General features: G+C 68.7%; 62 protein-coding genes and 1 tRNA gene (1 of these 63 cut by a window edge). 36 read left to right on the forward strand and 27 right to left on the reverse strand.

What is annotated here, in order from left to right; genetic code table 11:
• The 3 genes from AC1DYN_RS07810 to purE all read right to left on the reverse strand — a co-directional run.
• Positions 1–415, reverse strand: a 415-nt coding sequence (locus AC1DYN_RS07810) for an L-threonylcarbamoyladenylate synthase (protein ID WP_477958556.1), incomplete at its 3' end; no start/stop codon positions are given.
• Between the two features lie 24 nt (positions 416–439).
• On the reverse strand, positions 440–1606 hold the full coding sequence (locus tag AC1DYN_RS07815) for a 5-(carboxyamino)imidazole ribonucleotide synthase (protein ID WP_477958557.1): 1167 nt from the start codon (positions 1604–1606) through the stop codon (positions 440–442).
• Complete coding sequence (gene purE, locus AC1DYN_RS07820) at positions 1603–2067, reverse strand: 5-(carboxyamino)imidazole ribonucleotide mutase (protein ID WP_477958647.1); 465 nt, start codon at positions 2065–2067, stop codon at positions 1603–1605. Before purE ends, AC1DYN_RS07815 begins: the two co-directional genes overlap by 4 nt.
• A 116-nt stretch (positions 2068–2183) precedes the next feature.
• Between purE and AC1DYN_RS07825 the strand changes: the two genes are divergently transcribed.
• Positions 2184–3125 carry a tetratricopeptide repeat protein gene (locus AC1DYN_RS07825; RefSeq protein WP_477958558.1) on the forward strand — a complete coding sequence of 314 codons (942 nt, stop codon included), beginning with the start codon at positions 2184–2186 and terminating at the stop codon, positions 3123–3125.
• Here the strand turns inward: AC1DYN_RS07825 and AC1DYN_RS07830 are convergent.
• From AC1DYN_RS07830 to fba, 3 genes are all read right to left on the reverse strand, one after another.
• Positions 3122–4231: a tetratricopeptide repeat protein gene (locus AC1DYN_RS07830; protein WP_477958559.1), complete on the reverse strand. Its 1110-nt coding sequence runs from the start codon at positions 4229–4231 to the stop codon at positions 3122–3124. The genes AC1DYN_RS07825 and AC1DYN_RS07830 overlap by 4 nt on opposite strands.
• Positions 4232–4236: 5 nt before the next feature.
• On the reverse strand, positions 4237–5142 hold the full coding sequence (locus AC1DYN_RS07835) for a phosphoribosylaminoimidazolesuccinocarboxamide synthase (RefSeq protein WP_477958560.1): 906 nt from the start codon (positions 5140–5142) through the stop codon (positions 4237–4239).
• Between the two features lie 100 nt (positions 5143–5242).
• Positions 5243–6307, reverse strand: coding sequence for a class II fructose-bisphosphate aldolase (gene fba, locus AC1DYN_RS07840; protein ID WP_477958561.1), 1065 nt, complete (start codon positions 6305–6307; stop codon positions 5243–5245).
• A 245-nt stretch (positions 6308–6552) separates the two neighbouring features.
• Between fba and AC1DYN_RS07845 the strand changes: the two genes are divergently transcribed.
• Positions 6553–7590: an STAS-like domain-containing protein gene (locus AC1DYN_RS07845; RefSeq protein WP_477958562.1), complete on the forward strand. Its 1038-nt coding sequence runs from the start codon at positions 6553–6555 to the stop codon at positions 7588–7590.
• Here the strand turns inward: AC1DYN_RS07845 and AC1DYN_RS07850 are convergent.
• From AC1DYN_RS07850 to def, 9 genes are all read right to left on the reverse strand, one after another.
• Positions 7566–8771 carry a threonine ammonia-lyase gene (locus tag AC1DYN_RS07850; protein WP_477958563.1) on the reverse strand — a complete coding sequence of 402 codons (1206 nt, stop codon included), beginning with the start codon at positions 8769–8771 and terminating at the stop codon, positions 7566–7568. The genes AC1DYN_RS07845 and AC1DYN_RS07850 overlap by 25 nt on opposite strands.
• 19 nt (positions 8772–8790) lie before the next feature.
• Entirely contained in the window at positions 8791–10221 is a 1431-nt protein-coding gene (pyk, locus tag AC1DYN_RS07855) for a pyruvate kinase (protein WP_477958564.1), read from the reverse strand.
• Positions 10222–10336: 115 nt separating this feature from the next.
• Positions 10337–11527, reverse strand: coding sequence for a phosphoglycerate kinase (locus AC1DYN_RS07860; RefSeq protein ID WP_477958565.1), 1191 nt, complete (start codon positions 11525–11527; stop codon positions 10337–10339).
• A gap of 105 nt (positions 11528–11632) precedes the next feature.
• Positions 11633–11962, reverse strand: coding sequence for an AzlD domain-containing protein (locus AC1DYN_RS07865; protein WP_477958566.1), 330 nt, complete (start codon positions 11960–11962; stop codon positions 11633–11635).
• Positions 11959–13251 (reverse strand): AzlC family ABC transporter permease, encoded by a 1293-nt coding sequence (locus AC1DYN_RS07870; RefSeq protein ID WP_477958567.1) that lies wholly within the window; start codon positions 13249–13251, stop codon positions 11959–11961. The genes AC1DYN_RS07865 and AC1DYN_RS07870 overlap by 4 nt, the downstream gene beginning before the upstream one ends.
• A gap of 171 nt (positions 13252–13422) precedes the next feature.
• Positions 13423–13863 (reverse strand): hypothetical protein, encoded by a 441-nt coding sequence (locus AC1DYN_RS07875; RefSeq protein ID WP_477958568.1) that lies wholly within the window; start codon positions 13861–13863, stop codon positions 13423–13425.
• A gap of 116 nt (positions 13864–13979) precedes the next feature.
• Positions 13980–14825 carry a zinc metalloprotease HtpX gene (gene htpX, locus AC1DYN_RS07880; RefSeq protein ID WP_477958569.1) on the reverse strand — a complete coding sequence of 282 codons (846 nt, stop codon included), beginning with the start codon at positions 14823–14825 and terminating at the stop codon, positions 13980–13982.
• A gap of 54 nt (positions 14826–14879) precedes the next feature.
• Positions 14880–15836: a methionyl-tRNA formyltransferase gene (gene fmt, locus AC1DYN_RS07885; RefSeq protein WP_477958570.1), complete on the reverse strand. Its 957-nt coding sequence runs from the start codon at positions 15834–15836 to the stop codon at positions 14880–14882.
• 6 nt (positions 15837–15842) lie between these two features.
• Positions 15843–16352 carry a peptide deformylase gene (gene def / locus AC1DYN_RS07890; RefSeq protein WP_477958571.1) on the reverse strand — a complete coding sequence of 170 codons (510 nt, stop codon included), beginning with the start codon at positions 16350–16352 and terminating at the stop codon, positions 15843–15845.
• Positions 16353–16560: 208 nt separating this feature from the next.
• On the opposite strand from def, the gene AC1DYN_RS07895 reads away from it, so the two are divergent.
• From AC1DYN_RS07895 to AC1DYN_RS07905, 3 genes are all read left to right on the forward strand, one after another.
• Positions 16561–17730 (forward strand): LysM peptidoglycan-binding domain-containing protein, encoded by a 1170-nt coding sequence (locus AC1DYN_RS07895; RefSeq protein ID WP_477958572.1) that lies wholly within the window; start codon positions 16561–16563, stop codon positions 17728–17730.
• A complete protein-coding gene (gene dprA, locus AC1DYN_RS07900; protein ID WP_477958573.1) occupies positions 17708–18841 on the forward strand; it encodes a DNA-processing protein DprA in 1134 nt (377 codons plus the stop codon). Before AC1DYN_RS07895 ends, dprA begins: the two co-directional genes overlap by 23 nt.
• Before the next feature lie 63 nt (positions 18842–18904).
• Entirely contained in the window at positions 18905–19357 is a 453-nt protein-coding gene (locus AC1DYN_RS07905; protein ID WP_477958574.1) for a Smg family protein, read from the forward strand.
• 65 nt (positions 19358–19422) lie between these two features.
• Here AC1DYN_RS07905 and AC1DYN_RS07910 read toward each other — a convergent pair whose 3' ends face one another.
• The 4 genes from AC1DYN_RS07910 to yajC are packed head-to-tail and all read right to left on the reverse strand — an operon-like array spanning position 19423 to position 25056.
• Positions 19423–21711 (reverse strand): DUF1631 family protein, encoded by a 2289-nt coding sequence (locus AC1DYN_RS07910; protein ID WP_477958575.1) that lies wholly within the window; start codon positions 21709–21711, stop codon positions 19423–19425.
• A gap of 41 nt (positions 21712–21752) precedes the next feature.
• The gene (gene secF, locus AC1DYN_RS07915) at positions 21753–22790 is read right to left on the reverse strand and encodes a protein translocase subunit SecF (protein WP_477958576.1); all 1038 of its coding nucleotides are present in this window, start codon (positions 22788–22790) and stop codon (positions 21753–21755) included.
• Between the two features lie 33 nt (positions 22791–22823).
• On the reverse strand, positions 22824–24710 hold the full coding sequence (gene secD, locus AC1DYN_RS07920; protein WP_477958577.1) for a protein translocase subunit SecD: 1887 nt from the start codon (positions 24708–24710) through the stop codon (positions 22824–22826).
• A gap of 13 nt (positions 24711–24723) precedes the next feature.
• A complete protein-coding gene (yajC, locus tag AC1DYN_RS07925; RefSeq protein ID WP_477958578.1) occupies positions 24724–25056 on the reverse strand; it encodes a preprotein translocase subunit YajC in 333 nt (110 codons plus the stop codon).
• 256 nt (positions 25057–25312) lie between these two features.
• Here yajC and rplN point away from each other — a divergent pair, with 256 nt between their 5' ends.
• The 28 genes from rplN to AC1DYN_RS08065 all read left to right on the forward strand — a co-directional run bounded on the left by rplN (position 25313) and on the right by AC1DYN_RS08065 (position 42091).
• Positions 25313–25681, forward strand: coding sequence for a 50S ribosomal protein L14 (gene rplN, locus AC1DYN_RS07930; protein ID WP_011831006.1), 369 nt, complete (start codon positions 25313–25315; stop codon positions 25679–25681).
• Between the two features lie 25 nt (positions 25682–25706).
• On the forward strand, positions 25707–26024 hold the full coding sequence (rplX, locus tag AC1DYN_RS07935; RefSeq protein WP_477958579.1) for a 50S ribosomal protein L24: 318 nt from the start codon (positions 25707–25709) through the stop codon (positions 26022–26024).
• A 10-nt stretch (positions 26025–26034) separates the two neighbouring features.
• Complete coding sequence (gene rplE / locus AC1DYN_RS07940; protein ID WP_477958580.1) at positions 26035–26574, forward strand: 50S ribosomal protein L5; 540 nt, start codon at positions 26035–26037, stop codon at positions 26572–26574.
• Positions 26575–26582: 8 nt separating this feature from the next.
• A complete protein-coding gene (gene rpsN / locus AC1DYN_RS07945) occupies positions 26583–26888 on the forward strand; it encodes a 30S ribosomal protein S14 (RefSeq protein WP_477958581.1) in 306 nt (101 codons plus the stop codon).
• 27 nt (positions 26889–26915) lie between these two features.
• Positions 26916–27311, forward strand: a complete 396-nt coding sequence (gene rpsH, locus AC1DYN_RS07950) for a 30S ribosomal protein S8 (protein WP_477958582.1) — start codon at positions 26916–26918, stop codon at positions 27309–27311.
• 15 nt (positions 27312–27326) lie between these two features.
• On the forward strand, positions 27327–27860 hold the full coding sequence (gene rplF / locus AC1DYN_RS07955; protein WP_477958583.1) for a 50S ribosomal protein L6: 534 nt from the start codon (positions 27327–27329) through the stop codon (positions 27858–27860).
• Between the two features lie 12 nt (positions 27861–27872).
• Positions 27873–28238 carry a 50S ribosomal protein L18 gene (rplR, locus tag AC1DYN_RS07960; RefSeq protein WP_477958584.1) on the forward strand — a complete coding sequence of 122 codons (366 nt, stop codon included), beginning with the start codon at positions 27873–27875 and terminating at the stop codon, positions 28236–28238.
• A gap of 14 nt (positions 28239–28252) precedes the next feature.
• The gene (rpsE, locus tag AC1DYN_RS07965; protein WP_477958585.1) at positions 28253–28771 is read left to right on the forward strand and encodes a 30S ribosomal protein S5; all 519 of its coding nucleotides are present in this window, start codon (positions 28253–28255) and stop codon (positions 28769–28771) included.
• Between the two features lie 20 nt (positions 28772–28791).
• Positions 28792–28974: a 50S ribosomal protein L30 gene (gene rpmD, locus AC1DYN_RS07970; protein WP_047507678.1), complete on the forward strand. Its 183-nt coding sequence runs from the start codon at positions 28792–28794 to the stop codon at positions 28972–28974.
• A gap of 14 nt (positions 28975–28988) precedes the next feature.
• Positions 28989–29420 (forward strand): 50S ribosomal protein L15, encoded by a 432-nt coding sequence (gene rplO / locus AC1DYN_RS07975; RefSeq protein WP_477958586.1) that lies wholly within the window; start codon positions 28989–28991, stop codon positions 29418–29420.
• Between the two features lie 46 nt (positions 29421–29466).
• Complete coding sequence (secY, locus tag AC1DYN_RS07980) at positions 29467–30777, forward strand: preprotein translocase subunit SecY (protein WP_477958587.1); 1311 nt, start codon at positions 29467–29469, stop codon at positions 30775–30777.
• A 42-nt stretch (positions 30778–30819) separates the two neighbouring features.
• Positions 30820–31038, forward strand: coding sequence for a translation initiation factor IF-1 (gene infA / locus AC1DYN_RS07985; protein WP_047489367.1), 219 nt, complete (start codon positions 30820–30822; stop codon positions 31036–31038).
• 60 nt (positions 31039–31098) lie between these two features.
• A complete protein-coding gene (gene rpmJ / locus AC1DYN_RS07990; protein ID WP_477958588.1) occupies positions 31099–31212 on the forward strand; it encodes a 50S ribosomal protein L36 in 114 nt (37 codons plus the stop codon).
• A 36-nt stretch (positions 31213–31248) separates the two neighbouring features.
• Complete coding sequence (rpsM, locus tag AC1DYN_RS07995; protein ID WP_477958589.1) at positions 31249–31614, forward strand: 30S ribosomal protein S13; 366 nt, start codon at positions 31249–31251, stop codon at positions 31612–31614.
• Positions 31615–31631: 17 nt separating this feature from the next.
• The gene (rpsK, locus tag AC1DYN_RS08000) at positions 31632–32033 is read left to right on the forward strand and encodes a 30S ribosomal protein S11 (protein ID WP_056668469.1); all 402 of its coding nucleotides are present in this window, start codon (positions 31632–31634) and stop codon (positions 32031–32033) included.
• 158 nt (positions 32034–32191) lie between these two features.
• Complete coding sequence (gene rpsD, locus AC1DYN_RS08005) at positions 32192–32815, forward strand: 30S ribosomal protein S4 (RefSeq protein ID WP_477958590.1); 624 nt, start codon at positions 32192–32194, stop codon at positions 32813–32815.
• Positions 32816–32962: 147 nt separating this feature from the next.
• Positions 32963–33949, forward strand: a complete 987-nt coding sequence (locus AC1DYN_RS08010) for a DNA-directed RNA polymerase subunit alpha (protein ID WP_047507668.1) — start codon at positions 32963–32965, stop codon at positions 33947–33949.
• A 74-nt stretch (positions 33950–34023) separates the two neighbouring features.
• The gene (gene rplQ, locus AC1DYN_RS08015) at positions 34024–34416 is read left to right on the forward strand and encodes a 50S ribosomal protein L17 (protein WP_477958591.1); all 393 of its coding nucleotides are present in this window, start codon (positions 34024–34026) and stop codon (positions 34414–34416) included.
• 78 nt (positions 34417–34494) lie between these two features.
• Positions 34495–35412 (forward strand): ATP-binding cassette domain-containing protein, encoded by a 918-nt coding sequence (locus tag AC1DYN_RS08020; RefSeq protein ID WP_477958592.1) that lies wholly within the window; start codon positions 34495–34497, stop codon positions 35410–35412.
• A 66-nt stretch (positions 35413–35478) separates the two neighbouring features.
• Positions 35479–36264, forward strand: coding sequence for an ABC transporter permease (locus tag AC1DYN_RS08025; RefSeq protein WP_477958593.1), 786 nt, complete (start codon positions 35479–35481; stop codon positions 36262–36264).
• Positions 36265–36325: 61 nt separating this feature from the next.
• Complete coding sequence (dsbD, locus tag AC1DYN_RS08030; protein ID WP_477958594.1) at positions 36326–38188, forward strand: protein-disulfide reductase DsbD; 1863 nt, start codon at positions 36326–36328, stop codon at positions 38186–38188.
• Positions 38189–38233: 45 nt separating this feature from the next.
• A tRNA-Met gene (locus AC1DYN_RS08035) sits at positions 38234–38310 on the forward strand.
• Between the two features lie 121 nt (positions 38311–38431).
• Positions 38432–38896, forward strand: coding sequence for a cupin domain-containing protein (locus AC1DYN_RS08040; RefSeq protein WP_477958595.1), 465 nt, complete (start codon positions 38432–38434; stop codon positions 38894–38896).
• Between the two features lie 128 nt (positions 38897–39024).
• Positions 39025–40131 (forward strand): 6-carboxytetrahydropterin synthase, encoded by a 1107-nt coding sequence (locus AC1DYN_RS08045; protein WP_477958596.1) that lies wholly within the window; start codon positions 39025–39027, stop codon positions 40129–40131.
• Positions 40132–40146: 15 nt separating this feature from the next.
• Positions 40147–40782, forward strand: coding sequence for a 7-carboxy-7-deazaguanine synthase (queE, locus tag AC1DYN_RS08050; protein WP_477958597.1), 636 nt, complete (start codon positions 40147–40149; stop codon positions 40780–40782).
• 6 nt (positions 40783–40788) lie between these two features.
• Positions 40789–41334 carry a methylated-DNA--[protein]-cysteine S-methyltransferase gene (locus AC1DYN_RS08055; protein ID WP_477958598.1) on the forward strand — a complete coding sequence of 182 codons (546 nt, stop codon included), beginning with the start codon at positions 40789–40791 and terminating at the stop codon, positions 41332–41334.
• Positions 41335–41790 (forward strand): hypothetical protein, encoded by a 456-nt coding sequence (locus AC1DYN_RS08060; protein WP_477958599.1) that lies wholly within the window; start codon positions 41335–41337, stop codon positions 41788–41790.
• Positions 41780–42091 carry a hypothetical protein gene (locus AC1DYN_RS08065; protein ID WP_477958600.1) on the forward strand — a complete coding sequence of 104 codons (312 nt, stop codon included), beginning with the start codon at positions 41780–41782 and terminating at the stop codon, positions 42089–42091. Before AC1DYN_RS08060 ends, AC1DYN_RS08065 begins: the two co-directional genes overlap by 11 nt.
• A 12-nt stretch (positions 42092–42103) precedes the next feature.
• On the opposite strand, the gene AC1DYN_RS08070 is transcribed toward AC1DYN_RS08065, so the two are convergent.
• The 8 genes from AC1DYN_RS08070 to AC1DYN_RS08105 form a co-directional block, all read right to left on the reverse strand.
• Entirely contained in the window at positions 42104–43201 is a 1098-nt protein-coding gene (locus AC1DYN_RS08070; protein ID WP_477958601.1) for a hypothetical protein, read from the reverse strand.
• Between the two features lie 315 nt (positions 43202–43516).
• On the reverse strand, positions 43517–44236 hold the full coding sequence (locus tag AC1DYN_RS08075) for an ABC transporter ATP-binding protein (RefSeq protein ID WP_477958602.1): 720 nt from the start codon (positions 44234–44236) through the stop codon (positions 43517–43519).
• On the reverse strand, positions 44233–44973 hold the full coding sequence (locus AC1DYN_RS08080) for an ABC transporter ATP-binding protein (RefSeq protein ID WP_477958603.1): 741 nt from the start codon (positions 44971–44973) through the stop codon (positions 44233–44235). The genes AC1DYN_RS08075 and AC1DYN_RS08080 overlap by 4 nt, the downstream gene beginning before the upstream one ends.
• The gene (locus tag AC1DYN_RS08085) at positions 44970–45935 is read right to left on the reverse strand and encodes a branched-chain amino acid ABC transporter permease (protein ID WP_477958604.1); all 966 of its coding nucleotides are present in this window, start codon (positions 45933–45935) and stop codon (positions 44970–44972) included. The genes AC1DYN_RS08080 and AC1DYN_RS08085 overlap by 4 nt, the downstream gene beginning before the upstream one ends.
• The gene (locus AC1DYN_RS08090) at positions 45935–46807 is read right to left on the reverse strand and encodes a branched-chain amino acid ABC transporter permease (RefSeq protein ID WP_477958605.1); all 873 of its coding nucleotides are present in this window, start codon (positions 46805–46807) and stop codon (positions 45935–45937) included. The genes AC1DYN_RS08085 and AC1DYN_RS08090 overlap by 1 nt, the downstream gene beginning before the upstream one ends.
• Positions 46808–46909: 102 nt before the next feature.
• Complete coding sequence (locus tag AC1DYN_RS08095; protein WP_477958606.1) at positions 46910–48073, reverse strand: ABC transporter substrate-binding protein; 1164 nt, start codon at positions 48071–48073, stop codon at positions 46910–46912.
• 23 nt (positions 48074–48096) lie between these two features.
• On the reverse strand, positions 48097–48900 hold the full coding sequence (locus AC1DYN_RS08100; protein WP_477958607.1) for an alpha/beta fold hydrolase: 804 nt from the start codon (positions 48898–48900) through the stop codon (positions 48097–48099).
• An 11-nt stretch (positions 48901–48911) separates the two neighbouring features.
• A complete protein-coding gene (locus AC1DYN_RS08105) occupies positions 48912–50480 on the reverse strand; it encodes a benzoate-CoA ligase family protein (RefSeq protein ID WP_477958608.1) in 1569 nt (522 codons plus the stop codon).
• 256 nt (positions 50481–50736) lie between these two features.
• Here AC1DYN_RS08105 and AC1DYN_RS08110 point away from each other — a divergent pair, with 256 nt between their 5' ends.
• The 3 genes from AC1DYN_RS08110 to boxB all read left to right on the forward strand — a co-directional run.
• Positions 50737–51639 carry a helix-turn-helix transcriptional regulator gene (locus tag AC1DYN_RS08110; protein ID WP_477958648.1) on the forward strand — a complete coding sequence of 301 codons (903 nt, stop codon included), beginning with the start codon at positions 50737–50739 and terminating at the stop codon, positions 51637–51639.
• An 84-nt stretch (positions 51640–51723) separates the two neighbouring features.
• A complete protein-coding gene (gene boxC, locus AC1DYN_RS08115; protein ID WP_477958609.1) occupies positions 51724–53388 on the forward strand; it encodes a 2,3-epoxybenzoyl-CoA dihydrolase in 1665 nt (554 codons plus the stop codon).
• Positions 53389–53405: 17 nt separating this feature from the next.
• Positions 53406–54493: the 5' portion of a benzoyl-CoA 2,3-epoxidase subunit BoxB gene (gene boxB / locus AC1DYN_RS08120; RefSeq protein WP_477958610.1), read on the forward strand. It continues 340 nt past the right edge of the window; the window shows 1088 of its 1428 coding nt (coding positions 1–1088); it begins with the start codon at positions 53406–53408; the stop codon falls past the right edge of the window.

Here is a 54493-nt window from a genome sequence, read left to right on the forward strand (position 1 = left end):
GCGCAGCCCGATGCTGTGCTGGCCGCCGGCGGCTGCGGCGCCGACACCGGGCGCGCGCGCGCAGCCCGATGCTGTGCTGGCCGCCGGCGGCTGCGGCGCCGACACCGGGCGCGCGCGGCACGATCAGCGTCAGCGGGCCGGGCCAGAAGCGCGCGGCCAGGCGCTGCGCCAGCGCCGGCCAGTCGGCCGCGAACACCTGGGCCGATCCGACGTCGGCCACGTGCACGATCAGCGGGTGGTCGGCCGGCCGGCCCTTGGCGGCGAAGATCTTCGCGACCGCCGCGTCGTCGTCGGCGCGCGCGCCGAGGCCGTACACCGTCTCGGTCGGCAGCCCGACGAGCTCGCCCGCCGCCAGCGCCGTCGCGGCCTGCGCGACGGCGCTGCCGTCCTTCGGGTCACGGGCGTCGATCAGCACGGGGCAGCCTCGGCGGAACCGGGCTCACCAGGGCGCGAGGCCCAGGTGCTCGGCGGCCTGCAGCGCGACGGCCTGGGCGCGCGCCGCGGTCTCGGCGGTGATCGTCAGGTGGCCCATCTTGCGGCCCGGGCGCGCGCTGGCCTTGCCGTACAGGTGCAGGTGGGTGCCGGGCAGGGCCAGCACCGCGGCCCAGTCGGGCTCGACCGCACCGGCCTGCGGGCCGTCGCGGAACCACAGGTCGCCCAGCAGGTTCAGCATCACCGCCGGCGAGTGCAGCCGCGGCGCGGCCAGCGGCGCGCCGGTCAGCGTGCGCACCTGCAGGTCGAACTGCGACTGGTCGCAGGCGTCCAGCGTGTAGTGGCCGGAGTTGTGCGGGCGCGGTGCCATCTCGTTGGCGACCAGCCGGCCGTCGCGCAGCACGAAGAACTCGACGCACAGCACGCCGACGTAGCCGAGCGTCGCGGCGATCTTGCCGGCCGCGGCGATGGCCTGCTGCTGCACGTCGGCCGTGATGTCGGGCGAGGGCACGCGCGTCACCGCGAGGATGCCGTCGCGGTGCAGGTTCTGCTGCAGCGGGAAGTGCACCGAGGCGCCGTCGGCGCCGCGCGCGACGATCACGCTCACCTCGTAGGCGAGGGGCAGCATCTGCTCGAGCACGCAGGGCACCTGCTTGAGCCCGGCCCAGGCGGCGGCCAGCTCGGCGCGGTGGGCCACGCGCACCTGGCCCTTGCCGTCGTAGCCGAGGCGGGCGGTCTTCAGGATGCCGGGCAGCAGCCGGTCGTCGACGGCGTCGAGTTGCGCGGCGGTCTCGATCAGCGCGAACGGCGCGCAGGGCACGCCGCAGGCGACGAAATGCGCCTTCTCGGCGGCGCGGTCCTGGCACACCGCGACCGCGTCGCCGGACGGTGCCACCGGCCGCATCGCCGCCAGCGTGCGCAGCGCCGCGGCCGGCACGTTCTCGAACTCGGTGGTGATGGCGTCGCAGCAGGCGCCGAGCTGGGCCAGGCCGGTGGCGTCGAGGTAGTCGGCGTGCACGTGCTGGTGCGCCACCAGCCCGGCCGGGCTGGCCGCGTCGGGGTCGAGCACCACGGTGGCGTAGCCCAGCTGCTGTGCGGCGTGCACGAACATGCGGCCGAGCTGGCCGCCGCCCATCACGCCCAGCGTGCGGCCGGGGGGGAGGAACCGGTTCATTTCAGGTCTGCCGACATCGCGCGGGCGACCTCGGTCTGGCGCGCCCGGTAGGCGTCCAGCTGGGTGCGCAGCGTCGGGTTGCCGGTGGCCAGCATCGCGACCGCGAACAGCGCGGCGTTGGCCGCGCCGGCGGCGCCGATCGCGAAGGTCGCTACCGGGATGCCCTTGGGCATCTGCACGATCGAATGCAGCGAGTCGACGCCCTGCAGGTGGCGGCTGGCGACCGGCACGCCGAGCACCGGCACCGTGGTCTTGGCGGCCAGCATGCCGGGCAAGTGGGCGGCACCGCCGGCCCCGGCGATGATGGCGCACAGGCCGCGCGCGGTGGCCGATTCGGCGTAGGCGAACATGTCGTCGGGCATGCGGTGCGCAGAGACCACGCGCGCCTCGTAGGGCACGCCGAACTCGGCGAGAATCTCGGTCGCGAGGCGCAGGGTCTCCCAGTCGCTGCTGGAACCCATCACCACGCCAACCAGGGGGGCGCTGCTCACAGGCTCGCTCCAGGGCTGGAAAAACCTTGAATTGTAGGCGGCGCGGCTCCACCTGCCCCGGAGCAGCCCACCTTTGCCGGAACACGATGGACATCTCGATTCAGAATTTCGAAGCCGACCTGATCAATGCGTCGGTGGAGCAGCCGGTGCTGCTGGACATCTGGGCGCCGTGGTGCGGCCCCTGCAAGGCGCTGACGCCGGTGCTGGAGAAGCTCGAGGTCGCCTATGCCGGGCGCTTCAAGCTGGCCAAGCTGAACGCCGACGAGCAGCCCGAGATCTCGGGCCAGCTGTCGCAGATGTTCGGCGTGCGCAGCATCCCGTTCTGCGTGCTGTTCAAGGGCGGCCAGCCGGTCGACGGCTTCGTCGGCGCGCTGCCCGAGGCCCAGGTGCGCGAGTTCCTCGACCGCCACGTGCCGAGCGCCGAGGCGATGGCGGCCGATGAAGACCTGGCCGAGGCGAACGAGCTGCTGGCCGAAGGCGACGCCGACAGCGCGCTCGAGCGCCTGCAGGAAGCGGTGGCCATCGACCCGGGCAACGATGCGGCCCGCTACGACTACCTGCGTGCGCTGCTGATGGTGGGCCGCGTCGATGACGCGCGCCGGGCCTTCGACCCGGTGGCCAGCAAGGTGATGCTGGATGCGCGGCTGTCGGCCGCCGGCCACTGGCTGGACGCGAGCGAGAAGGCGGCGTCGGCCCGCAGCCCCGAGGCGCTGGCGGCGGCGATCGCCGCGAACAAGCGCGATTTCGACGCGCGCTTCGAGCTGGCGCAGACGCATTTCGCGGCCCAGCGCTTCACGCAGGCGATGGACGAGCTGCTCGAGATCGTGATGCGCGACAAGGCCTGGAACGGCGAGCTGGCGCGCAAGACCTATGTCGCCATCCTGGAGCTGATGGCCAAGCCGGCACCGGCCAAGGCCGAAGCGGCGGCACCGAAGGGGGCGCTCGAGGTGACCGGCAAGGTCAGCACGGCGCCGGCCGATCCGGTCATCGACCAGTACCGGCGCAAGCTCAGCATGGCCTTGTTCTAGGCCGGCCGCAGCGGCGCCAGCGCCGCGCCGAGCAGCGCAACGATCGCCGCCTGCTCGTCGGCGAGCGCCTTCCACGCCGCCTCGGCCTGCTGCGAGTGCTTCTTCGCGGCGTCGATCTGCCCCAGTTCCGCATAGACCTGCGCCAGCCGGCTGTGCGTGGCCGCTCGGTCGTCCAGGTCGCAATCGTCGCGGTTGGCTGCTTCGGCCGCGCGGACTTCGTCCTGCGCCAGGTCGGCCTGCTTCAGCTGCAGCCGGCACCAGGCCAGGTCGGCGCGCAGCCAGTTGGCCATGTGGGCCGCACCCTGCGTCAGCGCCAGGTCGAGGTGCTGCTCGTACAGGCGCAGGGCATCGGCATGCCGGCCCTGCAGCGACAGCAGCTGCGCCCGCATGACCGGCGCCAGCGCATCGAGCGCGGCGGTGCCCACCAGCGCATCGAAGTTCTGCGACGACTCGGCACCCAGCAGGGCCTGGCGCGTCGCCTGGCTTTCGCCTGGCCCGCTCAGCACGTTCTGCCGCGCCTGGCTCGCGTTCAGCCACGCCATGTTGGCCATCAGCGCGGCCAGCATCGCCTCGTCGCCCTCGGCGCTGCCGTGCTGGCGCGCCGACGCATACCAGGGCTGGGCCAGGTCGTAGCGGCCGGCGAAGTGGTAGGCCTGCGCGATCACCAGGCCGATGCGCGATTGCGCCGCGTGGTGCTTCGCATCGGCCAGCCGCAGCGTCTCGGCGACGCGGCGCGTCATGGACGCGAAGTCGTGCCGCACGTAGTCCAGGTGGGCCAGCCAGGCGCAGCACAGCGCGTGCAGCGTCGTCTCGCGCGCCGCACCGCTCAGGGCGTAGGCGCGGTTGATCTTGTCGATGGCCTCGGCCGAGCCCAGCTTGCCGTAGTGCGCCACCAGCCCCTCGCCCAGGCTCACCCAGGCGCTCAGCGCCATGCTCGGCTGCGCGGCGTACTGCTGCTGCAGTCCGGTCAGGGTCTTGCGGGCTTCGTCGAAGCGGCCGAGCCGCGCCATCAGGCAGGCGCGTTCGGCACGCAGGCAGTCGGCCTTGACGGGATGGTTGGCGGCCTCGATGGCGGTGTCGAGGTGCTTCAGCAGGCGGGACTGCATGGCACTCAGCCGGTCAGGCGTTGCAGTGCTTCGCGGTACTTGGCGGCGGTCTTCTCGATCACGTCGGCCGGCAGCGCCGGCGCCGGTGCGCGCTTGCCCCAGGGCTGGCCGTCGACGCGCGCCTGTTCGAGCCAGTCGCGCACGAACTGCTTGTCGTAGCTCGGCGGGTTGCGGCCTTCGCGGAAGGCCGCGTCGTAGCCCTCGACCGGCCAGAAGCGCGACGAATCGGGCGTCAGCACCTCGTCCATCAGCGTCAGCGTGCCGTCGGCGTCGAGGCCGAACTCGAACTTGGTGTCGGCGATGATGATGCCCTTCTTCAGCGCGATCGCGGCGGCGCGCGTGTAGAGCTGGATCGCGGTGTCGCGCACGCGGGTCGCGAGCTCGGCGCCGATGATCTGCTGCATGCGCTCGAACGGGATGTTCTCGTCGTGGTCGCCCATCTCGGCCTTGGTGGCCGGCGTGAAGATCGGCGCGGGCAGCGGGCTGGCGTTCTTCAGCCCGGCGGGCAGCTTGACGCCGCAGACCGACTGGCTCTGCTGGTATTCCGACCAGCCGCTGCCGGCTAGGTAGCCGCGCACGACGGCCTCGACCGGCAGCGGCTTCAGCCGCTTGACCAGCATCGAGCGGCCGCGCACCTGGGGCCGCTCGGCCGGGGTGACGATGCTCTCGGGGTCGTCGCCGGTCAGGTGGTTGGGGACGATGCCTTCGAGGTGCGCGAACCAGAACAGCGCCATCTGCGTCAGCAGCTCGCCCTTGCCGGGGATCGGCTCGCCCATGATCACGTCGAAGGCGCTGAGGCGGTCGCTCGCGAGCATCAGGATGCGATCGGTTCCCACCGCGTAGTTGTCGCGCACCTTGCCGCGTGCGAGCAGGGGCAGGGAGGTGAGGGTGGAGTTCAGCACGGCATTCATGGGCTCTTTCGGCGCAAGGGCAGGACAGCGCCGAATTGTAGTGAGCCGCCAAAGAAGAAGCCCGGCCGGGCCGGGCTTCATCAATGTTGGGGAGACGGTGTCAGACCACCGTCTGCGCCAGCTCGCCGCGTGCGTAGCGCTGCGCCACCTGGTCGAGGCTCTGGGCCTTGATCTTGCCGGACTGGCCCTCGCAGCCGAACTCGAGGTAGCGCTGCCGGCAGATCGCCTTGGCCGCCTCGCGGGCCGGCTTCAGGTACTCGCGCGGGTCGAACTTCTCGGGGTTCTGCACGAAGAACTTGCGGATCGCCGCCGTCATCGCGAGGCGGATGTCGGTGTCGATGTTGATCTTGCGCACGCCGTACTTGATGGCTTCCTGGATCTCGCTGACCGGCACGCCGTAGGTTTCCTTCATGTTGCCGCCGAACTCGCGGATCGCCGCCAGCAGCTCCTGCGGCACGCTGGAGCTGCCGTGCATCACCAGGTGGGTGTTCGGGATGCGGGCGTGGATCTCCTTGATGCGGCCGATCGCCAGGATGTCGCCGGTGGGCTTGCGGGTGAACTTGTAGGCGCCGTGGCTGGTGCCGATGGCGATCGCCAGCGCGTCGAGCTGGGTGCGCTTGACGAAGTCGGCGGCCTGCTCCGGGTCGGTCAGCAGCTGCTCCATCGTCATCGTCGCGTCGGTGCCGTGGCCGTCTTCCTTGTCGCCCTTCATCGTCTCGAGCGAACCCAGGCAGCCCAACTCGCCCTCGACGGTGACGCCCACCTTGTGCGCGATGTCGACCACCTTGCGCGTGACGTCGACGTTGTAGTCGTAGCTGGCGATGGTCTTGCCGTCGGCCTGCAGCGAACCGTCCATCATCACCGAGCTGAAGCCCAGGTTGATGGCGCCCTGGCAGACGTCCGGGTTCTGGCCGTGGTCCTGGTGCATCACCAGCGGAACCTTCGGGTAACTCTCGAGCGCGGCGAGGATCAGGTGCTTGATGAAGGGCTCGCCGGCGTACTTGCGGGCGCCGGCGCTGGCCTGCAGGATGACCGGGGCGCCGACCTCGTCGGCCGCGCTCATCACGGCCTGCACCTGTTCGAGGTTGTTGACGTTGAAGGCCGGGATTCCGTAGCCGTTTTCGGCGGCATGGTCCAGCAGCTGGCGCATCGAAACGAGTGGCATGGCAGGTGTCCGTGGAAGTGAAGAAACCCTTCAGGCGGCATGAAACCGCGCTGTAACTCGTGGCATTGTACTGACGGCTCCCGCGGGAAAACCCCGCTGCCGTCACCCTCTCCCCGCGACCGCGGGGTCTCCAGCATGCGCCGGAATTGACGGGTGTTCCAGCCGTTTTTCCGGCTCAAGCCGCGGCGCCCGCGGCGGAAACTGGGGGCTATCCGACCGATCGCCCCGCTGGAGGGAACCCCGTCATGGCCCGACTCGACCTGAATGCACTCACCCTGTGGATCACCGCGGCCGCGCAGCAGCAGCCGCAGGACCTGGCCACGCAGGTGGAGCAGCGCGCCGGCGTGTCGCGCGCGACCGCCAACAAGGCCTTGCGCCGCCTGGCCGGGATGGGCTGGCTGGTGCGCGAAGGCAGCGCCGCGCGCCCGCTGTACCGCCCCGGCTCGCTGCGCCAGGTGGTGCAGCGCTACCCGCTGGCCGGCCTGGGCGAAGACCTGCCGTGGTCGCGCGACTTCGCCCCCTTCTTCGCGCTGCCCGAGACGGTGCGGCGCATGCTGCACCATGCCTTCACCGAGCTGCTGAACAACGCGATCGACCACAGCGCCGGCCAGAGCGTGACGGTCTCGATGCGCCAGACGCCCAGCCATGCGCAGCTGCTGGTGTCGGATGACGGCCGTGGGGTGTTCGACAAGATCAACGAGGCCTTCGCGCTGGACGAGCCGCACCTCGCGATGCTGGAGCTGAGCAAGGGCAAGCTGACGAGCGCGCCGGACCGGCACTGCGGCCGGGGCCTGTTCTTCACGTCCAAGCTGGCCGACGTGTTCGACCTGCATGCCAACGAATCGGCCTTCCAGCACCGCGGCTGGGAAGCCGGCCGCTGGCGCGAGGGCAAGCCGCTGAAGCGGCAGGGCACCTCGGTCTATGCGGCGTTCGCGCTCGACAGCACGCGCACGGTGGAATCGGTGCTGCAGGCGCACAGCGCCGATGGCGCCGGCTTCGACTTCGAGCGCACCGTGGTGCCGCTGCGCCTGCTGACGACGACGCAATCGGGGCTGGAGTCGCGGGCCCAGGCGCGGCGCGTCGGCGCGCGGCTGAACCAGTTCCGGCGCGCCGAGGTGGATTTCAGCGGCGTCTCGAGCATCGGGCACAGCTTTGCGGACGAGTTGTTCCGCGTGCTGGCTTCGGAGCACCGGACTCTGGATCTCGTACCGGTGAACATGTCGCCCGCGGTGGCGGCCATGGTCGCCAGCATCCAGCGTTACCCGATCCGCTCGGCTCGGTAACCCTGGCCGCGCATCGCGGCCAATATTTCCTCGATGTGGGCCACGCCGCGCGTGTGCACCACCACCTCGATCTCGGCGCGTTCCACCGACAGCGAGCTGAAGGCCCGCTGGTGCTGCACCTCGTCGATGTTGGCGCCCAGCTTGCCGAGCAGCGTCGCGACGTCGGCCAGCGCGCCGGGCACGTCGCGCACGTCCATGCGCAGCCGCGCCAGCCGGCCCGACTTGACCATGCCGCGCTGGATGATCTCGGCCAGCACCAGCGGCTCGATGTTGCCGCCCGACAGCACCAGCCCGACCTTGCGGCCGGCGAAGCGCGCGCGGTGCTTCATCAGCGCCGCGAGGCCGACCGCGCCGGCACCCTCGACCACCGTCTTCTCGATCTCCAGCAGCATCAGGATCGCCTGCTCGATGTCGTCCTCGCCGACCAGCAGCACGTCGTCCACGTGCTGCTTGATCAGCGGCACGGTCAGCACGCCCGGCACCTTGACGCCGATGCCGTCGGCGATGGTCGCCTGCGCGCTGTCGCGCTGCTGGTCGTGGACCGCGTTCCAGACGGCCGGGAAGCGCTCGGTCTGCACGCCGATCACCTGCATGCCGGGCTTCAGCGACTTGGCCGCGGTGGCGATGCCGCCGATCATGCCGCCGCCGCCGATCGCGACCACCAGCGTGTCCAGCGACGGCTGCTGCGCGAGCATCTCCAGCGCCAGCGTGCCCTGGCCGGCCGCGACGTCCAGGTCGTCATAGGGGTGTACCAGCGTCAGCCCGCGCTCCTGCGCCAGGCGCAGGCCATGGGCGCGCGCGTCGTCGAAGGTGTCGCCTTCGAGCACGACGGTGGCGCCGAAGCCGCGCGTGCGCTCCACCTTCACGGCCGGCGCGAAGCGCGGCATCACGATGGTGGCCGGGATGCCCAGGCGCTGCGCGTGGTAGGCGACGCCCTGCGCATGGTTGCCGGCCGAGACGGCCAGCACGCCGCGCGCACGCTCGGTGTCGCTCAGCTGGGCGATCTTGTTGAGGGCGCCGCGCTCCTTGAAGGAGGCGGTGAACTGCAGGTTCTCGAACTTCAGGAACACCTCGCAGCCGGCGATGGCCGAGAGGGTCCGCGAAGGCACGCAGGGGGTGTCGAGCACCTGGCCGTGCAGGCGCTCGGCGGCGGCACGGATGTCGGCAAGGGCGAGGGTCATCCCGCCATTGTGGCGTGGGTCAGCCGACGCGGCACACCTTGAGCATGTTGGTGCCGCCCGGGTAGCCCATCGGCTCGCCGCAGGTGATCGCGTAGGTGTCGCCCGGCTTCAGCACGCCCTTCTCGACCAGCAGCAGCTCGGCACGCTTGAGCGCCTCGTCGCGGTCGCTGAAGTTGGGCATCAGCAGCGGGCGCACGTTGCGGTACAGCATCATCTTGCGCTGGCTCATCACCTGCGAGGTCAGGCCGTAGATCGGCACGTGGATCTTCTGCCGGCTCATCCACAGCGCGGTCGAACCCGATTCGGTGAGCGCGAGGATCGCCTTGCAGCCCAGGTGGTAGGCGGTGAACAGCGCGCCCATCGCGATCGACTGGTCGATGCGGCCGAACTTCTTGTTCGTGAAGCCGGCGTCCAGCGAGATCTCCTCGGCGCGCTCGGCCTCGATGCAGATGGTGGACATCATCTCCACGGTCTCGACCGGGTACTTGCCGGCGGCCGTCTCGGCGCTCAGCATCACCGCGTCGGTGCCGTCGAGTACCGCGTTCGCGACGTCGCTCACCTCGGCGCGCGTGGGCACCGGGTTGACGATCATCGACTCCATCATCTGCGTCGCGGTGATGACCACGCGGTCCATCTCGCGCGCCATCTTGATCATGCGCTTCTGCAGCGCCGGCACCGCGGCGTTGCCGACCTCGACCGCCAGGTCGCCGCGCGCGACCATGATGCCGTCGCTCGCGCGCAGGATGCTCTCGAGCGCGGGGATGGCCTCGGTGCGCTCGATCTTCGCGATCAGCGCCGGCTTGTGGCGCCACGGCTCGCCGGCCACGTTGGCCAGCTGGCGCGCCATCTCCATGTCGGTCGCGTTCTTCGGGAAGCTCACCGCCAGGTACTCGCACTGGAAGCTCATCGCGGTCTTGATGTCCTCCATGTCCTTGGCGGTCAGCGCCGGCGCGGTCAGGCCGCCGCCGGCCTTGTTGATGCCCTTGTTGTTGGACAGCACGCCGCCGATCACCACGGTGGTGAGCACCTGCTCGCCGCGCACCGCGTCGACCGTCAGCTTCAGCAGGCCGTCGTTCAGCAGCAGCGTGTCGCCCGGCTTCACGTCGCGCGGCAGCTCCTTGTAGTCCAGGCTCACGCGCTCGTTGTTGCCGAGCTCGGTGCTGCTCGCGTCGAGCACGAACTTCTGGCCCGGCTCGAGCAGCGTCTTGCCGCCCTCGAACTTGCCGACGCGGATCTTCGGGCCCTGCAGGTCGGCCATGATGGCCACTTCCTTGCCGGTGGCGCGCGCCGTCTCGCGCACGCGGGCCGCCAGGTCGATGTGGTCCTGGGCCTTGCCGTGCGAGAAGTTCAGGCGCACCACGTCGACGCCGGCGCGGATGATCTGCGACAGCACCTCCGGCGAGCTGGACGCGGGGCCGAGGGTGGCGACGATCTTGGTGGCGCGGGGCATGGGGGTGGTCTCCGGTCTTCTCATTGTGGTTCAGCGCGCAGCAGCAGCCGCCGCCGGGCCGCCCCAGGGCGGCTGAGCCCCCTCGGGGGGCAGGAACGCAGTGACGTGGGGGCGATCATCCTGCACGGCGCTGCAGGATCTCGAAGGCCGGCAGGGTCTTGCCTTCGAGCACTTCCAGGAAGGCACCGCCGCCGGTCGAGATGTAGCCGACGTCCTTCTCGATGCCGTACTTCGCGATCGCGGCCAGCGTGTCGCCGCCGCCGGCGATGCTGAAGGCGTCCGACGCGGCGATGGCGCGCGCCAGGGTTTCGGTGCCGTGCGCGAACGCGTCGAACTCGAACACGCCCACCGGGCCGTTCCAGACGATGGTGCCGGCAGCCTTCAGTTGCGCGGCCAGCCTGGCGGAGGTTTTGGGGCCGATGTCGAGGATCAGGTCGTCGGCTTCGACGGCCGAGGCGGCCTTGACCGTGGCCGGCGCATCGGCGGCGAAGGCCTTGGCGGTGACCACGTCGGTCGGGATCGGCACCGCGGCGCCGCGCGCCTTCATCGCCTCGATCACCGCCTTGGCCTCGCCGACCAGGTCGGCCTCGGCCAGCGACTTGCCGATCGGCAACCCGGCGGCCAGCAGGAAGGTGTTGGCGATGCCGCCGCCGACGATCAGCTGGTCGACGTTCTTCGCGAGCGACTGCAGGATGGTCAGCTTGGTGCTGACCTTGCTGCCGGCGACGATGGCCACCAGCGGGCGCTTCGGGTTGGCCAGCGCCTTGGTGATGGCATCGATCTCGGCCGCCAGCAGCGGGCCGGCGCAGGCGATCTTCGCGAACTGCGCGATGCCGTAGGTGGAGGCCTCGGCGCGGTGCGCGGTGCCGAAGGCGTCGTGCACGAAGATGTCGCACAGCGCGGCCATCTTGCGCGACAGCGCCTCGCTGTTCTTCTTCTCGCCCTTGTTGACGCGGCAGTTTTCCAGCAGCACCAGCTGGCCGGGCGCGACCTGCACGCCATCGACCCAGTCGGCGATCACCGGCACCTCGCGGCCCAGCAGCTCGCCCAGGCGTCTTGCCACCGGCGCGAGCGAATCCTCGGGCTTGAACTCGCCCTCGGTCGGACGGCCCAGGTGCGAGGTGACCATCACGGCCGCCCCGGCCTTCAGCGCCATCTCGATGCAGGGCACCGAGGCGCGGATGCGGGTGTCTTCGGTGATGTGGCCGGCGTCGTCGAGCGGGACATTCAGGTCGGCGCGGATGAACACGCGCTGGCCCGCAGCTTTGCCTTGGGCTGCAAGGTCTTCAAAACGGAGAACGTTCATGGGCGGCCAAAGTTAGAGGGGGAATTCTAGGGATGCCGCGGTCGCAAAAGTTACGAAGCGGTTCCGAGTTCCATTGGACACCAGCTGGCGGTCCGTGGCCAGTTCCTACCAGCCCAGGGCTAGCTTCAGCGGCACCAGCACCGCCATGCCGACCACGATGGTGCCCAGGATGCCGCGGCGCCAGAAGAAGTAGAGCGTGGCCGCGAGCACCGCATACAGCCGGGCGTCCTGCCAGGTGTCGAGCAGGTGGCCCTGGGTCACCACGACCTCCGGCACGACGACCGCCGCCAGCGCCGCCAGCGGCGCGTAGCGCAGGCCGCGCTGCACCCAGTCGGGCAGGCGCAGCTCGCGCTCGGGGATCAGGAAGAAGCAGCGGGTCACGACGGTGATCACCGTCAGCCCGATGATCGTGACCAGGGATTCCATGTCGCTCATCCGGCCACCCCGTTGCGCGGCTTGCTGCGCATCAGCGAGGCCAGCACGCGCCGCCCGGTGTCACCGCCGCCGTCGATCATCAGCCCCACGCACACCGCGGCGGCGATCGCCACCACCATGTTCAGCCGGTACGGCAGCGCGAACGCCGCCACGGCGGCGGCGCCGGCGATGACCGCGGCAAAGCTGGTCGCCTTGTCGGACAGCAGCGAGTAGGCCAGGCCGAGCAGCGCCAGCACGCCGGCGAAGGCCAGGCCCCAGTGCGTCGGGACCACGTCGGCCAGCACGATGCCCAGCACCGACGGCACCTGCCAGGCCAGCCAGGTGGCCGAACTGCCGCCGAGGAAGTATTCGATCTGGCCCTCGTCGTCGCGCGCCTGCTTGAACTTCTTCATGAAGAGCACGTAGTTCAGGTCGGCGGTGAGGTAACCGAGCAGCATCCGCTGGCCGAGCGGGAAGCGCATGAAGAAGGGCCGCCAGTGGGCGCTGAAGATCACGAAGCGCAGGTTGACGCACAGCGCGGTGGCCCAGATCACCCACACCGGCGAGCCGGCACCCATCAGCGGGATGGCGGCCAGCTGCGCGCTGCCGGCGAACACCGTGAAGGTCATCAGCAGCGACAGCGGCACCGACRGGCCCGCCTTCACCATCGCGACGCCGGTGACCAGGCCCCAGGCCGCGATGCCCAGGCTGACGGCGGACATCTCCCGCGCGCCGGCGGCGAACTGCGGGTGGCGGACGAGGGCGCGCAGCGAGGTGCTCATCGGGCCATTGTCGCCGCATGCGGGTTTCCCCGCCCCGGCGGGGTTCAGCGGTGGACCACGTTGCCGCTGCCGACGACCTTGCGCTTGAGCTTCGCGTCGCAGGTGTAGGTGACGTCGCCGCTGCCGGCGATCGTCACGGGCGGGGTCGCTGGACCCCGACAGGTTCAGCTCGAACGTGCCGGCCTTCAGGCTGTCGGCGCGGACGTCGCCCGAGCCGGCCATCGACAGCGCGTTCAGCAGGATCAGGTCGACGGTGACGACCACCGGGTGGCGGGTCTGGTAGTTCGCGCCGCGGGCCGGGCGGATCTCCAGCGTGCGCGTGCCGCTGCGCTCGACGACCGTGGTCTCGATCAGCGGCAGCAGGTTGTCGTCGGCACGGACCTCGACGCCTTCCTTCGCGCCCTGGCGCAGCACCACGTCGATCGAGCCGCTGGCCGAGACGGCCTGGAAGCCGGTGATGCTGCGGACCTCGGTCTTCTCGGTGCCCGAGCCGGTGACGCGGTCACCGGCGAAGGCGAGCGAGCTCATGGCGAGTGAGCTTATGGCGAGCAGGCCGATGGCGACCAGGGGGAGGGGGCGGGTGTTCTTCATGACAGTCTCCGGACCAGTGATGGAGAGACTGTGCCGCGCGGCAGGGCGCGTGTCGCGCGCGATGCGACCGGTTGCCGCTGCGGCCGACGAAGCCGCGCGGAGGCGGGATCAGGTGTCGCTGTGCTTGGCCTTGGCCTTGGCGGGGCGCTTCTCGACCGGCGCGGCGGGCGCTTCGGTGGCCGCCTCGGCGTCGGCCGCGGGCTTGCCCTCGGCGCGCATCTCGGTCTTCGGTTCGGGCTTGGCTTCGCTGCGTGTGTCGGATGACTTGCCGCCGGCGGCCAGCTGCGGCGTCACCGGCTCGATCTTGTTCTCGCGCATGTAGTCGTTCATGTCGCGCCAGCCGGCGAACACCGAAGCCTTGTCGGCCTTCTTGTTCAGCGCGTAGCAATCCTCGATCGCGCGGTTGGCATGGCGGCAGGCGCTGCCGATCGCGCGGCCGTCGGCCTCGCGGGCGGCGGCCAGCTTCTCGGCCGACTCGACCCCGAGCATGTCGCAGCCGGTGAGCGCGGCGGCACTGAGCAGGACGGCGGTGAGCAGGTGGCGTTGCATGGCGATGGGCAGGGGCGGACGTGTCTGTCGCCAGAGTGTCCGCCGGTTCGCGCCCTGGCCAGGCGAGAAAAAGCCCCTCGAAGAGGGGCCAGTTCGGGGGATGGCCGCCGGCATGGTCAGGCCGGCCGCATGGCCATCAGGCGGGCGACGCGTTCCTCGGTCGACGGGTGCGTCGAGAACAGCCCGCGCAGCCCGCCGCCCGACAGCGGGTTCATGATCATCATCTGCGCCGTCTCCGGGTGGCGTTCGGCGGCTTCCATCGGCGTGCCCTGCGCGTAGCGGTGGATTTTCTGCAGCGCGCTGGCCAGCGCCTGCGGGTCGCCGGAGATCTCGGCGCCGCCGCGGTCGGCCTCGAACTCGCGGGCGCGGCTGATCGCCATCTGGATCAGGCTGGCCGCCAGCGGCGCAAGCAGCATCACCAGCAGGCCGACGATCGGGTTCTGCGGCCGGCCTTCGCTGTCGCGTCCGCCGAAGAACATCGCGAAGTTGGCCAGCATCGAGATCGCACCGGCCATCGTCGCGCTGACGGTGCTGATCAGGATGTCGCGGTGGCGCACGTGGGCCAGCTCGTGCGCCATCACGCCGCGCAGTTCGCGCTCGCTGAGCACGCGCAGGATGCCGGTGGTCGCGGCGACCGCGGCATGCTCGGGGTTGCGGCCGGTCGCGAACGCGTTCGGTGCGTCTTCATTGATCAGGTAGACGCGCGGCATCGGCAGCTGGGCCCGCTGCGCCAGCTCGCGCACCATGCGGTAGAACTGCGGCGCCGAGGCTTCGTCGACCTCCTGCGCGTTGTACATCTTCAGCACCATCTTGTCGGAGAACCAGTAGCTGAAGAAATTCATGCCGACGGCGACCAGCAGCGCCACCATCATCCCGGCGCGGCCGCCGATCATGGCGCCGATGGCCATGAACAAGGCGGTGATGGCGGCCATCAGGACGGCGGTCTTCAACAGGTTGAACATCGTGGTTTCCTTTCAGCGACGACAAGGCCTCAGATGGGGCCCGGGGCCGCGAGTTCAATCGGCATGCCCGAACACGCTGCCGGGCGGCACGGGCCGGGCCTGCAGCAGCTGGCCGGCCGGCAGGCGCTTGCCGCCCGGGCGCTGCAGCTCGGTCAGCAGCAGCGCGCCGTCGCCGCAGGCCACCAGCAGGCCCTCGGGGCCGGCCGCGAGCACGCTGCCCGGGCGGCCCTGCCCAGGCCGGACCTGGCCGCGCCACAGCTTCAACGTCTCGCCGGCCAACTGGCCGCTGGCGCCGGGGAACGGGTCGAAGGCCCGCAGGCGGCGCTCGATCTGCGCGGCGGGCAAGCGCCAGTCGACCGCCGCCTCGGCCCTGTCGATCTTGTGGGCGTAGGTCACGCCGTCGGCCGGCTGCGGGGTGCGGGCGAGGCCGCCGCAGGCGGCGAGCTCGAGCGCCTCGACGACCAGGCGGCCGCCCAGCGGCGCCAGCCGGTCGTGCAGGCTCGCGGTGGTGTCGGCGGGCGAGATCGCCAGCGGCTCGACCAGCAGCATGTCGCCGGTGTCCAGGCCGGCGTCCATCTGCATGATGGTGATGCCGGTCTGCGCGTCGCCGCTCTCGATCGCCCGGTGGATCGGGGCGGCGCCGCGCCAGCGCGGCAGCAGCGAGGCATGGATGTTCAGGCAGCCGCGCGGCGGCAGGTCGAGCACCCATTGCGGCAGGATCAGCCCGTAGGCGGCGACCACCATCACGTCCGGCCGCGCCGCCTCGAGCGCGGCCCGGGCCGCGGCGGCGTCTTGCGGGTACTTGCCGTCCAGCCGCAGGCTGCGTGGCTGCGCGACCGGGATGGCCTGCGCTTCGGCAAAGGCCTTCACCGGCGATGGCTGCAGCTTCAGCCCGCGGCCAGCCGGCCGGTCGGGCTGGGTCAGCACCAGCGGGATCGTGAAACCCGCCGCATGCAGCGAGGCCAGCGCGACCTGGGCGAATTCCGGCGTGCCGGCGAAGACGACTCGCATGCCCGCTCAGCGCTGCTCGTCGCGCGTCTTCTTCAGCATCTTGGTCTTGATGCGGTCGCGCTTCAGCGGGCTCAGGTACTCGACGAACACCTTGCCGACCAGGTGGTCCATCTCGTGCTGCACGCACACCGCGAGCAGTCCGTCGGCGTCGAATTCATGGATTTCGCCGTCGCGGTTCAGCGCCCGCACCGTCACGCGGGCGTGGCGCGGCACCTTGTCGTAGACCTGCGGCACCGACAGGCAGCCCTCGTCGCCGTTCACCATCTCGTCGCTGGTGGCGATCAGCTCCGGGTTGATCAGCACGTGAGGATCGTCGCGCCGATCCGACGTGTCGATCACGATCACGCGCTCGTGGACGTCGACCTGGGTGGCCGCGAGGCCGACGCCTTCGGCCTGGTACATGGTCTCCAGCATGTCATCGACCAGCTGTCGGATGCGTGCGTCCACTTGCGTGACGGGCTTGGCAACGGTGTGAAGGCGAGGGTCGGGATAGCGGAGGATCGAAAGCTTGGCCATGTGGGAAACGCGCAACGCCGGCTGGCGTGACAGGACTCACGCGAGGTGTGTCCGGAAGTCAATTTCGTTGCGATATCAAGGGTTTAGGGGCAGAATCTGTGAAACTGAATGAAGATTTTCGCCGAGTCGCAGGCGTCGTGCCGCGGCCCGGTTCAGTTAACCGCACAACGCAGCATTGTGCTGCCTGAGCGCCCGGAGACTTAACCGCATGACCCGAAGCCACCGTATCGCCCTGTCGTTCCCCCGGGCTGCCGCCATCACCGTCGCGCTGGGCGTCTGCTTCGGTTCCGCCACGGCGAACGCRCAAGCCGGCAACTACCCGATCACCCCCAAGCAGCGCAGCACCGCCCAGCAGGTGGCCGAGGCCGGCGTGCCGCTGTCCGAGCTGTCGCCGAACGCGCCCGATTCCTACACCGTCAAGACGGGCGACACGCTGTGGGCCATCTCCGGCCTGTTCCTGACCAGCCCGTGGCGCTGGCCCGAGCTGTGGGGCATGAACCTCGACCAGATCCGCAACCCGCACCTGATCTACCCGGGGCAGATCCTGTACCTGGACAAGGTCAACGGCCGCGCCCGCCTGCGCGTCGGCTCGGGCGAGAACGGCGTCGTCAAGCTGTCGCCGCGCGTGCGCGAAGGCGACCTGTCGCGCGACGGCATCCCGGCCATTGCGCTGAACCTGATCGAGCCTTTCCTCAACGAGGCGGTGATCTTCGACAGCAACGAACTGGCCAAGGCGCCGCGCGTCGTCGCGACGCCGGAAGGCCGCACCGTGCTGGCCCGCGGCGACAAGGCCTATGTGCGCGGCGACCTGGGTGGGGCGCGCAATTTCCGCCTGTTCCGCGAGCCGCAGCAGGCCTTGCGCGACCCGACCACCAACGAGGTGCTGGGCTACGAAGCCTTCTACCTCGGCACCGCCGAACTGGTCCGCAAGGGCGACGCAAGCGGCGCCGCGAAGGCGGACGACATCGTCCCCGACACCTTCATGCTGACCAACATCCGCCAGGAAGTTCGCGTCGGCGATCGCCTGTCGCCGGTGCCGCCGCGCGAATTCCAGAACTACGTGCCGCGTGCGCCGCAGTCGCCGATCTCCGGCCAGATCGTCTCGGTGTACGGCGAGGCGGTCGCCGCCGGCCAGAACCAGATCGTGTCGCTGAACAAGGGTGCCCGCGACGGCCTCGAGAAGGGCCACGTGCTGGCGCTGTGGAAAGACGGCCCGCGCATGCCCGACAAGACCGAAACCGGCTCGCCCGTCATCAAGCTGCCGGACGAGCGCCATGGCTACCTGTTCGTGTTCCGCGTCTTCGACCGCATGTCCTACGCGCTGATCCTGTCGGTGCAGGAGCCGGTGCGTCGCGGTGACCGTTTCACCCAGCCCTGAGCTGAACGCGCCCGAGGACTGGGCCGCGTGGCTGCGGCTGCTGGAAACGCCAGGCCTCGGCCGCGAGTCGGCGCGCAAGCTGCTGGCGGCTTTCGGTTCGCCCGACGCCGTGATCGCGGCGTCCACGGCCGCGCGCAAGGAGGTGGTCGGGCCCTCGACCGCTGCCGCGCTCGAGCTTGAATCGCCTGCGCTGGAGCGCCTGACCGAAGCCACCCGCTGCTGGCTGCACGAGGCGCCACCCGGCAGTCCGCGTCGCCTCGTGACTCTGGGCGATCCGCTCTACCCACCCGCATTGCTGGAGATGGCCGACCCGCCGCTGCTGCTGTATGCGCAGGGTCGCGCCGAACTGCTGCAGGCCACGGGCGTGGCCATCGTCGGCAGCCGCCAGGCCACGCCGCAAGGCCTGGAGAACGCGCGCTCGTTCGCCGCCGCGCTGAGCGAAGCCGGCCTCACGGTGGTCTCGGGCCTGGCGCAGGGCATCGACGGCGCCGCGCACGAAGGCGCGCTGCAGGGGCCGGGCAGCACGATCGCGGTGGTGGGCACGGGCCTCGACCAGGTCTATCCGAAGCGCCACGCGGCGCTCGCGCAGCGCCTGTCGCTGCAGGGGCTGATCCTCAGCGAGTACGCGCTCGGCACCCCGCCGCTGGCCGAGAACTTTCCGCAGCGCAACCGCATCATCGCCGGGCTGTCGCGAGGCACGCTGGTGGTCGAGGCGGCGCTCCAGTCGGGTTCGCTGATCAGCGCGCGCCTGGCCAGCGAAGCCGGCCGGGACGTGTTCGCCATCCCCGGCTCGATCCACTCGCCGCAATCGCGCGGCTGCCACTGGCTGATCAAGCAGGGGGCCAAGCTGGTCGAAAGTGCGCAGGACGTGCTGGACGAAATCCAGGTGCGCCCGCCGCCGGTCGCGGCCGAGGTGAGGGACAACCCCGGCGAAGCGTCCGGCGATGCCCTCCTCGAGGCGCTGGGCTTCGAGCCGGCCACGCTGGACGCGCTGGTTGCCCGCACCGGCTGGTCGCCACAGCAGCTGAACATCCGGCTGCTCGAACTGGAGCTGGGAGGGCGCGTGGCGCGTCTGCCGGGCCAGCTGTTTCAGAGGGTTTCAGCCGCCTGACGCGCCGGCATCCCCGGGGCTTTTTGCCGCATCCCGGCCCGGACCGTGGGGTATAGTGGGTCCATGTTCGACGTGCTTGTCTACCTGTACGAAAACTACTGGCGGCCGGACGCGTGTCCCGACCATGCCCAGTTGACGCGCAAGCTGTCGGCGATGGGCTTCGAGTCGGACGAGATCGAAGAAGCCCTGTCGTGGCTCGACGGTCTGGCGACGGCGGCGCAGTCCTATGCCGGCGAGCAAAGCCCGGACAGCCTGCGCGTGTATTCGCCGGCCGAGCAGGAGCATCTCGGCGAGGCGTCGATCAGCTTCGTCAGCTTCCTCGAATCCGCCGGCGTGCTGCCACCCCCGATGCGCGAGATGGTCATCGACCGCGCCACTGCGATCTCCGGCGGTCCGGTCGACCTCGAAGACCTGAAGATCATCGTGCTGATGGTGTTCTGGAGCCTGGGCGAGGAACCCGACGCGCTGATCCTCGACGAGCTGTTCGTCGACGAGGCCGACCGGCTGATCCACTGATCCGGGCCTATCCGACAAAAAGCCACCGCATGCGGTGGCTTTTTTGATGCCGGTTCAAGAAGCGCTCAGTTCAACAGGCGGCTCGGGTCGACGTCCAGCTTGGCCAGCGCGCTGCGCGTGGCCCGCACGGTGAGGGATTCGTCCTGCGCCGGCACCAGCAGGCCAGCCTGCAGGAAAGCGGCCAGCCGATGTTGCTGGAACAGGATGCCGCGGCCGTGCGGCGACACGAACAGCGCCAACTGCCGGCGCAGGCCCTGCCAGGCGAGCTGCACCGCCTCGTTGCGGTTGCGGTAATCCAGCATGTACCAGCCGCCGACCTGCAGCTCGCGCGCCCAGGTCAGCATTGCCGGCGTGGGCATCGAGCCGCCTTCGCCGACGACCTCGAGTTCGGCGCTCTCGTGCCCGGACAGGTCCAGCACCATCGCCTCGTCGATGTCGACGTCCTGCGATTCGGGCAGCAACTCTTCCAGCGTCTCGAGGCGCACCATCAGCTCTTCGAGCCGCTCGTGCGGGATCGCGGCGGTCTTCGCGGTGAAGGCGGCGGCCAGCGAGTTGTTCAGGCGCTGGATGTGCTCGTCCTGGCGTTCCGGCGACACGCCGGCGTGGTCCATGCCTTCGCGCAGCGTCTTCAGCAGCGGAGGCAGGCGGCGGATCACCTCGGCGCGTTCTTCGCGCGACACCTTGGCGCTGGCCGACCAGATCAGGTCGGCGGCGGCGCGCTTCATGGTCTTGGTCTCCGGCCCCTGGGCGCCGCTCTTGACGGCGGTCATCGCCATCACGTCGGCCCAGACCTGGAACAGGAAGTCGCGCACACCCTCCTGCACCGGCACCTCGTTGAGCATCTTGCGCAGCTCGATCGTGTACTGGATCGCCAGCGTCTCGCGCTGCTCGACCTGCTGCGCGAGCGACACGCCCTTGCGCGTCGCCTCGTTCTCGTTCTGGAAATAGTTCTCGAGGAACTTCTCGAACTCGGTCAGCACCGTCTGGAACACGCGGCGGCCGGTGTCGGGATAGGCCTCGACGACCTGCACGACGCGCTTGATCTCGCGCTCCAGCGCATCGCCGACCGCGCGGCTGGTGGAATCGAAGCCCATCACGCAGGCGCCCATGCGGTCGATCAGGCGGCGCGCAGGGTGGTCGACCGTCGCGAAGAAATCCGGCTCGCTGACCGCCACCCGCAGCACCGGCATCTGCAGCCGGGCGAACCAGACCCGCACGACGGCCGGGATGCGCTCTTCGGTGAGGATGCTCTGGAACAGCAGCGCGACGATCTCGATCGTCGCGCGCTCGACCGGGGTCGATGCGGCCTTCTTCAGCGCCTGCTTGCGCTGGTGCAGCTCTTCGAGCAGCGCCGGCGTGCTGACCTGGCCCCCCGGCGAGGTGCGCGCCGAATCCTGGCTGCTCGCGAGACGGCGCTGGATGCCCTGCTGGGCGTCGGAGATGGCGGCCTTCAACTCGGGCGAGGCCGAGGTCATCGGCGCGGTGCGGCTGAACTCGGGCAGCTGCCGCCCGATCAGGCGGTTCAGGCGGCCGAGCACCGCCTCGGCGTGGTCGGCGCCGCGGGCAAAGCCGCCGGCGCGCGTCATCATGCGGGTCTCTTCGCCCACGCCGGTGCGCCCGAAGCCGGTGCTCGCATTCGCGGCCGGCGCGGCGGCGGCAGCGGCGCCAGCGCCGCCCGCCGACCCCTGGGCATTGCGCGAGCGGCGGATGAACGGCCGCAGGTCGACGTCGGGCAGCACGCCCTTCTGCACCAGCCAACGGTTGGTCTCGTGGTAGGCCTCTTCGGCGAAGTGGGCGAACTCTTCGTGGATCACCGCCTGCAGCGTGCGCCACAGGTCGTGGCTGAGCGAAGCGCCGCGCCAGGCAGCGGTGACGATGCGCGCCAGCACGTGTGGGCGCAGCACGTCGTTGGTGTCGAGTTCGTCGCGCTGCTCGAGCACCGACATGCGCGAGCGCAGGTCGGTGAACTCCCAGGACGAGCGGTCCATCATCGCCAGCGCCAGCCGCGAGCTCAGGATCTCGACCTCGATCGTGTCGTCATCGACGAGCGACATGCTGGCCGCCCGCCCGGGCGGCGGCAGGTCGCCCGGCCGCGACGCGGAGACCATGCCGCTGCCCAGCGAGCTGCGCAGCGAGGAGGTCATGCCGGCGACCCACAGCGGCGCGGCGCGGCGCAGGTCGACGGCGGCATCGCGGCGCTTGTACTGCACGCTGTGCTCTGCCGTCTGTGCCGCCAGGTTGCGGGCACCTTCCTCGACGGCCTGGACGATGCCGGGCACGCCATAGAGCAATCGCTCCACGTAGGAGCGGCGCGCCTGGGCGGCCAGGGCCAACGAATCGGCGGCGGTCGCCATGAAGGTGTCGGATAGCGCTCGAGTGGGGGGAAGTCCTTACTCTACACCACCGCCCCGGCGTTGGGGTCGTCCGGATCGGTCTCTTTCGAGCCCGGGCCGGCCTTCATCAGGTCTTCGCGCTTGACGCCCAGCCACATCGCGATGGCTGCGGCGACGAACACCGACGAATAGATGCCGAACAGGATGCCGATGGTCAGCGCGATCGCGAAGTAGTGCAGCGTCTGGCCGCCGAACAGCAGCATCGACAGCACCATCATCTGCGTGCAGCCGTGGGTGATGATGGTGCGGCTCATCGTGCTGGTGATCGCGTGGTCGATGACCTCGGGCGTGGTCATCTTGCGGTATTTGCGGAAGGCCTCGCGGATCCGGTCGAAGATGACGACCGATTCGTTGACCGAATAGCCCAGCACCGCCAGCACCGCGGCCAGCACCGACAGGCTGAACTCCCACTGGAAGAACGCGAAGAAGCCCAGGATGATGATGACGTCGTGCAGGTTGGCGACGATGGCCGCCACCGAGAACTTCCACTCGAAGCGGAAGGCCAGGTACAGCATGATCCCGGCGATCACGAAGGCGAGCGCCTTGGCGCCGTCCTCGGCCAGCTCGCGCCCGACCTGCGGGCCGACGAATTCGTTGCGGCGCAGCGTCAGCGGCTCGGCGGTGCCCGCCGTGCAGACCAGCCGGGACACGGCCTCGCCCTTGTCGCTGACGAACTGCTGGGTCGACACCGCACCGTTCTCGGCCTTGCACAGCGCGCCGAAGACGCGGTTCAGCACCTCGTCCTGCTTGATGTCGCCGCGCACCGGCAGGCGGATCAGCACGTCGCGCACCGAGCCGAAGTTCTGCACCTGGGCTTCGCCGAGCTGCAGCCCGTCGACGATGCCGCGCACGCGGTTGATGTCGGCGGCCTGCGAGTACGAGGTCTCGATCAGCGTGCCGCCGGTGAACTCGACCGACAAGTGCAGGCCGCGCGTGACGAGGAAGAACACCGCTGCCAGGAAGGTCAGCAGCGAGACGACGTTGAACACCAGCGCGTGCCGCATGAACGGGATGTCGCGCTTGATCCGGAAGAATTCCATGGGGATGCCTGCTTGTTCGGGTGGGCGAGGGGATCAGCCCTGGGTGGGCAGGTCGGCCGGGGGGGCGCCTTGCGGCCTCCACACCTGGCCGATGGACACGCCCTTCAACTTCTTCTGGCGGCCATACCAGAGGTTCACCAGCCCGCGCGAGAACATCACGGCCGAGAACATCGAGGTCAGGATGCCCAGGCAGTGCACCACCGCGAAGCCCTTGATCGGGCCGGAGCCGAACGCGAACAGCGCGATGCCGGCGATCAGCGTGGTGACGTTCGAGTCCAGGATGGTCGCGAAGGCCCGCTCGTAGCCGGCGTGGATCGCCGCCTGCGGCGGTGCGCCGGCGCGCAGCTCCTCGCGCACGCGTTCGTTGATCAGCACGTTGGCGTCGATCGCCATGCCCAGCGTCAGCGCGATGGCGGCCACGCCCGGCAGCGTGAGCGTCGCCTGCAGCATCGACAGCACCGCCACCAGCAGCAGCAGGTTGAAGGCCAGCGCCAGCGTCGAGAACGCGCCGAACAGCAGGTAGTAGCAGCACATGAACAGCGCGATGGCGGTGAAGCCGTAGATCACGCTGTTGAAGCCCTTGGTGATGTTGTCGGCGCCCAGGCTCGGGCCGATGGTGCTTTCCTCGATGATGTCCATCGGCGCGGCCAGCGAACCGGCGCGCAGCAGCAGCGCGGTGTCGTTGGCTTCCGAGACCGTCATCGAGCCGGAGATCTGGAACCGGTTGCCCAGCTCGCCCTGGATCACCGGCGCCGTCACGACCTCGCCCTTGCCCTTCTCGAACAGCAGGATGGCCATGCGCTTGCCGATGTTCTCGCGCGAGGTGTCGCGCATGATGCGCGCGCCCTTGGCGTCCACCGTCAGGTCGACCTTGGGCTGCTGGGTCTGGCTGTCGAAGCCCGGCTGCGCATCGGTCAGGCTGTCGCCGGTCAGCACCACCTGGCGCTTGACGATGACGGCGCGCCCGCTGCGTTCGATGAAGCGCTCGGTGCCGAACGGCACCGGGCCGCTGCCGGCCTCGGCCGAGCGTGCCTCGGCGCTGTCGTCGACCATGCGCAGCTCGAGCGTGGCGGTGCGACCGAGGATGCTCTTGGCCTGCGCCGTGTCCTGCACGCCCGGCAGCTCGACCACGACGCGGTCGATGCCCTGCTGCTGGATCACCGGCTCGGCCACGCCCAGCTCGTTGACGCGGTTGTGCAGCGTCGTGATGTTCTGCTTGATCGCGGCGTCCTGCACGCGGCGGGCCGCTTCGGGCTTCAGCGCGCCGGACAGGCGGATCTCGGTGCCGTCGGGGAATTCGGTCCAGACCAGGTCGGGCAACTGCTCGCCCAACAGGCTGCGCGCGGCCGTCAGCGTCTCGCGGTCGCGAAAGCGCACGTCGACGGTGTTGCCGTCGCGGCTGATGCCGGCATGGCGCAGGTTCTTGTCGCGCAGCAGCGTGCGGATGTCACCGGTCAGCGATTCGGCCTTCTTGGTCAGCGCCGACTTCATGTCGACCTGCATCAGGAAGTGCACGCCGCCGCGCAGGTCCAGGCCCAGGTACATCGGCAGCGCATGGACGGCCGTCAACCAGCGCGGCGAGCGCGACAGCAGGTTCAGCGCCACCACGTAGCTCGGGTTGGCGGCATCGGGGTTCAGTGCTCGGCTCAGCGCGTCCTTGGCCTTGCCCTGGGTGTCCAGGTCGGCGAAGCGCACGCGCAACGAGTTGCCGTCGAACTGCACCACCTCCGGCTTGATGCCGGCGTCGCCGAGGATCTGCGTCGCGCGCTGCGCGATCGAGCCATCGAGCTTCAGCGTCGGCCGACCGCTGCTCACCTGAACCGCCGGCGCCTCGCCGAAGAAGTTGGGCAGCGTGTACAGCAGGCCGACGACCAGGGCGATCGCGAGGATCGTGTATTTCCACCACGGATAGCGGTTCATGGCGAGTTCTTGATTACTTGACCGTGCCCTTGGGCAGCACCTGGACCACGGCGCCGCGCTGCACCTGCACCTCGACGCCATCGGCGATCTCGACGTGGATGTAGCTCTCGCCCAGCTTGGAGACCTTGCCGAGCAGTCCGCCGGCGACCACGACCTCGTCGCCCTTGGCGATCGCCTCGATCATGGCCTTGTGCTCCTTGGCCCGCTTCATCTGCGGGCGGATCATCACGAAGTACATCACCACGAACAGCAGCACGAACGGCAGCATGCCGGCGATGCCGCCGCCGAACGGCGTCTGGGCGCCCGCGGCGGGTGCGGCCTGGGCAAAGGCTTCGGAAATGAACACGGCGGAATCCTTAGGGAGAGGTGGAGACGGAATGAAAAGCCCGCGATTGTAGGTTGTGGCGTTCACGCCGAGTCCGGGCACGCCGCCCGGATTCTTTTTTGCGGCCGGGTTGACATGGCTTTCGCAAATCCCCCATAATCCGCAGCTTCGCCGAAACACCGGTTGCCCAGAACAGGGCAGCAGAGGAAGCGGCTTCGCCCACACCACGGGCCCAAGACTGGCTGCACGCAAGTGCGGTCCAAGTTGGGGACAGAACATGATTCAAATGCAATCGCGGCTTGACGTCGCGGACAACACTGGCGCGAAATCCGTCATGTGCATCAAGGTGCTCGGCGGCTCCAAGCGCCGCTATGCCGGCATCGGTGACGTGATCAAGGTCAGCATCAAGGAAGCTGCGCCGCGCGGTCGCGTGAAGAAGGGCGAGGTTTACAGCGCCGTCGTCGTTCGCACCGCCAAGGGCGTTCGCCGCCAGGATGGCTCGCTGGTCAAGTTCGACGGCAATGCCGCCGTCCTGCTGAACGCCAAGCTCGAGCCGATCGGCACCCGCATCTTCGGCCCGGTGACGCGCGAACTGCGCACCGAGCGCTTCATGAAGATCGTTTCGCTCGCACCTGAAGTGCTCTGAGCTGAGACAAGTCAAAGGACGAGCCATGAACAAGATTCGTACGGGCGACGAGGTCATCGTGTTGACCGGTCGCGACAAGGGCAAGCGCGGCAAGGTCGTCGCGCGCATCGATGCTGACCACGTGACGGTCGACGGCGTGAACGTCGTCAAGAAGCATGTCAAGCCGAACCCGATGAAGGGCGCCACCGGCGGCATCGTCGACAAGGTCATGCCGATCCATCAGTCGAACGTCGCCATCTTCAATGCGGCGACCGGCAAGGGCGATCGCGTGGGCATCAAGCTGTTGTCCGACGGCAAGAAGGTTCGCGTGTTCAAGTCCAGCGGCCAAGAAATCAAGGCATAAGAGGTCAGCCATGGCACGTTTGCAACAGTTTTATCGCGAGAAGGTCGTCCCCGACCTGGTCAAGAAGTTCGGCTACACCTCGACGATGCAGGTTCCCCGCATCACGAAGATCACGCTCAACATGGGCGTGAGCGAAGCCGTCTCCGACAAGAAGGTCATGGAACACGCCGTCGGCGACCTGACCAAGATCGCCGGCCAGAAGCCCGTGGTCACCAAGTCGAAGAAGGCCATCGCCGGCTTCAAGATCCGTGACGGCGTGCCCATCGGCTGCATGGTCACGCTGCGCGGCGTCCAGATGTATGAGTTCCTGGACCGCTTCGTGACGATCGCGCTGCCCCGTGTCCGCGACTTCCGCGGCATCTCGGGTCGTTCGTTCGACGGCCGTGGCAACTACAACATCGGCGTCAAGGAACAGATCATCTTCCCCGAGATCGAGTACGACAAGGTCGATGCGCTGCGTGGTCTGAACATCAGCATCACGACGACTGCCAAGAGCGACGACGAAGCCAAGGCGCTTCTCGCTTCGTTCAAATTCCCGTTCAAGAACTGAGGTGGCCCGTGGCTAAGACATCCCTCATCCAGCGCGAACTGAAGCGCGAGCAACTGGTTGCCAAGTTCGCGAAGAAGTATGCCGAGCTGAAGGCCACGGCGAACGACGCGAAGAAGTCCGACGAAGAGCGCTACGCCGCGCGCCTGGAGCTGCAGAAGCTGCCGCGCAACGCGTACCCGACCCGTCAGCGCAACCGCTGCGAACTGACCGGCCGCCCGCGCGGCACCTTCCGCAAGTTCGGCCTGGGCCGCAACAAGATCCGCGAACTCGCGTTCAAGGGCGACATCCCCGGTGTCGTCAAGGCCAGCTGGTAATCGGCAGGACGATCAGGAGATATTCGAATGAGCATGAGTGATCCTATCGCCGATATGCTGACGCGTATCCGCAACGCACAGATGGTCCAGAAGACCTCCGTGACGATGCCGGCGTCGAAGCTGAAAGTGGCGATCGCGCAAGTCCTGAAGGACGAGGGCTACATCGAGACGTTCAACGTGGTGGGCGAACAGGCCAAGCCGCAGCTGGAAGTCGCGCTGAAGTACTACGCCGGCCGCCCCGTGATCGAGCACATCGAGCGCGTGAGCCGTCCCGGCCTGCGCATCTACAAGGGCCGCCACGACATCCCGAACGTCATGAACGGGCTCGGTGTTGCCATCGTGACCACGCCGAAGGGCGTCATGACGGACCGCAAGGCTCGCCAGGCCGGCATCGGCGGCGAAGTGCTCTGCTACGTCGCCTAAGGAACGGAGAAGCGAATGTCCCGCGTAGGAAAAATGCCGATCGCGCTCCCGCAAGGCGTGGATGTGTCGATCACCGCTGACAAGATCAGCGTCAAGGGTTCGCTCGGCACGCTGGTGCGTCCGGTGAACGCCCTGGTGGCCGTGAAGAACGAAGGCGGCAAGCTGCAGTTCGCGCCGGCCAACGACAGCGTCGAAGCCGATGCGATGTCGGGCACGATGCGTGCGCTGGTGGCCAACATGGTCAACGGCGTGAGCAAGGGTTTCGAGAAGAAGCTGACCCTGGTCGGCGTGGGCTTCCGTGCCCAGGCCGCCGGCACCAAGCTGAACCTGCAGATCGGGTTCTCGCACCCGGTGAGCAAGGACATGCCGGCCGGCATCAAGGTCGAGTGCCCGACGCAGACCGAAATCATCATCAAGGGTTCCGACCGCCAGGTCGTCGGCCAGATCGCCGCTGAAGTCCGCGCGATCCGTCCGCCCGAGCCCTACAAGGGCAAGGGCATTCGTTATGCCGACGAAAAGGTCTCCCTCAAAGAGACCAAGAAGAAGTAAGGAGCGAACGACATGTTGAACAAGAAAGATCAGCGCATCCGTCGCTCCCGCCAGACCCGTGCCCGCATTGCGACGCAACGCGTGGCCCGCCTGACGGTCTTCCGCACCAACCTGCACATCTACGCCAGCGTCATTTCCGACGACGGCCAGAAGGTGCTGGCCACCGCCTCCACCGTCGAAGCCGACGTCCGCAAGGAACTGGGCGCGGCCGGCAAGGGCGGCAACGTGGCAGCCGCGACGGTCATCGGCAAGCGCATCGCCGAGAAGGCGAAGGCCGCCGGCGTCGAGAAGGTGGCATTCGATCGCGCCGGGTTTGCATACCACGGCCGCATCAAGGCACTGGCTGACGCGGCTCGCGAAGCCGGTCTGCAGTTCTGACGAGGAATTCGACAATGGCAAAGTTTCAACCCCGCGCCCAGACCGAAGGCAATGACGACGGCCTGAAGGAAAAGATGATCGCGGTCAACCGCGTCACCAAGGTGGTCAAGGGCGGCCGCACGCTGAGCTTCGCGGCACTGACCGTGGTCGGCGACGGCGACGGCCGCATCGGCATGGGCAAGGGCAAGGCGAAGGAAGTTCCGGTCGCCGTGCAGAAGGCGATGGAATCGGCCCGCCGCAACATGGTCAAGGTCTCGCTGAAGAACGGCTCGATCCACCACAAGGTGATCGGCGAGCACGGTGCTTCGCGCGTCCTGATGGCGCCGGCCAAGCCGGGTGACGGCATCATCGCCGGCGGACCGATGCGCGCCGTGTTCGAGGTGATGGGCGTGACCGACATCGTCTGCAAGAGCCTCGGTTCGACCAACCCATACAACCTCGTCCGCGCCACGCTGAATGCCCTGAAGCATGTCAGCACGCCGGCCGAGATCGCCGCCAAGCGCGGCCTGACGGTCGAGCAGATCCTCGGCTGACCGGCACGCGGAGAAACATCATGGCTGACAAGAAAACCGTCAAGATCAAGCTGGTCCGCAGCATCGCCGGCACGCGCGAATCGCACCGCGCGACCGTGCGCGGCCTGGGCCTGCGCAAGCTGAACAGCGAATCGACGCTGGAAGACACGCCCGCAGTGCGCGGCATGATCACCAAGGTCCAGTACCTGGTGAAGGTCCTCTGAGCCTGGGAACGAACATGGAACTCAATACCCTCAAGCCCGCGTCGGGCGCGAAGCATGCCAAGCGCCGTGTCGGCCGCGGCATCGGTTCGGGCCTGGGCAAGACGGCAGGCCGTGGCCACAAGGGCCAGAAGTCGCGTGCCGGTGGCTACCACAAGGTCGGCTTCGAAGGCGGCCAGATGCCGCTGCAACGTCGCCTGCCGAAGCGCGGCTTCAAGTCGGCGCTGCTGAAGTACAACGCCGAGGTCACGCTGTCCGACCTCGAAGTGCTGGCCGCCGATGAAGTCGACGTGCTGACGCTGAAGCAAGCCGGCCTGGTCGGCCAGCTGGCCAAGGTGGTCAAGGTCATCAACACCGGTGCGCTGACCAAGAAGGTCGCGCTCAAGGGCATCGGCGCCACCGCCGGCGCCAAGGCCGCGATCGAAGCCGCTGGCGGCTCGGTGGCGTAAGCCGAGCTTCCAAGCCTTTTCATCCACACCTACGGGACGCGCTTCAGTGGCAACCAACGCGAATCAGCTGGCCAAGAGCGGCAAGTTCGGTGACCTTCGTCGCCGGCTTGTCTTCCTGGTGTTGGCGCTCGTCGTGTACCGCATCGGCGCGCACATCCCGGTGCCGGGCATCAACCCCGACCAGCTGCAGGCCTTGTTCAAGGGCCAGCAGGGCGGGATCCTGAGCCTGTTCAACATGTTCTCGGGCGGCGCGCTGTCGCGCTTCACCGTCTTTGCGCTGGGCATCATGCCCTACATCTCGGCGTCGATCATCATGCAGCTGATGACCTACGTGGTGCCGAGCCTGGAGGCGCTGAAGAAGGAAGGCGAATCGGGCCGCCGCAAGATCACGCAGTACACGCGCTACGGCACGCTGGGCCTCGCGGTGTTCCAGTCGCTGAGCATCGCGCTCGCGCTGGAGGGCTCGCCCGGCCTGGTGGTCTCGCCCGGTTTCGGCTTCCGCATGACGGCGGTCGTCAGCTTGGTGGCCGGCACGATGTTCCTGATGTGGCTGGGTGAGCAGGTCACCGAACGCGGCCTCGGCAACGGCATCTCGATCCTGATCTTCGGTGGCATCGCCGCCGGCCTGCCGAGCGCCATCGGCGGCCTGCTCGAGCTGGTGCGCAGCGGCGCGATGAGCGTGCCGGCGATGCTGTTCATCCTGGTGGTGATCGCTGCGGTGACCTTCGCCGTCGTGTTCGTCGAACGCGGCCAGCGCAAGATACTGGTCAACTACGCGAAGCGCCAGGTCGGCAACAAGGTCTACGGCGGCCAGTCGTCGCACCTGCCGCTGAAGCTGAACATGTCGGGCGTGATCCCGCCGATCTTCGCGTCGTCGATCATCCTGCTGCCGGCCACCGTGGTGAGCTGGTTCGCCACCGGCGAGAGCCTGCGCTGGCTGAAGGACTTGGCCAGCCTGCTGTCGCCGGGCCAGCCGATCTACGTGATGCTGTATGCCGCGGCCATCGTCTTCTTCTGCTTCTTCTACACGGCGCTGGTGTTCAACAGCCGCGAGACCGCAGACAACCTGAAGAAGAGCGGCGCGTTCATCCCGGGCATCCGCCCGGGCGACCAGACGGCCAAGCACATCGACCGCATCCTGTCGCGCCTGACGCTGGCCGGTGCGATCTACATCACGTTGGTCTGCCTGCTGCCCGAATTCCTGGTGCTGAAGTACAACGTGCCGTTCTATTTTGGTGGAACCTCGCTGCTGATCATCGTGGTGGTCACGATGGACTTCTGGGCGCAGGTGCAGTCGTATGTGATGAGTCAGCAGTACGAGTCGCTGCTGAAGAAGGCGAATTTCAAGGCGAGCTGAGGCCGGCAACGGCCGCAGACAAGCAACACGAAACCGACAGGCATGGCGAAAGACGACGTCATTCAGATGCAAGGCGAGATTCTGGAGAATCTGCCGAATGCCACGTTTCGTGTGAAGTTGGAGAACGGGCACATCGTGCTGGGGCACATCTCCGGAAAGATGCGGATGCACTACATCCGGATCCTTCCCGGCGACAAGGTCACGGTCGAGTTGACGCCCTACGATTTGACGCGGGCCCGCATCGTGTTCCGGGCCAAGTAAGTGTCGGGACACGACGAGTTTGAATCAGGTAAGCGCTCTGAAAGGGCCTAGGAGAAGAGTATGAAAGTTGCAGCATCGGTCAAGGTGATGTGCCGGAATTGCAAGATCATCCGTCGCAAGGGCGTTGTGCGCGTGATCTGCACGGATCCGCGCCACAAGCAGCGCCAAGGCTGAATCTGGCCTTTGACGACAAGCGAATAGAGGACGCACATGGCACGTATTGCTGGTATCAACATTCCGCCCCAGAAACACGCGGAGATCGGCCTGACGGCGATCTACGGCATCGGTCGCAGCACCGCGCAGAAGATCTGCACGAACTGCAACGTTCCGTTCGATCGCAAGATCAAGGACCTGACCGACACCGACCTGGAGAAGATCCGGGAAGAGATCGGCCGCATGACGATCGAAGGCGACCTGCGCCGCGAGATGTCCATCAACATCAAGCGCCTGATGGACCTGGGCTGCTACCGTGGCTTCCGCCACCGCCGTGGCCTGCCGGTCCGCGGCCAGCGCACGAAGACGAACGCTCGCACCCGCAAGGGCCCGCGCAAGTCCGGCGCCCTGGTCAAGAAGTGATTTGAGAGAAGGTCGATATGGCTAAAGCACCGAATACCGCTGCCCAGCGCGTGCGCAAGAAGGTCCGCAAGAATGTTGCGGACGGCATTGCCCACGTTCACGCATCGTTCAACAACACGATCATCACGATCACCGATCGTCAGGGCGGCGCGCTGTCCTGGGCGTCGAGTGGCGGCCAGGGCTTCAAGGGCTCGCGCAAGTCGACCCCCTTCGCAGCCCAGGTGGCGGCCGAGGTCGCCGGTCGTGCTGCGCAAGAGCAGGGCATCAAGAACCTGGACGTCAAGATCAAGGGCCCGGGCCCGGGTCGCGAGTCGTCGGTGCGTGCACTGGCCTCGCTGGGCATCCGGATCAACTCGATCTCCGACGTGACGCCGGTGCCGCACAACGGGTGCCGTCCGCAGAAGCGTCGTCGCATCTGATCACTGCTGTTTTTTTCGTCGCCGGCGGGTGCCATGCACCGCGCCGGCGGTTTCGTTAGGCGCAGAGCCTGAAGCCCACCGTCCGAGCGCTCAGAACAACACTCGCCGGACTCGCATGAGCCCCCAGGGCCCATGTCAGATTGACCAAAGGAAGCAACGTGGCACGTTATCTTGGACCCAAGGGCAAGCTTGCCCGCCGTGAAGGCACCGACCTGTTCCTGAAGAGCGCGCGTCGCGCCATCGGTGACAAGGTCAAGTTCGACAGCAAACCCGGCCAGCACGGCCGCACCTCCGGCTCGCGCACCTCCGACTTCGGCCTGCAGCTGCGCGAGAAGCAGAAGGTCAAGCGCATGTACGGCATCCTGGAGCGCCAGTTCCGCCGCTACTTCGCCGAGGCCGAGCGCCGCAAGGGCAACACCGGTGCCAACCTGCTGCTGCTGCTCGAATCGCGCCTGGACAACGTGGTCTACCGCATGGGCTTCGGCTCGACCCGCGCCGAAGGCCGCCAGCTGGTGTCGCACAAGGCCATCACCGTGAACGGTGAAGTCGTCAACATCGCGTCGTACCTGGTCAAGGCCGGCGACGTGGTCGCGGTGCGCGAGAAGTCGAAGAAGCAGCTGCGCATCACCGATGCCGTCAAGCTGGCCGAATCGCAGGGCATGCCGAACTGGGTCCAGGTGGACGCCAGCAAGCTCGAAGGCATCTTCAAGAAGGCGCCGGACCGCGACGAATTCGGTGCCGACATCAAGGAAGCGCTGATTGTCGAGTTGTACTCGCGCTGATCCGGTGTGGTGCTGCGCCGGCGCGGCCCGCAAGGGTTGCTGCGCCGGCGGGTGCGTGTTTCCTCGTGCGGCTGCGGCACCCGCTGCGGCCGTTGGTCCCTCAGCCTTATCGGTGTAACGAACCGAGGGTATTGAAAGAAAGACCTCATGCAAACAAATCTGCTCAAACCCAAAGCCATCAATGTGGAGCCGCTGGGCGGCAACCGCGCCAAGGTCACGCTCGAACCGTTCGAGCGCGGCTATGGCCACACGCTGGGCAATGCGCTGCGTCGCGTGCTGCTGTCGTCGATGGTGGGGTATGCGCCGACCGAAGTGACGATCGCCGGCGTGCTCCACGAGTACTCGACCGTCGACGGCGTGCAGGAAGACGTGGTTCACATCATGCTGAACCTCAAGGGCGTCGTGTTCCGCCTGCACAACCGCGACGAAGTGACGCTGGTGCTGCGCAAGGAAGGTGAAGGCCCCGTCACCGCCGGCGACATCCAGACGCCGCACGACGTGGAGATCATCAACCCGGATCACGTCATCGCCCACCTGTCGCAAGGCGGCAAGCTGGACATGCAGATCAAGGTCGAGAAGGGCCGCGGCTACGTGCCGGGCACGCTGCGCCGCTATGGCGACGAGCCGACCAAGTCGATCGGCCGCATCGTGCTGGATGCTTCGTTCTCGCCGGTGGCGCGCGTCAGCTACACCGTCGAAAGCGCTCGCGTCGAGCAGCGCACCGACCTGGACAAGCTGGTGATGGAGATCGTGACCAACGGCGCCATCACGCCGGAAGAAGCGATCCGCGCATCGGCCAAGATCCTGGTCGAGCAGCTGGCCGTGTTCGCGCAGCTGGAAGGCAGCGAGATCGCCGCGTTCGACCAGCCGGCCCAGCGCAGCACGCAGTTCGATCCGATCCTGCTGCGCCCGGTCGACGAGCTCGAGCTGACGGTGCGTTCGGCCAACTGCCTGAAGGCCGAGAACATCTATTACATCGGCGACCTGATCCAGCGCACCGAGACCGAGCTGCTGAAGACGCCGAACCTGGGTCGCAAGTCGCTCAACGAAATCAAGGAAGTGCTGGCCTCGCGTGGTCTCACGCTGGGCGCACGCCTCGAGAACTGGCCCCCGCAAGGCCTCGACAAGCGGTAACGCGCTTGATCGTGCAACCCCTCAGTACCTCGTACGGCTGGGGGCTCATAAGTTAGTCAAGAAAGGAAAGCACCATGCGCCACCGTAACGGACTTCGCAAACTCAACCGCACATCGGAGCACCGCGCCGCGATGCTGCGCAACATGTGCAACTCGCTGCTGACGCACGAGGCGATCAAGACCACGGTCCCCAAGGCCAAGGAACTGCGCCGCGTCGTCGAGCCGCTGATCACGCTGGCCAAGGAGCCGACGCTGGCCAACCGCCGCCTCGCCTTCGACCGCACGCGCGACCGCGACGTCGTCACCAAGCTCTTCAACGAACTCGGCCCGCGCTACAAGGCGCGCCCGGGCGGCTACACCCGCATCCTGAAGATGGGCTACCGTGTCGGCGACAACGCGCCGATGGCTTTCGTCGAGCTGGTGGATCGCCCGGAAGTGGCCGAAGAGGCAGCGACCGACAACGCCTGAGTCACCACTCTGCGTTGAACCGAAGGGGGTCGGCCATGTGCCGGCCCTTTTTTCTTGGCGATGGCACACTGGGGCCCCATGCCCGAGCCGATCTTCCGCATTGCCCACCTGCACAAGAAGTTCGGCGACAACACCGTCGTCAACGACCTGTCGCTCGAGATCCAGCCCGGCGAATGCCTGGGCGTGATCGGGCCGAACGGCGCCGGCAAGACGACCACCATCCGCATGTGCCTCGGCCTCGTCGGCCCCGATGCCGGCGAAGTGCATGCCTTCGGCCTGCCGATCCCGCAGCAGGTGCGCGAGGCCAAGAAGCGCATCGGCGTCGTCACGCAGTTCGACAGCCTCGACCCCGACTTCACCTGCGCCGAAAACCTGCGCGTGTACGGCCGCTATTTCGGCTTGCCGAAGGCGACCATCGAGGCGCGCATCCCGAAGCTGCTGGAATTTGCGGCGCTGCAATCGAAGGCGGATGCCAAGCCGGGCGAACTGTCCGGTGGCATGAAGCGCCGGCTCAGCCTGGGCCGTGCGCTGATCAACGACCCCGACCTGCTGTTGCTCGACGAGCCGACGACCGGGCTCGACCCGCAGGCGCGCCACCTGATGTGGGAGCGGCTGCAGAACCTGCTGCAGCAGGGCAAGGCCATCCTGCTGACCACCCACTTCATGGACGAGGCCGAGCGCCTGTGCGACCGCCTGCTGGTGCTGGACCACGGCCGGAAGATTGCCGAAGGCACGCCGCGCGGCCTGATCGGCGAACACCTGGAGAGCGACGTCGTCGAGGTGTTCGGCGATGGCGCGCTGCCGATGGCTGCGCAGTATGCGAGCCTGGCCGAGCGCRTCGAGACCAGCGGCGAGACGGTGTTCTTCTATGTGCGCCAACCGCAGCCCTTGCTGCAGGCGCTGGGGCAGCACCATGACATCCGCACGTTGCACCGGCCCGCGAACCTCGAGGATCTTTTCCTCAAGCTGACGGGTCGCCAGATCCGCGACGAATGATGGCAGCCCCCTTCGCTTCGCTCCAGCGCCCCAGGGGCCCCCGGCGGGTGGCTTGATGGAGTCCGCATGCTGATCTCTTTCTACGCCGCTCCCCGCATCACCGTCCGCTTCTGGCCGGTGGTGCTGCGCAACCTGCTGGTGTGGCGCAAGCTCGCGGTGCCCAGCGTGCTGGGCAACATCGCCGAGCCGCTGATCACGCTGGTGGCCTTCGGCTACGGGCTGGGCTCGATGATCGGCCAGGTGCAGGGGCTGCCCTACATCGAGTACCTGGCCTCGGGCAGCATCGCCGTCAGCTGCGCGCTGGCCGCCACCTTCGAAGGCCTGTACTCGGCCTACTCGCGCATGCAGGTGCAGAAGACCTGGGACAGCATCATGAATGCGCCGATCGCGCTCGACGACATCGTGTTCGCCGAGATGCTGTGGGCGGCGATCAAGTCGGTGTTCACCGTCGCCGCCATCATGGCGGTGATCTTCGTGCTGGGCATCAGCCGCGCGCCGACCATGCTGCTGGCGCTGCCGCTGCTGTGCTTCGTCGGCGTCACCTTCGCGTCGATCGCGCTGGTGTTCAACGCGCTGGCCCAGGGCTACGACTTCTTCACCTACTACTTCACGCTCGTGATGACGCCGATGACCTTCCTGTCCGGCGTGTACTTCCCGATCGAGCAGATGCCGGGCTGGCTGCAGGCGATTGCCCACGTGCTGCCGCTGACGGCGGCGGTCGACCTGGTGCGGCCGCTGGTTCTCGGCCAGTGGCCGCACCAGGTGTGGCAGCCGATGCTGGTGCTGGCGGCCTATGCACTGGGCGGCTATTACCTGGCATTGGTGCTCACCCGGCGCCGATTCTTCAAGTAGCCGGCGGAACCTGCGGGCCGCCTGCGACTCCTCCACTTTCTTACGCTGCAAGTCGACCTTCATGCGCACCTTGAACGCGATCTCCCCGTGGCGGCGATGGATGCCGGCCCTGCTGCTGGCGGGGCTGGCCCTGGCGGCGCTGGCGGCGCGCGCCGCCGACGACTTCCTCGAGCCCGAGGTCGCGTTCCGCTTCGATGCCAAGGCCCTGGACGCGAAGAGCGTCGAGGTCCGCTTCGCGATCGCGCCGGGCTACTACCTGTACCGCGAGCAGTTCAAGTTCGCCGCCGAGGGGGCGACGTTGGGCGAGCCGGGGATCCCGCCCGGCAAGGTCAAGTTCGACGAGACCTTCCAGAAGAACGTCGAGACCTACCGCAACGAGATCCGCATCGTCGTGCCGGTGCAGCAGGCGCCGGCACGCTTCACGCTGACGGTGACGAGCCAGGGCTGTGCCGACAAGGGCTTGTGCTATCCGCCGATGCCGTCGCGTGCCGACGTCGGGCTGAGCGGCTTCGGTGGCGATGGCGTGGTGCGCGTCGCGGCCGCGGGCGGCAGCAACGCCACGCAGTCGAGCGCCGTCGCGGCCGCGCTGGCCCCGCCCGCTGCCACCGCCGCGCCGACGGCCCCGCCGGGCGATGGCGACGGCATCGATGCCGCGCTGCGCGGTGGCCGCTTCTGGACCGTCGTCGGCGTCTTCTTCGTCGCCGGCGTGCTGCTGTCGCTGACGCCCTGCGTGCTGCCGATGCTGCCGATCCTGTCGTCGATCATCGTCGGCCAGGGCCACAGCGTCACGCGGGCGCGCGGCCTGGCGCTGGCCGCCAGCTATTCGCTGGGCATGGCGCTGGTCTACACCGCGTTCGGCATCGCGGCCGGCCTGGCCGGTGTCGGCCTGGCGGCCGCATTGCAGAACCCGTGGGTGCTGGGCGTGTTCTCGCTCGGGCTGGTCGTGCTGGCGCTGTCGATGTTCGGCGTCTACGAATTGCAATTGCCATCGGCGCTGACCGGCCGCCTGACCGAAGCCTCGCAGAACCTGCCGGCCGGGCGTGTGCTGAGCGTGTTCGCGATGGGCGGCGTGTCGGCGTTGATCGTCAGCCCCTGTGTCGCGGCGCCGCTGGCCGGGGCATTGGTCTACCTGAGCCAGTCGCGCGACGTGCTGCTCGGGGGCACGGCCTTGTTCTCGCTGGCGGCCGGCATGAGCATCCCGCTGCTGCTGGTCGGTGCATCGGCGGGCACGCTGCTGCCGCGCGCGGGTGCGTGGATGGATGGCGTCAAGCGCTTCTTCGGCTTGCTGCTGCTGGCGGTGGCGCTGTACACGGTGCAGCCGGTGATGCCGTCGGCGCTGGCGCTGGCGCTGTGGGGTGCGCTGCTGATCGGCGCGGCCGTGGTCACGCTGGCCGGCCAGGGCCATGCCATCGCGACGGCGCCGGGCACCCTGCTGCGCAAGTCGATCGCGGCGGTGCTGGCCTTGATCGRCGCGCTGCAACTGGTTGGGGCGGCATCGGGAGGCAGCGATCCGCTGCAGCCGCTGGCGCACCTGCGCGGCGGGGCTTCAGCGTCCGTGCAGTCGCATGGCCTGGCTTTCGCGACGGTGCGCAGCGTCGCCGAGCTCGATGCCGCGGTGCGCTCTGCGGGTCGGCCGGTGATGCTCGACTTCTATGCCGACTGGTGCGTGTCGTGCAAGGAGATGGAGCGCTTCACCTTCACCGATGCGGCCGTGCAAGCCAGGCTCGCCGGCGCCTTGCTGCTGAAGGCCGACGTCACGAAGAACAACGACGATGACCGCGCGCTGCTGAAGCGCTTCGGCCTGTTCGGCCCGCCCGGCACGATCTTCTTCGACGCGAGCGGCACCGAGCAACCGGGCACGCGCGTGATCGGCTTCCAGAAGACCGAAGAATTTCTCAAGTCCCTGCAGCGCGCGGGACTGTAAAGCTCGCGTTGGCACATGCTCCTGTGCTATAGTCACAGGCTCAGTCGCGGGGTGGAGCAGTCTGGTAGCTCGTTGGGCTCATAACCCAAAGGTCGTTGGTTCAAATCCAGCCCCCGCAACCAAATCCAGACCAAGAAGGCCCTCCATGCGAGGGCCTTTTTGCATTTCAAATCTGGCGCGGAATCAGGCGCAGACTTTGCGACATGCAGGTCCTGCAGTCTTGCAGATTCAACAGGGTCAACCATGAACATCAAACCAACCATCTTGTTTCTGTGCACGGCCGCCGTGCTCTCGTGCAACGTGATCGCCCAAGCCGCCGATGCCGGCGTGGTCACCTTGACGCCGGAAGAGATGAAATGGGACAGCGGCGGCCTCGCCGTGCGCGGCATCTCGCAGACGATCCTGCTCGGCGACCCGGCCAAGCCGGGGCCCTACACGATCCGGCTGAAGGTGCCTGCCGGCTACAAGCTCGCCCCGCACACGCATCCCGATTTGCGGCAGATCACCGTGCTGTCCGGCACCTGGTACACGGGCTATGGCGAGAAGTGGGATGCCAAGGCCTTGAAGGCCTTGCCCGCCGGCAGCTTCTACACCGAGCCGGCCAACGTTCCCCATTTTGTCGAAGTGCGCGACGAGACGGTCGTTCAAGTGACCGGCATGGGCCCCGGGGGCCGGCACTTCGTGAACCCCGCCGACGAACCCAAGTAAGCCCTCCACAGGCCCCGGTGGGGCTTTCGGCCCCTCGCTAAAATGGCTGTCCCCTGCGCCCGTGGACGGCGCCGCGCAACGCCCACGGAACGTGGGCGTTCCTGCTTTTCGACTCCCACAGAGACAGCGTGCCGATCAAGACCCTCCATTGCGCCGCCAGCGGCTTCGAGTCCGCGTGCGAAGTGAGCCTGCTGCCGGCAGGCCACCGCTCGCGGCGCCTGCACGGCCACAGCTTCCTCGCAACGCTGCGCGCCGAGCTGCCGCAGGGCTTTGCAGCGTTTCCCGGGGGCGAAGTCGAACGCCTGCGCGCCGACCTCGAGGCCCGCACGGCGCAGCTCGACTACCGGTTGCTCAACGACATCGTCGCGCAGCCCACCGACGAGAACCTCGCCCGCTGGATCCGCGCGCAGCTCGATGCGCCCGGCATCACGCAGCTGGGCATCCAGAGCACCGCGCACGGCGGTGTCGACCTCGACGTGTCGGGCCAGGCGCACGTCTGGCGCCGCTACCTGTTCCAGGCTGCGCACAAGCTGCCGAACGTGCCACTCGGCCACAAGTGCGGCCGCATGCACGGCCATGGGTTCGAGGTCATCGTGCATGCCAACCAGGACCTGGGCGCGCGCGACCTCGGCATCGACTACGACCACCTCGACGACTGCTGGGCGCCGCTGCACCACGAGCTGAACTACGGCTGCCTGAACGACATCGCCGGGCTGTCCAACCCAACCAGCGAGCTGATGTCCAGCTGGATCTGGGATCGCCTGAAGCCGGTGCTGCCCGAGCTGTCGTGGATCACCGTCTACGAGACCGCTTCGTGCGGCGCCAACTTCGACGGCCGCCACTACCGCATCTGGAAAGAGTTCACGCTCGACAGTGCGCTGCAGCTCAAGCGCGCGCCCGATGGCAGCCCGCTGCGCCGCATCCACGGCCACACCTACACGCTGCGCCTGCACCTGGCCGCGCCGCTCGACCGGCTGATGGGCTGGACGGTCGATTTCGGCGACGTGAAGACCTTGTTCGATCCGATCTTCAAGGCGCTCGACCACCGCCCGCTGTACGAGATCGACGGCCTGGAAGACGGCGACACCGCGACGCTGGCCACCTGGATCCTGCAGCAGGCGCGCGCGGTGCTGCCGATGGTCGACCGCGTCGACCTGTACGAGACGCGCGGCTGCGGCGCGATCGTCATCGCCGAGAGTGCCGACGCGGACGCCGGCCTCGCGATCCCGATCTGATCCACGGAAGCCCGCATGACCTACGCCGTCAAGGAGATGTACTACACGCTGCAGGGCGAGGGCGCGCAGACCGGCCGCCCTGCCGTGTTCTGCCGCTTCGCCGGCTGCAACCTGTGGTCGGGCCGCGAGCAGGACCGGGCCGATGCCGTCTGCCAGTTCTGCGACACCGATTTCGTCGGCACCAACGGACCGGGGGGCGGCAAGTTCGACAGCGCGCTCGCGCTTGCGCAGGCGGTGGCCTCGCACTGGCCGTCACCGCGCAGCGGCCGGCCGCTGGTGGTGTGCACCGGCGGCGAGCCGCTGTTGCAGCTCGACGAGGCGCTGGTCGACGCGTTCCATGCCCAGGGCTTCGAGGTCGCCGTCGAGACCAACGGCACCCAGCCGGCGCCCCCGGGCCTGGACTGGATCTGCGTCAGCCCGAAGGCCGATGCCGAGCTGGTGCTGACGCAGGGCCACGAGCTGAAGCTCGTGTACCCGCAACCGAAGGCGATGCCCGAGCGTTTCGCGACGCTGAAGTTCGACCACTTCTTCCTGCAGCCGATGGACGGGCTGGAGCGCAAGCGCAACACGCAGCAGGCGGTCGACTACTGCCTCGCGCACCCGCTGTGGCGGCTGAGCGTGCAGACGCACAAGTACATCGGCATCGCCTAGCGGGCCATGGACACGCTGCACGTCGTGTTCGACACCGCCATCGGCCCCTGTGCCGTGGCGTGGCGCGGGCAGGGCATCGTCGGCGTGTGGCTGCCCGATGCGGACGAGGCCAGCTTGCGGCGGTGCATCCAGCGGCGGCAGCCCGGCTCGGCCGAGGCGGTGCCGCCGGCCGCGATCCAGGACGTGGTGCAGCGCATCCAGGCCTTGATGCAGGGCGAGCGCGTCGACCTGTCGCAGTCGCCGCTGGCGCTGGACGGCCTGCCCGACTTCCATCGCCGTGCCTACGAACTCGCGCTGACGATCCAACCCGGCGACACGCGCACCTATGGCGAGATCGCGCAGCAGCTCGGCGAGCCCGGCGCCGCCCGCGCCGTCGGCCAGGCGATGGGCAGCAACCCGTTTCCGATCATCGTGCCGTGCCACCGCGTGCTGGCGGCCGGTGGCCGCTCGGGCGGCTTCTCGTCGCCGGGCGGTGTCGACACCAAGCGGCGCCTGCTGGAGATCGAGCGTGCCCGCATCGGCCGCGAACCCGGCCTGTTCGACGAGGTGTGAATGGACGCGCAACCGCAGATCGACGCCCTGATGACCGCCTTCCTGGCCGCGGTCTCGTTCGAGCCGGGCACGCAGCCCGACTATGAGCGCATTCGTGCGCTGTTCATCGCCTCGGGCCTGCTGATCAAGAACACCGCCGCCACGCCCGAGATCTCCGGCATCGACGCCTTCATCGAACCGCGGCGGGCGCTGGTGCAAGGCGGCCGCCTGACGCGCTTCCGCGAGGTCGAGGTCTCGCAACGCACGCAGGTCTTCGGCCAGGTTGCGCAGCGCATGAGCGCCTACACGAAGGATGGCATCAGCGACGGCACGGCCTTCAGCGCGCGCGGCGTCATCTTCACGCAGTTCATCAGCACGCCCGAAGGCTGGCGCATCAGTTCCATGGCCTGGGACGACGAGCGCCCCGGCCTGGCGATTCCTGGCGCCTGGCTGGCATCATCGGGCGATGTCCGATGAGTACCAGATCCATGTCCCGCCGTCGTTCTACGCGCTGTACACCGACACCCGCCAGCGCCTGACCGTGCCGCTGGCCGAGCTGCGCCAGCGCTACGAGCTGTGCGAAGACCTGTCGCAGCACCTCGGCGAGCGGGCCAGCGCCCAGCACTTCGGCACCGGCGCCGCACCCGAGGCGGTGCTGGCCGACTGCCTGCGCGGCCTGCAGGACGGGCCGGTGGTGTCGAAGGAAGAGGCGGTGTGGGTGGTGCACCGGCTGGCCGAGCTGCTCGGCTGGCCGTTCCTCGTGCTCGATGGCGGCTGAGCGCCGCCGCGGCTACTCCGCCTGGCCGGTCGCGCTGCCGTTGTTCGCCACCACGGTCGCCGGCACCGGCGCACCCTTCGGGGCCGGCGGCGGATCCAGCAGCGCAACCGTCGGGCTCTTCAAGCTGCGCGCGAAGGCCACCACCGACTGGCTCGGCTGGTACGGCATCGACTGCCACGGGTTCGCGCCATGGCTCAGCAGGAAGCTCACCATCTGCGCCTGCGCGCGATCGTCGTTCATGAAGGTCGGCACCACCACGCGCGCCAGCGGGATCCACGGCAGCTGTTGGCCCTGCGTCGACGGCACCTTGTCGACCAGCTTCGGCTCGCGCTTGAGCCACCATTCCAGCGCCGCGTAGTCGCTGGTGCGCAAGGCCTCCTCGAAGCCGGCCGCGCGCTTGCCCTGGTATGGGCCCAGCGCGGCACGCGCGGTGTGGCCGGCGGCCTCCAGCTTGCCTGCCAGCGGCGTCTGCAACGCGCTCGGGTGCAGCGCGCTCAGCGGGCTGAAGGCCAGCTTGCCGGCGGGCAGGTCGCCCTGGGCCACCCACTGCTCAATCACGCCGTCCAGCCCGACCGCGCGGGCGCCCGGCGTGCTGAGCAGGCGCAGCACGTCATGCTGCACCGCACGCGCATCGGCCTCGGCCAGGAAGCGCAGCGAACGCAGCGCCTGCGGCGAGGCCTTCGAGAAATCGGGTGCGGTCGCGGCCTGGGCCAGCGCGACCATCGGCGCCTGGTAGCAGGTCTCCGGCTGCGCGCCCTTGTCCAGCAGCTCGGGCAGGGCAGGCCAGAATTGCGGATCGCGCGTGGCGATCGTCAGCACGCATTCCTGCAGGCCGGCGTTGCGGATGTCCTCGGTCTTCAGGCTGCCCGGCTGGAACGGCAGGCAGCGGGCGGTCACGGCGCGCTGTGCCGAGTTCAGCGACRCGCAGGACTGCGGGTCGCCCTCGGTCCACTTGGCGTGGAAATGCTTCAGGATGTCCAGCGTCGGGCTGTTGTCGGTCGCGATGCCGGCGGCGCTGAGGATCGCGCTCGCGGTGGTGGTGCAGCCGCCGCACAGCAGCAGGCCCGAGATCGCGGCGCTGACCAGCGCCAGCCGTGACAGGTTCTTCATGTGGAGGCGCTCCCAACGCACAGCCGCCCGGCTCTGGGCCGGAATGGGGGATTCAGCGCAAAAGTCGCGCCATGCCGGCGGTGGCGGTCCGCGCTGGTGCACGGGCGTGCCGCCGTCCGGTGCATCCATGCACGCCGCGAGCAGCGGTGCGGGCTGGCGGCGATGTTGGGAGGCACTCGCCGGCGTAACGGGCGCGAAACGGATGCTGACGCGGGTGACGCAAATGGGAAACCCGCCCGGCCGCCCGGCGCGCGCGGCGCAAAAAACGGCAGCCCCGCGACGAGTGGTAACGCGGCGTATCGGGCCGTGCCGGCGTCAGACGCCCAGCCAGCGCGCCAGCGCCGCAGCGTCGCTGGCCAGCGTGGCCGAGCTGTCCGACAGCACGATGTGGCCTTTCTCCAGCACCACCGCGCGGTCGGTGTGCTCCAGCACGCGGCGGAAGTTGCGGTCGACGATCAGCGTGCTGATGCCGCTGGCGCGGATCTGTGCGATCACGCGCCAGATCTCGGCGACGACCAGTGGCGCCAGGCCCTCGGTCGCCTCGTCGAGGATCATCAGCTGCGGGTGCGTCATCAGCGCGCGGCCGATCGCGAGCATCTGCTGCTCGCCGCCCGACAGTTGCTGGCCGCCATGGGCCAGCCGCTCGCCCAGGCGCGGAAACGTTTCCAGAACGCGCTGCAGCGTCCAGGGCGACGGGCCTTGCGGCGCCGGCCGCGCCGCCATCACCAGGTTCTCGCGCACCGACAGGTTGGGGAAGATGCCGCGCCCCTCGGGCACGTAGCCGACGCCCAGGCGCGCGACGCGCTCGGGCGCCCAGCCGGTGATCTCGCGGCCCTGCCAGTGCACGCGGCCGGCGGCCGGTCGCAGGTAGCCCATCAGCGTGCGGATCAGCGTGGTCTTGCCCATGCCGTTGCGGCCCAGCAGGCCGAGCGCACTGCCGGCCGGCAGCGACAGCGAAACGCCTTGCAGCACGCGGCTGTCGCCGTAGCCCGCGTGCAGCGCGTCGACCTGCAGAAGAGGCGGGGGGGGCGTCATGCGTGCGCCTCGCCCAGATAGGCGACGATGACCTCGGGGTGTTCGCGGATGCGCTGCGGCACGTCGCTCGCGATCACCTCGCCGTTCACCATCACCGTGATGCGGTCGGCCACGCGGAACACCGCGTCCATGTCGTGCTCGACCAGCAGGATCGCGTGCCCGGCCTTCAGCGACTGCAGCAGCGCCAGCATGCGGCCGGTCTCCTCGGCGCCCATGCCGGCCAGCGGCTCGTCGAGCAGCAGCACGCGCGGGCGGGTCGCCAGGCACATCGCGATCTCGAGCTGGCGCTTCTGGCCGTGGCTCAGCGTGCCGGCGATGCGCTGCGCGTCGTCGGCCAGGCCGGCGGCATGCAAGGCCTCGTCGGCCACCGCCAGGCTGCGCGTGCAACGCTGCGCCGATTGCCACAGGTGCCATGGCTGCTGCAACGCGGCCTGCGCGCTGAGCCGGCAGTTCTCGCGCACGCTGAAGCTGTCGAAGATGGTGGTGCGCTGGTAGCTGCGGCCGACGCCGGCGCGCGCGCGGCGCGGCTGCGACCAGCCGGTGATGTCCTCGCCGTCCAGCCGCACCTGCCCCGACGACAGCGGCAGCTCGCCCGACAGCAGGTTGATCAGCGTCGACTTGCCGGCGCCGTTGGTGCCGATCACGGCATGCACTTCGCCCAGCTGCAGTTCGAGCGAGACGGCGTTGACCGCTGCCAGCCCGCCGAAGCGCCGCGTCAGCTGCGTGGCCTGCATCATGGCGTCGCCGCCTTTCGCCACCGGATGCCCACCAGCCCGCGCGGCAGCAGCGCGACGAAGGCGATGATCGTGAAGCCCAGCGTCATCTGCCAGTGCGCGGCCAGCGGCCCGACCAGGCCTTCGCTCGCGAACAGCTCCTTGAGCAGCGTGAAGGCCAGCGCGCCGACCACCGCGCCGCGCAGCGGCCCCAGCCCGCCGAGGATGATCATCAGCAGCACCGCGCCCGATTCATGCCACGACAGCAGCTCCGGGTTGACGACGCCGTCCTGGATCGCCAGCAGGCAGCCGGCCAGCCCCGCCAGCGCGCCGGCGATCACGAAGGCGGCGAGCTTGTAGCCGTAGGTGCGGAAGCCCACCGCACGCATGCGCGCCTCGTTGACGCGGATGCCTTGCAGCGCGTGGCCGAAGCGCGAGCGCAGCAGCAGGGCCAGCAAGCCCCAGGTGAACGCGAGCGAGGCCAGCACCAGCGCGTAGACGTGGCGCTTGTTCTCCAGGTCGAGCAGCTGGACGCCGCCGAGCGCCAGTGTGGGCCGCACGTACAGGTAGATGCCGTCGCTGCCGCCGCCCAGCTTGGTGTCGTGGAACACGAAGTAGGCCATCTGCGCGAAGGCCAGCGTCACCATGATGAAGTAGACGCCGCGCGTGCGCAGGCTCAGCGCGCCGACGAACAGCGCATACGCCGCGGCGCCCGCCACCGCCGCCGGCAGCAGCCACCACAGCGATGCGCCTTCGCCCTGCGGCGAACCCAGCACCGTGACGTAGGCGCCGATGCCGAGGAAGGCCGCATGCCCCAGGCTCACCAGCCCGGTCGTGCCCACCAGCAGCTGCAGGCTCAGCGCGAAGATCGCCGAGACCAGGATCTTCACCGTCAGGTCCATCAGGTACGGCGACAACACGGCCGGCAACGCGGCCAGCGCCAGCAGCACCAGCAGCGGAAGCGCGCGGGACAACGGCGCGAGCATCAGTGCCCCCGCTTCATCAGGCCCTCGGGCCGCCACACCAGCACGATCGCCATCAGCAGGTAGATGCCGATGCCGCTCAGCTCGGAGAAGAACACCTTGCCGAAGGTGTCGACGAAGCCGACCAGCAGCGAGGCCACCAGCGCGCCGCTGATCGAGCCGATGCCGCCGATCACGACGACGACGAAGCAGACGATCAGCACGCCGCCGCCCATGCCCGGGTACACCGACGACATCGGCGCGGCGATCATGCCGGCCAGCGCGGCGAGCGCGACGCCGGCCGCGAACACGCCGCGGTACAGCAGCCGGATGTCGATGCCCAGGCCGCGCACCATGTCGCGGTTGCTGGCGCCGGCGCGCACCATCATGCCGAGCTTCGTGCGGTTGACGACGAAGTAGAGCAGCGCGGCCACCACCAGGCAGGCGGCCGACGCGAACAGCCGGTACACCGGGTACGACATCAGCTCGCCCAGCGCGATGCTGCCGGCCAGCCAGGCCGGCGGCTGCACGCCGTGCACGTCATTGCCGAGCAGCAGGCTGCGCGCCTCCTCGAACACCAGGATCAGCGCATAGGTCATCAGCACCTGCTGCAGGTGCTCGCGCCGGTACAGGAAGCTGAAGAACGCCCATTCGAGCGCGAAGCCGAACGCGGCCGCCAGCAGCGTGCCCACCAGCAGCATCAGCAGGAACTGGTCGACGAAGTACGGCGCCAGCGCGAACGCCAGGTAGGCGCCGATCATGTAGAAGCTGCCGTGCGCCAGGTTGATCACGCCCATGATCCCGAAGATCAGCGTCAGCCCGCTGGCCAGCAGGAACAGCAAGAGGCCATATTGGATGGCGTTCAAACACTGGACAAGAAAAGTCGATAGGTCCACGACAAGCCAGACTGATCAAGCCACACCCGCGGAACCGGCTTTGCCGGGCCGCTTGGGTGGCGCCCCTTGGGGGCAGGAGCGAAGCGACTGGGGGGCCAGTGACTAGAGCTTGCAGCCGCGGGCCGGATCCGCGAGCGCCTTCACCGCGATGCCCTTGAACTCGTTGTTCGTGCCCTTCACCTCGCGCAGGTACATGTCCTGCACCGGGTTGCCGGCCGCCGACAGCGTGAACTTGCCGCGCGGGCTGTCGACCGTGGTCTTGCGCATCGCCGTCGTCAGCGCCTCGCGCTTGGAGAGGTCGCCCTTCACCGCGTTCAGCCCGGCCGCGAGCAGCTGCGCGGCGTCGTAGCCCTGCACCGCGTAGACGTCGGCATTCGCCTTGTAGGCCAGCGCGAAGCTCTTGCGGAAGGCGTTGTTGCGCGGCGTGTCGAGGTTGTCGGCGTAGTGCAGCGTGGTCTGCATGCCTTGCGCGGCGGCGCCCTGCGCCTCGAGCGTGCCGTCGGTCAGGAAGCCCGAGCCGTACAGCGGGATGGTCTTGTTCAGGCCCGCCGCGGCATAGTCCTTGACGAACTTGACCGCGCCGCCGCCGGCGAAGAACGCGAACACCGCGTCCGGCTTCTGCGCCGCGATCTCGGTCAGCAGCGCCTGGAACTCGACGTTCGGGAACGGCAGGTTCAGGTCCTTGACGACCTTGCCGCCGCCCTTCTCGAAGGCCTCGGTGAAGCCCTTGACGGCCTCGCTGCCGGCGGCGTAGTTCCAGGTGATGGTCATCGCGCGCTTGTGGCCCTTCTGCGCCATCACGACGCCGGTGGAGTAGCCCGGCTGCCAGTTCGAGAACGAGCTGCGCACGATGTTGGGCGAGCACAGCGGGCCGGTGATCGCATCGGCGCCGGCGTTCGGGATGATCAGCAGCGTGTTGCTTTCCTTCGCCGCCTTGGCCATGCCGAGCGCGACGCCCGAGTGCACCGTGCCGACCAGCACGTCGACCTGGTCGCGCTTGATCAGCTTGTTGACGTTGTCGGTCGCCTTCGACGGCTCGGATTCGTCGTCGACCTTGAAGTACTGGATCTCGCGGCCGCCGAGCTTGCCCCCCTGCTCCTGCACGTACAGCCTGAAGCCGTTCTCGATCATGTTGCCCAGGCTCGCGTAGGTGCCGGTGTAGGGCAGCATGAAGCCGACCTTGACGGGCCCGCCCACCTGCGCCTGGGCGCCGGACGCGAGGGACATCGCCAGGGCCGCGGCGGCCGAGAGTTTGATCAGGTGCATGCCAATCTCCAGTGTTGAACTGCTCAAGGGTGTGCGTCGTCGACGAAACGGCCGACCTCGTGGATCACCACGTCGGGCTGGTCGCGGTGCGGTGCGTGGCCGCACTGCGCCATCTCCAGCAGCCGCGTCTGCGGCGCGCGCCGCGCGATGCCGCGGATCTGCTCCAGCGTCCCGTACTCGTCGTCGACGCCCTGCAGCGCCAGCACCGGGCAGGTGAGGCGATGCATCTCGTCTTCGATGGTCCAGGCGCGGAAGGCCGGGTCCAGCCAGACATCGTTCCAACCGCGAAAGGCCGAGTCTGCGTCCGCATGGTAGCGCCCGAGGCGCTGCGCAAAATCGGTGCTTTCATAGGTGTCGCGGGCGCGCGCGATGCTGGCGATGCTCATGTCCTCGACCAGGATGTGCGGCGCCATCGCGACCACGCCGGCCACCGGGTGCGAGGCACCGTGCAGCAGCGCGATCGAGCCGCCATCGCTGTGGCCGAACAGGAAGGGGCGCCGGATCTCCAGCTGCTGCAGCAGCGCCGGCAGCACCTCGCGCGCCTGGGCGTGCATGAAATCGACCGGCCAGCGCTCATCGGGTGGCTTGGGCGTCGACTGGCCGTAGCCGTAGCGCGAGTACACCAGGCCGCGCAGGCCGTGCGCGTCGCACAGCTGGCGCGGGAAGTTCTTCCACATCGCGAGCGAGCCCAGGCCTTCGTGCAGGAACACGACGACGGGCCGGGTCGATGCGGCATCGCCGACCCATTGGTATTCGAGGCGCAGCGGCTTGCCGCGCCAGTCGAGTTCGGCGAACCGGATCGGTTCTGCGTAACGGCGTCCGACCATGGGCCTCGGTTTCAGTTCAATGCCCGCAGGCGGAAGCGCTGGATCTTGCCGGTGGCCGTCTTCGGCAGCTCGGCGGTGAAGACGATGTCGCGCGGATACTTGTGCGGCGCGAGGCGGTCCTTCACGAAGCCCTTCAGCGCCGCCTCGAGCTCGGGCCCCGCCACCTGCCCCTTGTTCAGCACGACGTAGGCGCGCGTCTTCGTCAGGCCCTGCGCGTCGCTGACGCCGATCACCGCGCATTCGAGCACCGCCTCGTGTCCCATCAGCGCCGACTCGACCTCGATCGGCGACACGTACTGGCCGCTCACCTTCAGCATGTCGTCGCTGCGCCCGGCATAGGTGTAGAAGCCCTCGGCGTCGACCACGTACTTGTCGCCGCTGCGCACCCATTCGCCCTGGAAGGTGCTGCGCGTCTTGTCGCGGTTGTTCCAGTACAGCAGCGCGGCGCTCGGCCCGCGGATGTACAGGTCGCCGATCTCGCCCGGCGCGACCGGGCGGCCGTCGTCGCCGCGCAGGTCGAGTTCGTAGCCCGGCACCGGCCGGCCGGTGCTGCCGTAGCGCACGCTGCCTTCGCGGTTGGACAGGAAGATGTGCAGCATCTCGGTCGAGCCCAGCCCGTCGAGCACGTCGCAGCCGAAGAGCGCCTTGAAGCGCTCGCCGACCTCGCGCGGCAGCGCTTCGCCGGCCGACGCGCAGACGCGCAGCGCGAGCGCATCGCGCGCCGGCAGCGCGTCGTGCGCCAGCAGCGCGACGTACAGCGTCGGCACGCCGCAGAACACCGTCGGCCGGTGCTCCGCCAGGCGYTTGAACACCGCGGCCGGCGTCGGCCGCTCGGCCATCAGCACCACGCTCGCGCCAACGCTGAGCGGGAAGGTCAGCGCGTTGCCGAGGCCGTAGGCGAAGAACAGCTTGGCGGCCGAGAACACCACGTCGTCCTCGCGCACGCCGAGGATGGGCTGGCCGTACAGCGCGGCCGTCCAGTACAGGTTGGCATGCGTGTGCACCGTGCCCTTGGGCTTGCCGGTGGAGCCCGACGAGTACAGCCAGAACGCGAAGTCGTCCGCATGCGTGTCGGCCGGCGCGGGCAGCGGCGGCGTGTCGAGCAGCGCGGTGAACGACGCCGTGCCATCGGGGGCGGGGCCGCCGGCGAAGAGCACCGCGGGGGCATCCGCGAGCTGCGCCAGCGCCTGCTGCGCCACCGGCCACAGCGCTTGCGAGACGACGATCGCCCGTGCGTGGCTGTGCRCCAGCATGAAGGCGTAGTCGGCGGCCGGCAGCAAGGTGTTCACCGGCACCGGCACGATGCCGGCATACAGCGCACCGAGGAAGGCGACCGGCATGTCCACCGTGTCCAGCATCAGCAGCAGCACGCGGTCTTCGCGCCGCAGCCCCTGCCGCAGCAGCCCGGCGGCGCAGCGCTGCACGCGCTCGGCCAGCTCGCCGTAGCTCAGCCGGGTGCTGTCGTCGATGTAGGCGGTCTTCGCGGCGCGCCCGGCGTTGAGCTGCAGCAGGTGGGCGGCGAAATTGAAGTGCTCGGGGGGAGCTGCGGGGAGAGAGGCGGAGAGAAAAGCGGGCGGCATGCAGGTCTCCTGACGGTCACGGCCGGGCGCGTTTGTACCTCATGGACGGGCGGACCGGACCGTTCGTCCTGCAAGTTCGTCCGAATGGACCCATGGGTGGATCGGGACTGGCGCCTCACGTCGTTCTCCGCATAATGCATTCATCCCAGTACTTGGGATGGCGTAAATGCAATATCTTGCATCTCAGTCAGTATAGCCAGCAGTTCCGATCGACCCCGTTACGGACATACCCTTGGACCGCTTCCCGACCTCCCGCGTGCCGCCTGCTGCCGGCGATGACGATTCGAATGCTGACAAAGACCCTTTCCTGACTGCCTTGGGTGAGCGCACGCGTGCGCTGCGAGCCCGGCGGGGCTTGACGCGCAAGAGCCTGGCGAAGGCAGCCGACGTGTCCGAGCGGCACCTGGCCAACGTCGAGATGGGGGTCGGGAATGCCTCGGTGCAGTTCCTGCGCCAGCTGGCCCAGGCGCTGAACTGCACGCTGGCCGAGCTGGTCGGCGACGAGACGGCCAGTTCGCCCGAGTGGCTGATGATCCGCGAGATATTGCGCGGGCGCAGCGAATCCGAGCTGGCGCAGGCGCGGGCCTCGCTGGCCTCGGTGTTCGGGGCGCCGGCCAGTGAAGGCGCACGGCGCCAGCGGGTCGCGCTGGTCGGGTTGCGCGGGGCCGGCAAGAGCACGCTCGGGCGCATGCTGGCCGACAGCTGGGTCGTGCCCTTCGTCGAGCTGAATCGCCACATCGAGCTGGTGGCCGGCTGCAGCGTCTCGGAGATCCATTCGCTGTACGGGCCGGCCGCCTACCGGCGCTATGAGCACCGCGCGCTGGAGGAGTGCATCCAGCGTTACCCGCGCGCGGTGATCGCGACGCCCGGCGGCATCGTCTCGGATCCGGCCACCTTCAACATGCTGCTCGCCCATTGCTACACGGTGTGGGTGCGTGCTTCGCCGGAAGAGCACATGAGTCGTGTGCTGGCCCAGGGGGACACGCGGCCGATGTCGGGCAATGCCGAGGCCATGAACGACCTGCGCCGCATCCTGGAGAGCCGGGCCGCGTTCTACTCGAAGGCCGACGAGGTCTTCGACACCACCGACAAGACGATGGAGGCGGCCTTCGTCGGGCTGCAGGAGCAGCTGCGCGGGACGATTCGCATCGCCGGCTAGCGGGCGTGCATTTGACGGGGGCGGCAACATGCACTAAATTGCATCTTGTCTGCACGGCGTGCAGAGCCCTGCCGGAGATGCCCCATGACCGCCCCCGCCCCTGTCCCCGTCGACTATGAGACCGACCCCCAGCGCTACAAGCATTGGCGCCTGAATGTCGAGGGGCCGGTGGCGACGCTGGTGATGGCGGTCAGCGAAGACGGCGGCCTGCGCGAGGGCTACAAGCTCAAGCTCAACAGCTACGACCTGGGCGTCGACATCGAGCTGCACGACGCGGTGCAGCGCATCCGCTTCGAGCACCCCGGCGTGCGCACGGTGATCCTCACCAGCGGCCGCGAGCGGGTGTTCTGCTCGGGCGCCAACATCTTCATGCTCGGCCAGTCCAGCCACGGCTGGAAGGTCAACTTCTGCAAGTTCACCAACGAGACGCGCAACGGGCTGGAAGACAGCAGCCGGCACAGCGGGCTGAAGTTCCTGGCCGCGGTGAACGGCGCGTGTGCGGGCGGCGGCTATGAACTGGCCGCGGCCTGCGACGAGATCATCCTGGTCGACGACCGCTCGTCGGCCGTCAGCCTGCCCGAGGTGCCGCTGCTCGGCGTGCTGCCCGGCACCGGCGGGCTGACGCGGCTGACCGACAAGCGCCGCGTGCGGCACGACCTGGCCGACATCTTCTGCACCACCAGCGAAGGCGTGCGCGGCAAGAAGGCGGTGGACTGGCGGCTGGTCGACGAGGCGGTGAAGACGCAGGCCTTCGCGCAGCGCGTGCAGGAGCGGGCGCGCGAGCTGGCGGCCCTGAGCGACCGGCCCGCCGATGCGAAGGGCGTGCCGCTGCCGCGGCTGGCCAAGCGCGTCGGTGCCGATGCGGTGGGCTATGGCCACGTCGACGTGCAGATCGACCGCGGCGCACGCCATGCGACGCTGACGGTGCGCGCCCCGGCCGGTGCGCAGCCGGCCGACGTCGCCGGCATCGAGGCCGCCGGTGCCGCGTGGTACCCGCTGCAGATGGCGCGCGAGCTCGACGACGCGATCCTGCACCTGCGCACCAACGAGCCCGAGATCGGCACCTGGCTGCTGAAGACCCAGGGCAGCGCCGAGGCGGTGCTGGCGCTGGACGCCACGCTGCAGGCGCAGCGCGGCCACTGGCTGGTGCGCGAGACGATCGGCCTGCTGCGCCGCACCTTCGCGCGGCTGGACGTGTCGTCGCGCTCGCTGTTCGCGCTGGTCGACCGGGGTTCGTGCTTCGCCGGCTCGCTGCTCGAGATCGCGCTCGCCGCCGACCGCATCTACATGCTGGCGCTGCCCGACGAACCGGATGCGGCGCCGAAGATCGCCGTGTCGGCCTTCAACTTCGCCGACCTGCCGATGGTGAGCCGCGAGACGCGGCTGCAGCGCCGTTTCCACCGCGATGCCGGCGAGATCGCCGCGGTGCAGGCCACGCAGGGCCGCTGGCTGGATGCCGACCAGGCGCTGGCGCTGGGCCTGGTGACGGCGGCGCCGGACGACATCGACTGGGCCGACGAGATCCGCATCGCGCTGGAAGAGCGCGCCAGCCTGTCGCCCGATGCGCTGACCGGCATGGAAGCCAACCTGCGCTTCGCCGGGACCGAGAGCATGGAGACCCGCATCTTCGGCCGGCTGACCGCCTGGCAGAACTGGATCTTCAACCGCCCGAATGCCGTCGGCGAAGCGGGCGCGCTGAAGGTCTACGGCAGCGGCCACAAAGCCCAGTTCGACTGGAAACGCGTCTAGAACACTCCCTCAAGCTCATGTCCACCATCAACTACAGCGACAAGATCCCCAACAACGTCAACCTGTCGGAGGACCGCACGCTGCAGCGTGCGCTCGAGCAGTGGCAGCCCAACTACCTGAACTGGTGGCAGGACATGGGCCCCGACGGCTCGCACGGCTACGACGTCTACCTGCGCACCGCCACCAGCACCACGCCGGACGGCTGGGCGCAGTTCGGCCACGTGAAGATGCCGGACTACCGCTGGGGCATCTTCCTCGCGCAGGCCGAGGCGGACCGCCGGGTCGGCTTCGGCGACCACCAGGGCGAGGCCGCCTGGCAGGACGTGCCCGGCGAGCACCGCGCCAACCTGCGCCGCATCATCGTCACGCAGGGCGACACCGAGCCGGCCTCGGTCGAGCAGCAGCGCCACCTGGGCAAGACGGCGCCCAGCATGTACGACCTGCGCAACCTGTTCCAGGTCAACGTCGAGGAAGGCCGGCACCTGTGGGCCATGGTCTACCTGCTGCACAAGCACTTCGGCCGCGATGGCCGCGAAGAGGCCGAGGCGCTGCTCGAGCGCCGCTCGGGCGACCAGGACAACCCGCGCATCCTCGGTGCCTTCAACGAGGAAACGCCGGACTGGCTGGCCTTCTACATGTTCACCTACTTCACCGACCGCGACGGCAAGTTCCAGCTGTGCGCGCTCGCGGAGAGCGCCTTCGATCCGCTGTCGCGCACCACGCGCTTCATGCTGACCGAGGAGGCGCACCACATGTTCGTCGGCGAATCCGGCGTGTCGCGCGTGATCCAGCGCACCTGCGAGGTGATGAAGCAGACCGGCCTGGAAGACCCGGCCGAGCTGCGGCGCCATGGCGTGATCGACCTGCCGACGGTCCAGCGCTACCTGAACTTCCACTACAGCGTGACCATCGACCTGTTCGGCGCCGACCAGTCGAGCAACGCGGCGATCTTCTACAGCTCGGGCCTGAAGGGCCGCTACGAAGAGGGCAAGCGCGACGACGACCACGTGCTCAAGGGCAGCCACTACAAGATCCTCGACGTGAAGGACGGCCAGCTGGTCGACAAGGAGGTGCCGATGCTGAACGCGCTGAACGAGGTGCTGCG

The organism is Rhizobacter sp. P2_D12 (assembly GCF_056404395.1).

Coding starts and splice junctions, on each gene's coding strand:
- AC1DYN_RS07815 (WP_477958557.1), bottom strand. CDS start 1,606: ATGAACCGGTTCCTCCCCCCCGGCCGCACGCTGGGCGTGATGGGCGGC.
- purE (WP_477958647.1), bottom strand. CDS start 2,067: ATGGGTTCCAGCAGCGACTGGGAGACCCTGCGCCTCGCGACCGAGATT.
- AC1DYN_RS07825 (WP_477958558.1), top strand. CDS start 2,184: ATGGACATCTCGATTCAGAATTTCGAAGCCGACCTGATCAATGCGTCG.
- AC1DYN_RS07830 (WP_477958559.1), bottom strand. CDS start 4,231: ATGCAGTCCCGCCTGCTGAAGCACCTCGACACCGCCATCGAGGCCGCC.
- AC1DYN_RS07835 (WP_477958560.1), bottom strand. CDS start 5,142: ATGAATGCCGTGCTGAACTCCACCCTCACCTCCCTGCCCCTGCTCGCA.
- fba (WP_477958561.1), bottom strand. CDS start 6,307: ATGCCACTCGTTTCGATGCGCCAGCTGCTGGACCATGCCGCCGAAAAC.
- AC1DYN_RS07845 (WP_477958562.1), top strand. CDS start 6,553: ATGGCCCGACTCGACCTGAATGCACTCACCCTGTGGATCACCGCGGCC.
- AC1DYN_RS07850 (WP_477958563.1), bottom strand. CDS start 8,771: ATGACCCTCGCCCTTGCCGACATCCGTGCCGCCGCCGAGCGCCTGCAC.
- pyk (WP_477958564.1), bottom strand. CDS start 10,221: ATGCCCCGCGCCACCAAGATCGTCGCCACCCTCGGCCCCGCGTCCAGC.
- AC1DYN_RS07860 (WP_477958565.1), bottom strand. CDS start 11,527: ATGAACGTTCTCCGTTTTGAAGACCTTGCAGCCCAAGGCAAAGCTGCG.
- AC1DYN_RS07865 (WP_477958566.1), bottom strand. CDS start 11,962: ATGAGCGACATGGAATCCCTGGTCACGATCATCGGGCTGACGGTGATC.
- AC1DYN_RS07875 (WP_477958568.1), bottom strand. CDS start 13,863: ATGCAACGCCACCTGCTCACCGCCGTCCTGCTCAGTGCCGCCGCGCTC.
- htpX (WP_477958569.1), bottom strand. CDS start 14,825: ATGTTCAACCTGTTGAAGACCGCCGTCCTGATGGCCGCCATCACCGCC.
- fmt (WP_477958570.1), bottom strand. CDS start 15,836: ATGCGAGTCGTCTTCGCCGGCACGCCGGAATTCGCCCAGGTCGCGCTG.
- def (WP_477958571.1), bottom strand. CDS start 16,352: ATGGCCAAGCTTTCGATCCTCCGCTATCCCGACCCTCGCCTTCACACC.
- AC1DYN_RS07905 (WP_477958574.1), top strand. CDS start 18,905: ATGTTCGACGTGCTTGTCTACCTGTACGAAAACTACTGGCGGCCGGAC.
- AC1DYN_RS07910 (WP_477958575.1), bottom strand. CDS start 21,711: ATGGCGACCGCCGCCGATTCGTTGGCCCTGGCCGCCCAGGCGCGCCGC.
- secF (WP_477958576.1), bottom strand. CDS start 22,790: ATGGAATTCTTCCGGATCAAGCGCGACATCCCGTTCATGCGGCACGCG.
- secD (WP_477958577.1), bottom strand. CDS start 24,710: ATGAACCGCTATCCGTGGTGGAAATACACGATCCTCGCGATCGCCCTG.
- rplN (WP_011831006.1), top strand. CDS start 25,313: ATGATTCAAATGCAATCGCGGCTTGACGTCGCGGACAACACTGGCGCG.
- rplX (WP_477958579.1), top strand. CDS start 25,707: ATGAACAAGATTCGTACGGGCGACGAGGTCATCGTGTTGACCGGTCGC.
- rplE (WP_477958580.1), top strand. CDS start 26,035: ATGGCACGTTTGCAACAGTTTTATCGCGAGAAGGTCGTCCCCGACCTG.
- rpsH (WP_477958582.1), top strand. CDS start 26,916: ATGAGCATGAGTGATCCTATCGCCGATATGCTGACGCGTATCCGCAAC.
- rplF (WP_477958583.1), top strand. CDS start 27,327: ATGTCCCGCGTAGGAAAAATGCCGATCGCGCTCCCGCAAGGCGTGGAT.
- rplR (WP_477958584.1), top strand. CDS start 27,873: ATGTTGAACAAGAAAGATCAGCGCATCCGTCGCTCCCGCCAGACCCGT.
- rpsE (WP_477958585.1), top strand. CDS start 28,253: ATGGCAAAGTTTCAACCCCGCGCCCAGACCGAAGGCAATGACGACGGC.
- rpmD (WP_047507678.1), top strand. CDS start 28,792: ATGGCTGACAAGAAAACCGTCAAGATCAAGCTGGTCCGCAGCATCGCC.
- rplO (WP_477958586.1), top strand. CDS start 28,989: ATGGAACTCAATACCCTCAAGCCCGCGTCGGGCGCGAAGCATGCCAAG.
- infA (WP_047489367.1), top strand. CDS start 30,820: ATGGCGAAAGACGACGTCATTCAGATGCAAGGCGAGATTCTGGAGAAT.
- rpmJ (WP_477958588.1), top strand. CDS start 31,099: ATGAAAGTTGCAGCATCGGTCAAGGTGATGTGCCGGAATTGCAAGATC.
- rpsM (WP_477958589.1), top strand. CDS start 31,249: ATGGCACGTATTGCTGGTATCAACATTCCGCCCCAGAAACACGCGGAG.
- rpsK (WP_056668469.1), top strand. CDS start 31,632: ATGGCTAAAGCACCGAATACCGCTGCCCAGCGCGTGCGCAAGAAGGTC.
- AC1DYN_RS08010 (WP_047507668.1), top strand. CDS start 32,963: ATGCAAACAAATCTGCTCAAACCCAAAGCCATCAATGTGGAGCCGCTG.
- rplQ (WP_477958591.1), top strand. CDS start 34,024: ATGCGCCACCGTAACGGACTTCGCAAACTCAACCGCACATCGGAGCAC.
- AC1DYN_RS08025 (WP_477958593.1), top strand. CDS start 35,479: ATGCTGATCTCTTTCTACGCCGCTCCCCGCATCACCGTCCGCTTCTGG.
- AC1DYN_RS08040 (WP_477958595.1), top strand. CDS start 38,432: ATGAACATCAAACCAACCATCTTGTTTCTGTGCACGGCCGCCGTGCTC.
- queE (WP_477958597.1), top strand. CDS start 40,147: ATGACCTACGCCGTCAAGGAGATGTACTACACGCTGCAGGGCGAGGGC.
- AC1DYN_RS08055 (WP_477958598.1), top strand. CDS start 40,789: ATGGACACGCTGCACGTCGTGTTCGACACCGCCATCGGCCCCTGTGCC.
- AC1DYN_RS08060 (WP_477958599.1), top strand. CDS start 41,335: ATGGACGCGCAACCGCAGATCGACGCCCTGATGACCGCCTTCCTGGCC.
- AC1DYN_RS08065 (WP_477958600.1), top strand. CDS start 41,780: ATGTCCGATGAGTACCAGATCCATGTCCCGCCGTCGTTCTACGCGCTG.
- AC1DYN_RS08075 (WP_477958602.1), bottom strand. CDS start 44,236: ATGACGCCCCCCCCGCCTCTTCTGCAGGTCGACGCGCTGCACGCGGGC.
- AC1DYN_RS08080 (WP_477958603.1), bottom strand. CDS start 44,973: ATGATGCAGGCCACGCAGCTGACGCGGCGCTTCGGCGGGCTGGCAGCG.
- AC1DYN_RS08085 (WP_477958604.1), bottom strand. CDS start 45,935: ATGCTCGCGCCGTTGTCCCGCGCGCTTCCGCTGCTGGTGCTGCTGGCG.
- AC1DYN_RS08095 (WP_477958606.1), bottom strand. CDS start 48,073: ATGCACCTGATCAAACTCTCGGCCGCCGCGGCCCTGGCGATGTCCCTC.
- AC1DYN_RS08100 (WP_477958607.1), bottom strand. CDS start 48,900: ATGGTCGGACGCCGTTACGCAGAACCGATCCGGTTCGCCGAACTCGAC.
- boxC (WP_477958609.1), top strand. CDS start 51,724: ATGACCGCCCCCGCCCCTGTCCCCGTCGACTATGAGACCGACCCCCAG.